Below are 55676 nucleotides of genomic sequence, written 5' to 3'. Positions count from 1 at the left end.
AGCGGGGCTATGCGCCCGAGGTGCGGCAGGCCCTGGCGGACATGGGGCACCGGGTCACCGTACCGGACGAGGCGATCGGCGGGGCGCAGGCCATCCGGATCCACGACAACGGGTTCCTCGAGGCCGGTTCGGACCCGAGGAAGGACGGCTGCGCGATCGGGTACTAGGTCAGTTCAGCTGGAAATGCAGCGGATAGGAGCCATCCTGGAACGGCCCGAAGAGGTCGGGAATGTCCGGATGGTCCACCGGCTCGCCGGAATAATCCGCGACGAGGTTCTGCTCCGAGACGTAGGCGACGTAATAGCTCTGATCGTTCTCGGCCAGAAGGTGATAGAACGGCTGTTCGCGTTCGGGACGGCTGTCCTCGGGAATCGCGTCGTACCATTCCTCGGTGTTGCTGAACTCGGGGTCGACGTCGAACACCACCCCGCGAAAGGGGTGTTTCTTGTGACGGACCACCTGGCCCAAATGATATTTTGCGCGTGTCTTCAACATTGGCTTGCGGCCCCCTTGCGCCACACCTACCCCCAACTTCTGCCAAATGTCCAATAATGTAACCAGAAATCAGGGAAACACTCTGTGAACCTCGCCTCTACAGTGCTCGAAATCGTCGCTCCGGTCTTCCTGCTGGCCGCCATCGGCTTTGCCTGGGTCAAGGCGGGGTTCGAGTACCGGGTGGAGTTCGTCACCCGCCTCGCCATGACGCTCTCGGTGCCCTGCCTGATCTTCGTGGCGCTGATGCGCGCGGATATCGAGCCCGCGGCCCTGACCGCCCTCTCGATTGCGTCGGTCGTGGCCTACGGTGCGCTGACCCTCGTCGTGGCGGGGGTGCTGGCGGTGACGGGTCTCAGCCAGCGGACCTACCAGGCGCCGCTGATCTTCGGGAACACCGGGAACCTCGGGCTGCCGCTGGCGCTCTTCGCCTTCGGGAACGAGGGGCTTTCCCTTGCCGTCGTGGTCTTCGCGATCATGGCGGTCTGGTCCTTCACCTACGGGATATGGATCGTCTCGGGCGGTGGATCGGTCACAAAGGCCCTGAAGGAGCCGCTGGTCTGGGGGACCGTGCTGGGCGGGATCTTCCTGTGGCAGGACTGGCAGACGCCGGTATTCCTGACCAACACGCTCGAGCTGATCGGGCAGATGGCGATTCCGCTCATGCTGATCACGCTGGGGGTGGCCGTGGCGCGCCTGTCGCCCGGCAACCTTGCCATGGCGGTGGTGATGTCGGTGGCGAAACTGGCGCTCTGCGTGGCGATTGCCTGGGGCGTTGGGCGGCTGTTTTCGCTGGGGGACACGGCCTTCGCCGTGCTCGTGCTTCAGGTGGCCACGCCCGTGGCGGTGACCTCCTACCTCCTTGCCGAAAAATATGGCGCGGACTCGCAGGCGGTCGCGGGGCTCGTCGTCGTCTCGACCCTTCTGTCGGTGGCCGCGATCCCGTTGCTTCTGGCGCTTCTCATCTAGCCCCCGCCAAAATGTGAGTTCACCCCCGGGGCCGGATTTGCTAAGTTGGCGCCAAAGTGCGTGAGACACAAATCGAGGCTAGTGGCAGATGAAACGAGCGCTGAGCGCCGTCTTGATCCTTTTGATCGTGGCATCCTGCGGAGGATATCGGGACTCTCCGCGAAACCTGGACAATGCGTGTCTCCTGTTGCAGGAGCGCAAGCCCTATGCCCGCGCCTTCCGGCGGGTCGAGCGCAGGTGGGGCGTGCCGACACACGTGATGATGGCGATGATCCATCAGGAGAGCAAATTCGACAGCAACGCCCGCACGCCGCACCGCTTCGCGCTGGGGATCATCCCCATGGGGCGTCAAAGCTCGGCCTACGGCTACAGTCAGGCTCTGGACGGGACCTGGGGCGACTACAAGCGCGAGACCGGCAACCGCCGCGCGCGTCGCAACGACTTCAACGACGCGACCGATTTCATGGGCTGGTACATGACCAAGACCCGCGACAAGCTGGGCATTCCGCTGTCCGACACCTACAACCAGTACCTCGCCTATCACGACGGGCACACCGGCTATCGCCGCGGAACCTGGAAGAGCAAGGCCTGGCTCGTCGATGTGGCGCAGCGCGTCGCGGCGCGGGCGCAGGTCTACCGGGTGCAGCTCTCGAACTGCCGCCACCGCTAGATCAGCGGTTGGGTCGGAACCCGTCCTGGAAGTTGAACAGAGACTGGCTGAGCTGGATGCCGGTCTTCATCTCGCCGAGGATGACGGTCGTCGCGCTGCCGGAATCGTCGTGGACGACCCACTGGCGCAGTTCCACGGGGTCCCCGGTGAAGACGAGTTCGATGAACCCGTATTCGGGGTTCTTCGGGTCCTGGGCCCGCACGATGGTCGAGGGGCCGTCCTCGCGGTGACCGGTCACCATGTTGGCACGGCCCAGATCGACGTGGCGGTCCAGGATGATGCTCAGCGGCGTGCGCCGCAGGGGATACTGCTCGACCGTCTCGTCGCCCTTCTCGTCGAAGATGCCGACCGCGCCGTGATCGGCGATGACATATGACTTGTTGGGCGGATCGTATTCGAACCGCATCTTGCCCGGCCGCTTGAGATACAGCGTGCCGGTCGAGACCGTTCCGTCGCCGGCGATCTGGGTGAACTTGGCCTGCGCCGTGGTGATACCGTTGAGATAGGCCGAGAGGGTGCTCAGCGGCAGTTTTTCGGCCCATGCGGCGGGGGCGGCAAGGGCCAGGGTCAGGGCGGCGGTGGCCAGGATGCGATGCGCTTTCATGTGAGAATATCTATGCCGTTCGGGTCACGCGTTCCAGTGACGAACTCTCACAAAGCCTCCATCGTTCCGGGACGGGCTGAAACAAACCCCTGCGGGCAGGGGGCGGTCATCGGGCGCTTGCCGGGGTGAAGCGGTCAAAGCCTTCGGACCCCCAAATCGGACAAAGGCACGGGTGCCACCCCGTGCCCTGCATGATCATCCGGTCGTTTTTCGACCCTGAACCGGCCGATTCAGCCCTGTTCCGGCACCAGGATCTCGCGTTTGCCGACGTGGTTCGCCGGGGTCACCAGCCCGTTGTCCTCCATCTGCTCGACCAGCCGCGCGGCCTTGTTGTAGCCGATGCCCAGCTTGCGCTGGATGTAGGAGGTCGAGCATTTGCGGTCCTTGGCCACGATGGCGACGGCCTGGTCATAGAGCGCGTCCTCGCCATCCGTGTTGCCGCCGGTGTTGAGACCCAGCACCGCGTCGATGTCGTCGGCCTTGCCTTCGTCGGGCCCCTCGACGACGCCGCCGACATAGGAGGGCGGGCCGAAGGCCTTGAGGTGGTTGACGACCTCCTCGACCTCTTCGTCGCTGACGAAGGGGCCGTGGCAGCGGGTGATCCTGGCACCGCCGGCCATGTAGAGCATGTCGCCCATGCCCAGAAGCTGTTCGGCCCCCATCTCGCCCAGGATGGTGCGGCTGTCGATCTTCGACGTGACCTGAAAGGAGATGCGGGTCGGGAAGTTCGCCTTGATCGTGCCGGTGATCACGTCGACCGAGGGGCGCTGCGTGGCCATGATCAGGTGAATGCCGGACGCCCGCGCCATCTGCGCCAGGCGCTGGATGCAGGCCTCGATCTCCTTGCCGGCGACCATCATCAGATCGGCCATCTCGTCGACGATGACGACGATATAGGGCATGCGTTCGGGGTTGAATTCCTCGGTCTCGAACACCGGCTCGCCGGTGTCGTCGTCGAACCCGGTCTGGACGGTGCGCGAGAACATCTCGTTCCGGCTCTGCGCATCGGCGACGCGGCTGTTGTAGCCGTCGATGTTGCGGACGCCCATCTTGGACATCTTGCGATAGCGCTCCTCCATCTCGCCGACGACCCATTTCAGGGCCACAACCGCCTTTTTAGGGTCTGTCACGACCGGAGAAAGCAGATGTGGAATGCCGTCGTAGACCGAGAGTTCCAGCATCTTGGGGTCGATCATCACCAGCCGCAGATCCTCGGGCGTCAGCTTGTAGAGCAGCGACAGGATCATCGTGTTGATCGCCACCGACTTGCCCGAGCCGGTGGTGCCGGCGATCAGCAGGTGGGGCATCTTGGCGAGGTTGGCGACCATCGGGTCGCCCCCGATGTCCTTGCCGAGCGCGAGCGGCAGCTTCTGGTTGCCGTCGCCGTATTCACGGGCCGACAGGATTTCGCGGAAGCTGACCATCTCGCGCTTTTCGTTCGGCAGTTCGATCCCGATGACCGACCGGCCCGGCACGGTCGAGACCCGCGCCGAGAGGGCGGACATCGAGCGGGCGATGTCGTCGGCCAGACCGATCACGCGCGATGCCTTGAGGCCCGGCGCCGGTTCCAGTTCGTACATGGTGACGACGGGACCGGGCCGGACGCTCACGATTTCACCCTTCACGCCGTAGTCGTCCAGCACGTTCTCCAGCATACGCGCGTTTTCCTCGAGCGCCTCGTCGCTCAGGTGGTGGCGTTCGACATGCCTGGGGTCGGACAGCAGGCTGAGCGGCGGAAGCTCGTAGTCCACCGCGTTCTCCTCGAACTGGAGAGAGGGCTGCTGTTCGAGCTGGGCGCGCGTGGAGGGCACGATGGATTTGCGCGCTGCGTGCTGCACGACGCTCTGGCGGGGCTGTGCGGCCGGAATCGGCTGCGCGGGGCGCGGCTGTGGTTCGGGCGCCATGGCGCCGTCCTCGACATGGTCGTCTCCGAAATCGTCTTCGAACCGTCCGTCCTCGAACATCGCCGCCTCGTCCTGGGGATACGCGCTTTCGACGGGCGGCTGTGGCTCGTCCGCAGGCTGCCGCGCGGTCAGTGGCGGCTCTTCGGCGCGGCGCGGTGCGGGCGCGGTCAGCGGCGGTTCGGCACGGGCGGGCGTGGCGGGCGTGTCGAAGACCAGCGGACGGGGGCCGTGACCCCGGCCGCGTGTCAGCGGCTTGTCGGCGGGGGCGGGCGGCGCGCCCTCTTCGGCGGTGCCGGTGCGGGACCGGACGATCTCGGCGATGCGCGCCTTGATGCGGTCGTTGCCGGGGGCCGCGGGTTCCGGCCGGACGGGCTGCGGCTCGACCAGTTCCGGCTGGGGGAGGGGTTCGGCCTCGGCCCGGCGCATCAGCGACGGCAGGCGGCCGATGAAGCCGCCCCGCTCCGGCGCTCTCGGGGTCGGTTCCGGCGCGGCCCAATGTTCTTCCTCGCTGTCCGACCATTGGTAGGCCGAGGCATCGTGGCCCGCGTTCATCCGCATCTCGGCGGCCTCGGCCCGGCGGCGGTCGCGCCGGTCGCGGTGACGGGCCTGAAGCTGCGCCGCCGTCTGCAGCGCGCCGACCGCGCCGCGCCCCAGAAGCCGGCTGACGAAGGCATAGATCATGATGATGCCGACCAGGAGGTACTGGCCGATCCGCTTGAGTTCGAGCGCCGAAAAGCCGGTGACGAACAGTCCCAGCGCGATCACCGGCGGGCCGAGCACCAGAGCGACCATCTTGAGCGCAAAGCTCGGTCCGACCGGCGCGATGCCGAGCGTCGTGCCCAGAACGGTATCGCCGAACAGCCCGCCCATTCCGAAGCGGTGCGACCAGTCCTGATCGGGGACCATGGTCGAGGCATAGACCGACAGGAGCGCGATCCAGATCGGGGCGAAGATCAGCCGGCCGATGGCACGCTCCGTCCCGGTGTGCAGGGTCAGACGAAGGCCCCAGGCCAGGATGACGATGGCGACACCCCAGCTTCCGGCGCCGATGACCATGTAGAGCGGCGCGGCGATGGCGGCCCCGAACCGGCCCAGCCAGTTCTGCACCGGCGCGTCATGGGCGGACATCCACGACGGATCGTCGGGGGTGTACGAGCCGATCAGCATCACGGCCATGAGTCCGGCGACGATCAGGACCAGCCCGGCCAGCTCTTTGCCGCGTCGTTCGATGGTCGCCTGCATCTCGCTGTCGAACAGGGGGTCTCCGCCACGTGTCTGAAATGCCATCTCGCCTCGTCCTTATGCGTAAAGATGGTTTCGCAGGGTGATCAGCGCCTGCGCCATCTCTTCTTTTGGGGTCACCATTGCGACCCTGATATAGGGTTTTCCCGGGATTTCGCCCTCGACCTCCCGGCTGAGATAGGCTCCGGGCAGGACCCGGATGCCGGTTGCGGTCCAGAGGTCCAGCGCAGCCTGTTCGCCGTCCTCGACCGGGAGCCAGAGGAAAAATCCGCCCTCGGGTCCCTCGTAGCCGGGCACGCCGTCGAAGATGCGGTCGGCCTCGGCGAATTTCTCCTGATAGAGCCTGCGGTTCTCGACCACGTGCTCTTCGTCCGACCAGACCCGTTCCGCCACCTTCTGGAGGGGCAGCGGCAGGGGCGCGCCGGAATAGGCCCGGAGCTGGCGCAGCCTTGCAGCGCCTTGCGGTCCGGCTGCCACGAAGCCCGAGCGCAGGCCGGGCAGGTTCGAGCGTTTCGAAAGCGACTGGAAGATCACGACCCGCTCGGGATCCGCGCCCTCTTCCTCCGCCACCTCCAGGATCCCGACCGGCGGGTCCGCGCGGTAGATCTCGGAGTAGCATTCGTCACTGAATATGGTGAAGTCGTGCTTTTCCGCGAGGTTCAGCAGATCCTTCCAATAGCCGCGCGTGGCCACCGCACCCTGCGGATTGGCCGGCGAGCAGATATAGGCGGCGGTCGCCCGGTCGAGCGTTTCGGCCGGCAGAGACCGATAGTCGGGAAGGAAGCCGTTCTGGCGGGTGGCGGGGACGAAAACAGGCTCTGAACCGACGGAAATCGCTCCGATCATGTAGACCTGATAGAAGGGGTTCGGGATCAGGATGGTCGGTTTCCTTCCCGCCTTGGTCTCGGGCAGAAGCGCCATCGCGGCGTTGTAGAGACCCTCGCGCGATCCGTTCAGGGCCATGATCCGCTCGGGTCCGACGCTTGCGCGGTAGCGGCGTCCGATCCAATCCGAGATGGCCTGAAGCAGTTCGGGCGTGCCGTCGTTCGCAGGATAGCTGGAAAAGCCGTCGACGGCGCCGGCGAGCACCTGCGGCACCCAGTCCGGAAAGGGGTGTTTCGGCTCTCCGATCGTCATGTTCACGACCGGTCCGCCCGGCGCATGCGTCTCCAACAGCGCACGAAGGCGCGGGAACGCGTAAGCCGGAAGGTTCGAAAACCGCTCGGGGAACATCGGTACTGCCTCTAGGTCGGGATCGTTTTCGCCCCGTTTGCCAGGAGACTATCCAAATGTAGTGGCCCCGTCCAGTGGACCGGCCACCGCAAGCGGTGCATGTGGCATTTACGACAAAGCCTTTTCCGCCGCCGCGCCGATCCGCAAAAGCGCCTCTTCGCCCATGGGTCTGCCCAGGAACATGATCCCGCAGGCGGGCGCTCCGGTCGGAAGGGTGAGGGACGACAGGCCCAGCACATTGCCGACCCGGGTATTGCGCAGGGTCAGCAGGTTCTCGGTCACGTAATAGTCGTGATCCGAAAGCATCCGGGCGGCGTCTGGCGGCAGGTTGGGGGCTGTCGGCGCGATCACGGCGTCGAAGCCGGCGACCCGTTCCGCCCACGACCGCCGCGCCCGGTGCAGGATCTCCCACGAGGCGACGAAATCGGGGGCCGTCATCTGGGCGCCGGAGCGGAAGCGGCCGAGGATCTCGGCGAACATCTTCTGCGGCGTGACCTCGATCGTGTCCTTCCAGATGCCATAGGCCTCGGCGGCGTAGACCCCGGACTGGGCCAGCGCCTCGGCGGCTTCGGGCGCTTCCAAAGGCTCGACCGTGGCGCCGGCGTCGCGGAGACGGCCGATGGCGGCTTCGTAGGCCTCGCGCGGTTCGTCGCGGATGCCCTCGAGCACGGCGGTCTGCAGGGCGCCGAAGCGCAGCCCTACGACCGATGCGTTGCGCAGGTCCGGCGGTGTTCCCCTTTCCATGATCGCCAGCAACAGGGACGCATCCTCGACCGTGCGGCACAGCGGGCCGACCGTGTCGAAGCTGGGACAGAGGGGCACCACCCCGTCGAGCGGCAGGCGGCCCGAGGTGGTCTTGAGCCCCACGAGATCGTTCCATGCCGCGGGGATGCGGACCGACCCGCCGGTGTCGCTGCCGATCCCGGCGGCCGCCAGCCCGTAGGCGACCGAGGCCGCCGCGCCGGACGAAGATCCCCCCGGCACCCACGCCGGGTTGTGCCGGTTGGGCGGGGTGGCCGTCTTGGGATTGATGCCGATCCCCGAGAAGGCGAACTCCGACAGGTGGGTCTTGCCCAGGCAGACCAGCCCGAAGGCCGAGGCCCTGGCGAGGACCCGGGCATCGCGGTCCGGGATCCTCCCCTCCAGCAGGGCCGATCCCGCCTCGGTCGCCGTTCCGGCGGTGTCGAAGAGATCCTTCCACGACACGGGCACGCCGTCGAGCGGGCTCTTGCGCGTTCCGGTCCGGGCGCGCTGCGCGGCCGCCCCGGCTTCGGCCCGGGCGCGGTCCGGGGTCAGGCGGGCAAAGATGCGGTCGCGGTGTTCATGGGTGTCGATGGCGTCGAGGAAGACCTCGGTCAGCTCGACGGGGTCGATCCCGCCCGCACCGATCCCGCGACCCAGTTCCGCCGCGCTCATCCACCGCCATTCGTCCATCGTGTGCCCCCCTGTTGGTGGCGCGACGGTAGCGGCAGCGGGGCGCATGGACAATCCCGCCGCGCGCGCCATAGTTCGCTCCATGACACATGACAGCGATATCCTGATCGTCGGCGGCGGGCTCAACGGCCCGGCGACGGCGCTTGCGCTGGCCCGCGCGGGGCTGAGCGTCACCGTGATCGACGCGCTGCCTGCGGATGTCCGGTCCGATGCCGGGTTCGACGGGCGCGGCTATGCGCTGGCGCTGGCCTCGGTCCGGCTGCTGCGGCGGATCGGCGTCTGGGACCGCGTGGCCGAGAACAGCCAGCCGATGCTGGAGATCAAGGTGACAGACGGCCGGGCCGGCGAGACGCCCTCGCCCTTCCTGATGCATTTCGACCATGCCGAGATCGAGGAAGGCCCGATGGGCCAGATGATCGAGGATCGCTACCTGCGCCGGGCGCTGGCCGAGGCCATGGCCGCGGAGGCGCGGATCACGGTGCTGAACGGCGACACGGTGGTCGCGCAGTCCGTCGCCGCCGACGGGGTCCGCATCGACCTTTCGTCGGGCCGGTCGCTGAGCGGCAGGCTGCTGATCGGCTGCGACGGGCGGCGCAGCGGGACCGCGGAACGGGCCGGGATCAGGCGGACGGGCTGGGACTACGGCCAGACCGCGCTGGTCTGTGCCATCGCGCATGAGCGGCCGCATGACGGCGTGGCCCACCAGTTCTTCCTGCCGCCGGGCCCGCTGGCGATCCTGCCGCTGCCCGGCAACAGAAGCTCGATCGTGTGGAGCGAGGCGACGGACCGCGCGGCGGCCTTCCAGGCGCTGCCGGACGAGGATTACCTGACCGTCCTGCGGCCCCGGTTCGGCGATTTCCTGGGCGACATCCGGCTCGAGGGGGGGCGGTTCACCTATCCGCTGAACCTGACCGTCGCGAACAGTTTCGTGGGCGAGCGGCTCGCACTGGTGGGCGATGCCGCGCACGGGATGCACCCGATCGCCGGACAGGGGCTGAATGCCGGGCTGCGCGATATCGGCGCGCTGGCCCAGGTTCTGAAAGAGGCCCGCACCCGGGGCGAGGACATCGGCGCGTTGCCCGTCCTGCGCCGCTATCAGGAGTGGCGCCGGTTCGACACCGCCGCTCTTGCCATGGCGACGGACTTTTCCAACCGGCTGTTTTCGAACGACAGCTCAGCGATCCGCCTGGTCCGGGATCTCGGCATGGGCGCGATCAACGCGCTGCCCCGGCTGCGGCGCGGGTTCATGCGCGAAGCGGCGGGGCTGACGGGCGACCTGCCGGAGCTGATGCGTTGAAGCGCCTCTCCGCCCCCGGCGCGGGGCGAGGGGAGATCCTCGGGTCGAGCCCGAGGATGGCGGTTGGCCCTACGCGGCGGGCGGAAAGGCGCGGGGCCGCGAGGGATGCCCCAGGTGCTCAGGTGTCCAGGCTGCGCGCCTCGTCCTCGAGCATGATGGGAATCCCGTTGCGGATCGGAAAGGCGAGGTTGGCGCGCTTGCTGATCAGTTCTTGTCTCTCCGCATCGTAGGCGAGCGTGGTCTGGGTCAGCGGACAGATCAGCGCCTCGAGCATGCGTCGGTCGAAGAGCGTGTCTGCGGCGGTGTCGTCTTCCGTCATTGCATCATCCCGTGGTCTTCCCCGCCGCGCATCGCGTATTCGATCAGCGTGACCAGCGTCTCGCGCCGTGTGGTGAGCGAGGGCGCCTCGAGCAGCGCCTGCTTTTCCTCGGGCTCGAACGAGAGCAGCATGGACAGGGAATTGATCAGCATCTCGTCATCGGCCTTCTGCAGTGCGTCCCAGTCCGTGTCCAGCGACTTGGCGCGGAAATAGCTGCCGAGGAGGTTCAGAAAGGGCTCGCGCTGGAACCCGGGATCCGTTTCGGACTGCCCCAGGTCGCGGTCGAAACCGGCCCATGACATGGCGGCGCGCCTGTACGGGGTGAAGCCGTCGACCTCTTCGCGGATCCGGAACCGGGACATGCCGGCCAGGGTGATCATGTAGCGGCCGTCCTCGGTCTCGGAGAACTGGGTGACGCGACCCGCGCAGCCGATGGAATGCAGCGGCGGCCCCTCCCTGCCCGAGGCGGCCTTGGGATTGGGGTCCGGCTGGACCATCCCGATCAGCCGGTCCGACGTCTTCAGTATGTCATCCAGCATCACCAGGTAACGCGGTTCAAACAGATGCAGCGGCAACCGCGCGCGGGGCAGCAGCAGGGCGCCGCTGAGGGGAAAAACCGGAATGACGTCGGGAAGATCTACGGTCTTCATCATGCGCCTCAGCTAGCGCGCGGACCGGGTCAGGCAAATATCATCGAGCTGAGTTTTCGCCGCCCCCGGAGCGCGATCGGATCCTTCGCGTCGAGCGCCTCGAAAATGGTGAGAAGCTGCGCCTTGGCTGCACCCTCGTTCCACTCCCTGTCGCGGCGGAACAGGTCCAGAAGCTGGTCGATCGCGCCCTCGACGTCCCCCTTGGCGTGCAGCGCCCGGGCGAGGTCGAAACGGGCCTCGTGGTCGTCGGGATCGGCCTCGACCCTGGCCTCGAGTTCGGCCACCGGACCGGCGTCGGCCGCCTGCCGGGCAAGCTCGATCTGGGCATGCGCGGCCTCGAGTTCGGGCGCGGTGCTGATCTCGGCCGGGGCACCGTTCAGGATGGCCTCGGCCTGGTCGATCTGACCCAGGGCGAGGTTGCTGCGCACGAGGCCCGCATAGGCGGCGGCGTGGGCGGGGTCCTCCTGCAGGATGGCGGCGTAGGTCTCGGCCGCGTCGGCGGCGGCGCCCTGCTCCAGCATCTCTTCGGCCGCGGCCACGGCATCGTCCAGACCGTTCGAGGTGTCGCCACCCCCGGCCTCGATCGCCTTCCTGATGAAGGCGTCGAGTTCCGAGGCGGGCACCGCGCCCTGGAACATGTCGATGGGGCGGCCCTGGACAAAGGCGACGACGGTGGGAATCGACTGGAGGGGCAGGCCCTGCTGGGCCAGCGCCTGCGCCAGCCGCTGGTTCTGGTCCACGTCGATCTTGGCGAGCTTCACCGCCCCCCGGGCCTCGGTCACGGCCTTTTCCAGCATCGGCCCGAGCGTCTTGCACGGTCCGCACCAGGTGGCCCAGAAATCGACGATCACCGGCACCTCCTGCGAGGCGTCGATGACGTCCTGCATGAAGTTCTCTTCGGTGACGTCCTTGATCAGGTCGCCCGCGGGGGCCTGACTCTGCGTTCCGCCCAGTTCGATCATTCCGTGTCTCCCGGTGACTGTGGTCCGACAGACCCCTATATGACGCTTGTGTCTATGGTTTCCAAGGGTGTGCGGGCCATGAAAGTCACGGCTGCGATGGTCCGCTGCGCGGGGCTGGATGCGGCGCCGCGGGAGAGGCGCGCGCATGCGAGGAGCGTCTGTCCCCGCTCCACCATCGTGCCGCTCTTCATGCGCGCGGTCCGGTCACGGGTGTGGCCGGGGTGGTGGGCGCTGGTGCCGGTCGTGCTGGTGGTGGTCCGGACCCGCATGAACCGGCATCTTTTTCCGCCGCCCGCCACGACACGCAGCTGGGTGGCACGGGGGGCATGCGCAGGCGTGTCCGGCTGAACCGGGCCGCGGTTCCGATCGCCGCGGCCTGGGCGAGGGGTCTCGCCGCAGTGACCGCCATCGGAGTGCTGCCGCTCGCCCGGCGACTGTGGGTGCTGGATCCCGGCTGGTCCGTTGCCGGCGCGGTGCGGATCATTCTTGTGGACCCGCTGGCCCTGCTGTTCGACCGAATGGCCGGCCCCCCGATCTGTCGCGGCTGGCTGCGTCAGAGATCGAACGTGGCCAGGACCGGCGCGTGGTCCGACGGTTGCTCATAGCCACGGATATGGCGCAGGATCCGGCTGGAGTGACCGGCGTTGGCGATATCCGGCGTCGCCCAGACGTGATCCAGCCGCCGGCCCTTGTCGGCGGCGTCCCAGTCGGGGGACCGGTAGGACCACCAGGAGTAGAGATTGCCCTGGGGAATGTCCTTGCGGGTGATGTCCACCCATTTCCCCGCGTCCTGCGTCTGGCCCAGGTGCTCCACTTCGATGGGCGTGTGCGAGACGATCCTGAGCAGCTGCTTGTGGTTCCAGACGTCATCCTCGCGGGGGGCGATGTTCAGGTCGCCCACCAGGACCGCCTTTTCCGGCCGTTCGGCGTGGAACCAGTCGCGCATCCCGGTGAGATAGTCGAGCTTCTGACCGAACTTGACGTTGACCTCGCGATCGGGCTTGTCGCCGCCGGCGGGCACATAGAAGTTGTGGATCGTGACGCCGTTCTCCAGCCGCCCCGCAATGTGCCGGGCATGGCCGAGCGCGGCGAAATCCCTGTCGCCCACATCCTCGATCGGCATCTTCGACAGGATCGCCACCCCGTTATAGCCCTTCTGGCCCCGGGCGATCATGTGGGTGTAGCCGAGATCGGAAAATGCCTCGCGCGGGATCTTGTCGACGGGGGACTTGCATTCCTGAAGGCAGAGGACGTCCGGCGCCTCTTCCTGAAGGAACCTCAGGACCAGCGGCTCCCGCAGGCGGACGGAGTTGATGTTCCACGTGGCGAGGGTGAATGGCATGGCGGGCTCCGGTCTGTTGGGCCTCCCGGGTAGCATGGCGGGCGGAGAGGGCAAACGCCAATTCCGGGCCCGGGGCGGATTAACCGTTCGGCTGGCGGGGCGGGGTATCGGGGGATATGGCGGGCTGCACCTCGCCTTCGTCCGGGTGTCCGCGCTCGGCACTGCCGGGCCGCTGCCGCTGCTGACCACGACGCCGCCGGAGCCGGGCGGCGTGGTTCCGGTGGCGGTGCCGCCCCGGCGCGGGCCAGGGAGGTTGTTGAGGCGGGTGGCCGACCGGTGGAGCCGCGCCCCCCTCGGCTTGCCCAGACGCGGCAGGCCGCGGCCAGGGTTCGTGGCCGAAGCGGCGAATCTTGCGACGATCTGCGGCCCGGACGGTCGAGGGTGATCGCCCGGGCCGCGGCGCCCTACTCGGCGGCGCGTTTCGGCAGGACCCAGTCGGGACGCGGAAAGTGGCAGGTATAGCCGTTGGGAATGCGTTCGAGATAGTCCTGGTGCTCGGGCTCGGCTTCCCAGAAATCCCCGACCGGCTCCACCTCGGTCACGACACGGCCGGGCCAGATGCCCGAGGCGTTGACATCGGCGATTGTGTCTTCGGCCACCGCCTTCTGCTGATCGTCCACGTAATAGATTGCCGAGCGGTACGACAGGCCGATGTCGTTGCCCTGCCGGTTCAATGTCGTCGGGTCGTGGATCTGGAAGAAGAACTCAAGGAGCTGGCGATAGGTGATGCGGTCGGGATCGAAGATGATCTCGATCCCCTCGGCATGGGTGCCATGGTTGCGGTAGGTCGCCTTCGGCACGTCGCCGCCGGTATATCCGACACGCGTGCGCAGGACTCCGGGCAGCTTGCGGATCAGGTCCTGCATGCCCCAGAAGCAGCCTCCGGCCAGGACGGCGCGTTGTTCGGTCATCAGATATCCTCCACTTGGTCCAGGTAGTCGCCATAGCCCTCGGCTTCCATCTCGTCCTTCGGGACGAAACGCAGCGAGGCCGAATTGATGCAGTAGCGCAGCCCGCCCCTGTCAACGGGACCGTCCGGAAAGACATGGCCCAGGTGGCTGTCGCCATGGGTCGAGCGCACCTCGGTCCGGATCATGCCGAGCGAGGTGTCGCGCAACTCGCGGACGTGGGCCGGCTCGATCGGCTTGGTAAAGCTCGGCCAGCCGCAGCCGCTTTCGTACTTGTCGGACGAGGCGAAGAGCGGCTCTCCCGACACGATGTCGACGAAGATGCCGGCGCGCTTCTCGTTCAGCAGTTCACCGGTACCCGGGCGCTCGGTGCCGTTTTCCTGCGTGACGCGGAACTGCTCGGGCGTCAGGCGGGACAGGGCGTCGGGGTCACGTGTGTATTCGGACATGAAATACTCCTTCGAAAGGTCTGAGACAGAATATGTGCACGCGCGCCGAACGTTCAATCGACCGGGCGGACCGCCGACCACCCAGAAGCCGGATCCCGGGGGACCTCGGAGGGGCGATGCGGGTCGTCCGGCGCCTGCCGCAAAGCCCGCCGCCATGGCCTTGGGCGGCATGTCGCGCGGGTTCGGCGGCGTCTGCGGAAACGGGCAAGTACATGTTTGGTATGCGCAATATCGCCGGCGCGGCCCTACGTCCAACGCCTCTCTCCGGATCAGGGAATGACGTTTTTTTGACGGCGCGGAACATTCTCAACCAACGGTGTGTTGTCCTGCCAGATCACCGGGGCGCGGTGAACGCGCTTGCCCGGAACAGAGAAAAGGAGAGTACATTATGCGCTTCACTAGCAAGATTATCGGTTATGCAGCCCTTCTGACCACCGTTTCCGCCGGTGCCGCGATGGCACAGTCCTCGGTCACGGAAGACGTGCCGGAATCGATGGAAGATTCCCGCGGTGTGGAAAGCGGCGCGATCAACAGCGTCGAAACCTTCACCGACGAAGAGCAGGCCACCAGCTCGGTCGACGAAACGCTGGAAGAGCGTGCCGACTCGCAGACCGTGACCGAGGTCGACTCCTCGACGTCCGTCCCGGCTTCGCTGGAAACCTCGCGCCTTGCCGAGGCGACCGACATCGAAGGGATGGATTCCTCCCGCGAGATGTACATCTGGACCATGAACGACGTTGACGGTGTCGAGCCGTGGAGCGACGAAGACGCCACCGAGATGCGCTCGGCCATCGTCGCCAACTCGATGGTTCAGCAGAAACTCGAAGCAGGTGGCTACACCGAAGACGACGTCGTCGCGGCCTACACCCGCGCGGACGGTGGTCTGACGGTCATCGTCGACGACGAGTAATCCGGCCCTCTCGTCCATTTCAGCCCCGGATCGCAGCCGCGATCCGGGGCTTTTTCATGTCTTGTGTCCGCCCAGCCGCCGAAGGGCCCATTCCGCCGCCTCCGCGACCGTGGGATCGGGGTCGGTCCGCAGCCGGCCGGCGATGTCGGCGAACATCGGGTCGGCGCTGTTCCCGATCGCGTAAAGCACGTTGCGGACGAACCGGTTGCGTCCGATGCGCTTGATCGGCGAGCCGCTGAACTTCCGCCGGAACGCGGCGTCGTCCAGGGCGGCAAGTTCGGCAAGGTGCGGCGCGGCAAGGTCTTCGCGGGCGTGATACCTGGCCTCCTGCGCGGTCTGCGCGAACTTGTTCCAGGGGCAGACCGCCAGGCAGTCGTCGCAGCCGTAGATCCGGTTGCCGAGCGCGGGGCGCAGGTCGGGGTCGACGGGGCCGTCATGTTCGATGGTCAGATAAGAGATGCACCGCCGCGCATCCAGCTGATACGGGGCGGGGAAGGCGTCGGTCGGGCAGATGTCCAGGCACCGGCGGCAGGATCCGCAATGATCGGTCTCGGCCTCGTCGGGGGGGAGGTCCAGCGTGGTGAAGACCGAACCGATGAAGAACCAGCTTCCCAGGTCGCGGCTGACGAGGTTGGTATGCTTGCCCTGCCAGCCCAGACCCGCGGCATGGCCGAGTGGCTTCTCGGCCACCGGGGCCGTATCGACGAAGACCTTGACCTCGGGCTCGGTGCCGGCCTCGGCGATCAGCCAGCGGGCGAGCCGCTTGAGCCGTTTCTTGACCACGTCGTGATAATCGCGGTTCCGGGCATAGACCGACACCGCCCCGCGATCCGGCCGGTCGAGGATGTCGAGGGGGTCGTGGTCGGGGCCGTAGTTCTCGGCCAGCATGATGACCGACCGGGCCTCGGGCCAGAGCGTTTCCGGATCGGCGCGCCAGTGCGACCGCTCGGCCAGCCATGACATCTGGCCGTGAAACCCCGCGCCGAGAAAGGCGGCGAGCCGCTCGGGCACCTCCGGGATATCGCCCGGCCGGCAGATGCGGCAGGCGTCGAAGCCCAGCTCTGCCGCCTGCGCGATCAGGCGGTTCTTGAGATCGTGTCCCATCTGCCCCTCTGAATGCTCCGAAGGCCCGGTCCCGGCCCCGCCCCGAACCCGGCGGTGTCAGAAATCCAGGTCGGCGTAATGTGCGGGCGGCGGAAAGCCCGGCACGACATCGGCCAGGATCGACCGGAAGGCCGGCCGCGACTTGATCTTGGCATACCAGTCGCGGACGTTCTCGGACCGGTTCCAGTCCACGTCCGAGATGTAGTCGAGCGCCGAAAGATGCGCGGCGGCGGCAAAATCGGCAAGCGTCATCGTGTTGCCGGCCAGCCAGCGGCGGTGATCCAGCAGCCACGACATGTAGTCGAGGTGGAACTTGATCTTCTGCGCGCCGGCCTTGATGTTCCTGCTTTCCGGATAGCCCGACTTCATCAGCTTCTTGTTGACGCGCTCGTAGAGCAGGTTCGACGTGACCTCGCTGTGGAACTTGTCGTCGAACCACTGGACCAGCCGGCGAACCTCGACACGGGCGTCGGGCGTGGCGGGCATCAGCGCGGGTTCGGGGCAGGTCTCTTCGATCCATTCGCAGATGGCGCTGCTTTCGGCCATCAGCTTGCCGTCCATCTTGAGGACCGGGACCTTGCCCGCCGGGTTGCGGCGGAGGAAATCGGGGTCACGCTCCCAGTATCTCACTTCGACCAGCTCGCATTCGATGCGCTTTTCGGCCAGCGACAGGCGGACCTTTCGGCAGAAGGGAGACAATGGAACGTGAAATAGGGTGGGCATGATCAACGAACTTAGGAGAGTTCCGCTGTCATGCATCGTCACCGGTCAAATTTCAATCCTCGAAGCAGGCCGCGCGCCCGTCGCGACGGATCGTTGCCGCCCCGTCCATGACGGATGCGGCCCGTTTGCGGACGAAGTCCGTGGGCTTGCTGGCCGAACGCTGCTTGGGCGAGGGCAGGACCGCCGCCAGACGCGCGGCCTGTGTGGCGTTCAGTTCGCCCGGGCCGATGCCGAAATAGTGATGAGCGGCGGCATCCACGCCGAACACGCCTTCGTCGAATTCCGCCATGTTCAGGTAGACCTCGAGGATTCGGCGCTTGGACCAAACGAGTTCGACCACAGGGGTCATCGCCGCCTCGAGCGCCTTTCGCAGCCAGCTCCGGCCGTGCCAGAGAAACACGTTCTTGATCACCTGCTGGGTGATGGTCGAGGCGCCCCGGTTGCCGCCCGCGTCGATGGCGTTGCGGATGGCAGCCATGTCGAATCCCCAGTGCGTGCAGAAATTCGCATCCTCCGCCGCCACGGCCGAGCGGGCCATCACCGGCGCGATCTCGTCGAAGCCGACCCACTGGTGGTCGATCGACCCGAGGCGCATCTCCTCGGTCTTCATGTAGATGCCCGTGACCGGATTCACCACGGCATAGAGGGCCACCACCGCCAGCACCGCGACGGCGACGAAGGTGAGGGCGCGCAGGGTCCAGCGCCTCAGCCAGCGAAGGGGGCGGAACCTGCGGTCCTTTCTCGATGTCCTGCTCCGGCCGGCGGTCTTCGACCGCTTGCCTGCCTGTCTTGCCATGGGACGATCCTACCTCACCACGGGGCCGAAAGGAATCCGTGACGAACGTCCGGTCACGCGGGGACACGCGCCCTTAGGGTGGGTCCTCGACCCACCCTACTTTCGTTCACTCCGCGGGCATCGCCTGTTCTTCCACCGTCAGCGGATATGGAATGTGCGGCAGCATCTCCTTGGGGCAGACCTGAACGAAGTTGTCCTTCTCCAGGTCCCAGTTCTGGATCAGATCCGCCGCCTTGCGGCTGCCCGTTTCCGCGGCGTGCCGTTCGATCAGGCCGCGCAGCTGGTCCTGCCAGTGATCGACGGTGACCGGGCAGGTGACCAGCGTTTCCTTGTTCATCAAGGTCTCTGCAAGGTTCTCGGGGTCATGAAGATAGGCCATGCCGCCGGTCATGCCCGCGCCGAAGTTCGGCCCCACGCTGCCCAGGATCACGGCGACGCCGCCGGTCATGTATTCGCAGCCGTTCGACCCGCAGCCCTCTATGACCACCGTGGCGCCCGAGTTCCGGACGGCAAAACGTTCGCCCGCGCGACCGGCCGCGAAGAGGAAGCCGTCGGTCGCGCCGTAGAGCACGGTGTTGCCGATGATCGTGTTCTCGGAGGCGGTCAGCGGGCTTTCCATCGGCGGACGCACCACGACGATGCCGCCCGACAGGCCCTTGCCGACATAGTCGTTGGCCTCGCCCATTACCTCGATCTTGAGCCCCGGCGCCGCGAAGGCACCGAGCGACTGGCCGGCCGAGCCGGACAGCTTGACCGTCAGGTGATCGGGCTGGAGCGCATTGCGCATGCCGAAGTTCCGCACGATGTGCGACGAGGTCCGCGTGCCGACCGACCGATGCGTGTTCTGCACCGCGTAGCTCAGCTGCATCTTCTCGCCGTCGCGCAGGAACCGGGCAGCATCGCGCACGATTTCCACGTCCAGCGTGTCGTCCACTTCGTTCCTGTCCTTCTCGCGGTCGTAGACGATGTTCTTCGAGCCATCGACCGTGATCAGCAGCGGGTTGAGGTCGAGATCGTCGAGGTGATCTGCGCCGCGCGACACCTGGCTGAGCAGGTCGGCCCGGCCGATGACCTCATCCAGCGACCGGGCCCCGATCGAGGCGAGGATCTCGCGGACCTCCTGGGCGTAGAAGGTGATGAGATTGACCACCTTGTCCGCGTTGCCGGTGAACTTGGCGCGCAAGGAATCGTCCTGCGTGCAGACTCCGACCGGGCAGGTGTTGGACTGGCACTGGCGCACCATGATGCAACCCATGGCGATCAGGGCGGCGGTGCCGATGCCGTATTCCTCGGCCCCCATCATCGCGGCCATGACGATGTCGCGACCGGTGCGCAGCCCGCCGTCGGTCCGCAGGGTGACGCGGGAGCGGAGGTTGTTCATCGCGAGCACCTGGTGCGCTTCGGTCAGGCCCATTTCCCACGGCAGGCCCGCGAACTTGATCGAGGTGCCCGGAGAGGCACCGGTGCCGCCGTTGTGACCCGAGATCAGGATGATGTCGGCCTTGGCCTTGGCCACGCCCGCCGCGATCGTGCCGACGCCCGAGGAGGCCACCAGTTTCACGGTTACCTTCACGGTCGGGTTGATCTGCTTGAGGTCGTAGATCAGCTGCGCCAGGTCTTCGATAGAATAAATGTCATGGTGCGGCGGCGGAGAGATCAGGGTGACGCCCTTGGTCGAATGCCGCAGCCGCGCGATCAGGTCGGTGACCTTCATGCCGGGCAGTTGCCCGCCCTCGCCGGGCTTGGCGCCCTGGGCCACCTTGATCTCCAGTTCTTCGCACTGGTTGAGATATTCCGCCGTCACGCCGAAGCGGCCTGAGGCCACCTGCTTGATCTTGGCCGAAGGATTGTCGCCGTTGGGTTCGGGCACGAAATGCGCCGGATCCTCGCCGCCCTCGCCGCTGTCGGACTTGGCGCCGATACGGTTCATCGCGACGTTCAGCGTCTTGTGCGCCTCCGGGCTCAGCGCGCCGAGCGACATGCCGGGGGTCACGAAACGCTTGCGGATCGAGGTGATGCTTTCCACCTCTTCCAGCGGGACGGCCTGGCCCAGCGGCTTGATGGCCAGCAGGTCGCGCAGGTGGATCGGCGGATTCGCCTGCATCCGGGCGCTGTACTGCTTCCAGATCTCATAGGAGGCGCGGTTGCAGGCGGTCTGCATCATATGCATCGTCTGCGCTTCCCAAGCGTGGGTTTCGCCGGATTTGCGCGCCTTGTAGAAGCCGCCGATGGGCAGCACGTCGAGACCCGAGAGCCAGCCCTTCTGGTGGATCCCCTCGACCTTCTTCTGGATGCCGCTGACGCCGATCCCCGAAATGCGCGAGGTCATGCCGGGGAAGAATTCGGCGCACATGGCGCGGCTCAGGCCGACGGCCTCGAAGTTCAGCCCGCCCCGGTAGGAGGACACGACCGAGATGCCCATCTTGGACATGATCTTGAGCAGGCCCTGATCAATGGCCTCGCGGTAGCGGGCCATCGCCTCGTTCAGCGACATGTCGAGCAGGCCGCGCTTGACCCGGTCGGCCAGCGTGTCCTCGGCCAGATAGGCGTTCACGATGGTCGCGCCGCAGGCGATGAGCACGGCGAAGTAGTGCGGATCGAGGCATTCCGCCGACCGGACGCCGAGCGAGCAGAAGGTGCGCAGGCCCTTCTGTGTCAGCCAGGAGTGCACGGCGGACGTGGCGAGGATCATCGGCATCGGAACCTTGTCGGGCCCCTGAAGATGATCGGTCAGGATGATGTGACCGCCCCCGGACCTGACCGCCTCTTCGGCCTCGGCGCGGATGCGGTTCAGGGCGTGGCGCAGGGCATCGGGCCCGCCGTCCACCGGGAAGGTGCAGTCGATCTCGCTCAGGCCGGGGTCGAAGTGCGTCTTGAGCTCCTCGAACTGCGCATTGGCGACGAAGGGGCTTTCCAGCACGAAGATCTCGGTCTGGGACGAGCTTTCGTCGAGCACGTTCTTGAGATTGCCGAACCGCGTCTTCAGCGACATCACCCGGAATTCGCGCAGACTGTCGATCGGCGGATTCGTCACCTGCGAAAAGTTCTGCCGGAAGTAGTGCGACAGGTTGCGGTACTTGTTCGACAGCACGGCCGAGGGCGTATCGTCACCCATCGAGGCCAGCGCCTCCTTGGCATCCTCGGCCATGGGGACGAGAACCTGTTCGATGTCCTCGATGGACATGCCGGAAGCGATCTGGCGCTTGCGCAGCTCGGCGCCTTCGAAAAGCGGCTTTTCCTCGAGACGGGACAGCTCTTCCTCGAGATCGGTGATCTTGCCGACCCATTCGCCGAAGGGCTGCGAGGCGGCGAGTTTGTCCTTGATCTCGACGTCGTGGTAGAGCTTGCCCTCCTTCATGTCGACGGCGATCATCTGGCCGGGGCCGAGCGCGCCCTTTTCGCGCACCGTGCCTTCGTTGGCGGGGACCATGCCCGCCTCGGAACCTGCAATCAGGAGGCCGTCGCCGGTCACGACATAGCGCATCGGGCGCAACCCGTTGCGGTCGAGCCCGCCGCAGACCCAGCGGCCATCGGTCATGGCCAGGGCGGCGGGGCCGTCCCAGGGCTCCATCACGCCGTTGCAATAGGAATACATGTCGCGCCAGGCCTGCGGCAGTTCCAGCGCCTGCTTGGACCAGCTTTCGGGCACCAGCATCGTCTTGGCCATCGGCGCGGTGCGGCCGGCGCGGACCAGCACCTCGAACACCGCGTCCAGCGCGGCGCTGTCGGACGACCCCGACGGGATGATCGGCTTGATGTCTTCCGCCAGGTCCCCGAACGTGCCCGAGGCCATGCGGATCTCGTGCGATTTCATCCAGTTGATGTTGCCCTTGATGGTGTTGATTTCGCCGTTGTGGGCGAGCATCCGGAAGGGCTGGGCCAGCCACCATTGCGGGAAGGTGTTGGTGGAATAGCGCTGGTGATAGACGGCGAAGGCGCTCTCAAACCTTTCGTCCTGGAGGTCGGGGTAGAAGACGGCGACCTGCTCGGCCAGCATCATGCCCTTGTAGATGATCGACCGGCACGACAGCGACGCGATGTAGAGCCCGTCGACATGGGCGGCGGCGGCGGCCTTCTCGATCCGACGGCGGATGACGTAGAGTTCCCGCTCGAACGTTTCCTCGTCCACGCCCTTGGCGTTGGAAATGAGGATCTGTTCGATCTCGGGGCGGGTGGCGTTTGCCTTTTCGCCCAGGCACCCGACCTCGACCGGGACGTGGCGCCAGCCGTAGATGTAGTAGCCCATGCGCAGGACCTCGGTCTCGACGATGGTCCGGCAGACCTCCTGCGCGCCGAAATCGGTGCGGGGGAGAAAGACCTGGCCGACGGCCATCAGCTCGTTCTCGCGCGGTTCGTGGCCGGTGCGCTTGATCTGGTCGTAGAAGAAGGGGACGGGGATCTGGACGTGGATGCCCGCGCCGTCGCCCGTCTTGCCGTCGGCATCGACCGCGCCGCGATGCCAGATCGCCTTGAGCGCCTTGATCCCGGCCTCAACCACCTGGCGGCTTTTCTTGCCGTCGATGGACACGACGAGGCCGACCCCGCAGGAGGAATGCTCCTCGGTTTCGGAATACAGGCCGTTCTCGGCCATCCACTTGCGCTTCGCCTCTTCGGCCCGTGCCCAGTCTGCGTCATACTTGGTCATGGCGTGGTCTCCTGTGAGAGATGCGGGTTGTCCGCCTCGTAGCTTTTCCGGCCGATACGGGCGACGTCCTCGCCCTCGAGCCAGTATCCGTGGGGGCGGCGGTCGGCATAGACCACACGGGTCAGCCGCGCGCCGCCGGCATTGTCGAAAAGGCCCGGCGACAGTTCGAGATAGCCGGTGTCGCGGTCTTCCACATAACGGAAGAACACGGCCGAGCCGCAGGTGTCGCACCAGCCGCGTTCGGCCAGGCGGGACGAGCGGTGGACCTTGACCGGGCCGTCGATGGAGAGGCCGTCGGCCGGGGCCTCGATGCCCATCTGGACGCCGCCGCCCCACCTGGTGCAGAGGTCGCAATGGCAGGCGCTGATCTCGTCGTCGAGACGCGCGGCGGTGACGCGGACCGCACCGCAGAGGCACCGCCCATGGAACGGACCGTCGCGCATCATGAGTCGAGCGCCGGGAACCTGGCGACGCAATCGGCGCGGGTCATGAGCCTGCGATGCCCGGCCCCTTCGAAAGCGAAGCTGTCGGGTTTTTCGTCGACGTAGATTTCGCTGTCGATCTCGAATCCGTCCGGTTCATCGAAGAGCCCGAGCGGTATCTCGGTCGTGGCTGCCTTTTCTTCGTTCAGCGTGAAATGGAAATAGAGGTTCGACCCGCAGCGGCGGCACCAGGCCCGTTCCGCCCAGTCGCTGGTCTGAAGCGTCGCGATCTGCGCCTCGCCGTGCCAGACGAGGTCGCTGGTGGGCACATCGACCCCGACGAGGGCCGAGCCGGTCCAGCGGCGGCACATCCGGCAATGGCAGATGCTGGCGCGGGCCGGCACGTTGCGCGCGGTGAAGCGCACCGCGCCGCACAGGCATTGTCCTGTCTTTTCGTCATGTGCCATGCGACTCGGGCCTTTCGATTGATCCGAGAGGGTTTATCACAGGTTTGCGGGTGTTGCGGCCCGCGGGGTCGTGCGTGCGGTCGAAATAATTGCCTTGCGCCTGAAAACGCTCGGTTATTCGGCCGCAACGGCCTTTGCTGTCGTCAGGTCGTCCAGCAACGCCGCGGCACAGTCGCGGCCGTCGCGGATGGCCCAGACCACGAGAGAGGCACCGCGCACGATGTCGCCGATGGCGTAGACGCCGTCGAGGCTGGTCTTGCCGGTGCCGAATTCGGCCCGGATGGTGCCCCAGCGTGTCACGGCCAGTTCCGGCTGATCCCAGAGCGCGGGCAGGTCCTCGGCCTCGAAACCGAGCGCCTTGATGACGAGATCCGCATCCTCGGCGTAATCGCTGCCCTCGATCAGTTCGGGGGACTGGCGGCCGGTGGCATCAGGCGCGCCGAGGCGCATCTTCTGGATGGTCAGACCGGTGACGGTGTCGCCGGTGAAGCTCAGCGGATTGGAGAGCCAGACGAATTCGACGCCCTCCTCCTCGGCGTTCGCCACCTCGCGCTGGCTCCCGGGCATGTTGGCGCGGTCGCGGCGGTAGAGGCATTTGACGCTGGTCGCGCCCTGGCGGATCGCGGTGCGGACGCAGTCCATGGCAGTGTCGCCGCCGCCGACCACGACCACCTTCTTGCCGCGCGCGTTCAGTTCACCGCTTTCGAACTCCGGCACCTTATCGCCGAAGTTCGACGCCTTGTTCGAGGCGGTGAGATAGTCGATGGCGCGCACGATGCCGCCGGCCTCCGCGCCGGGCTGGTTCAGCTCACGGGTCTTGTAGACGCCGGTGGCGATGATGACCTTGTCATGTTTCGCCCGCAGGTCGGCAAAGGTGATATCCTCGCCCACGGTGCAGTTCATGACGAAATGCACGCCCGACTGTTCGAGCTGGTCGATGCGGCGCATCACGACGTCCTTTTCCAGCTTGAAGCCGGGGATGCCGTAAGTCATCAGCCCGCCGCCACGGTCGTAGCGGTCGTAGACGGTCACCTGAACGCCGGCGCGGCGCAGCATGTCGGCGGCGGCAAGGCCGCCGGGACCGGCACCGATGATGCCGACGGACTCCTCGCGCTCCATCGCCGGGGTGACAGGCTTGACCCAACCCTTTTCCCAGGCGGTGTCGGTGATGTATTTCTCGACCGCCCCGATGGTGACGGTGCCATGGCCTGATTTCTCGATCACGCAGTTACCTTCGCACAGCCGGTCCTGCGGGCAGATGCGGCCGCAGATCTCGGGGAAGGTGTTGGTGGCCTGGCTGATCTCGTAGGCCTCTTCCAGCCGGTTGGTCGCGGTCAGGCGCAGCCAGTCGGGGATGTTGTTGTGCAGGGGGCAGTGGCTCTGGCAATAGGGCACGCCGCATTGCGAACAGCGGCCGGACTGCTCTTCGGCCTTGGCCGCCGCGTATTCGGCATAGATTTCGTCGAAATCCTTGTTCCGCTCCGCGGCCTCGCGCTTTTCGGGCATGTCGCGGGGGACGGTCACGAACTTCAGCATCGGTTGCTTGGCCAACGCGGGATCCTCTTCGTCAGTCTGGCTTGAGCGTCCTCATAAGCTAAAGCGCCGGGGATTAAAAGTCACTAGTGCTGACCTAATATGGGCGCTATTCGGGCGTGACGGCGCTGCAACGGCAAATCCTGCGCGAAATTAGGTCCGCATCGCAACCTATCATACCCCTTCCCTTTGCGGAGCAGAGGCTTAAACCAAGGGGCAAAGGCGAAAGGACACTCATGCCGCTGTTCCAACTGATCTTGCTGGCCGTCATCCAGGGGATCACGGAGTTTCTTCCGATCTCGTCGTCCGGGCACCTGATTCTTCTGCCCCAGCTCACTTCGCTGGCGGATCAGGGGCAGACGATCGACGTGGCCGTGCATGTCGGAACGCTGGGGGCGGTGATTCTCTATTTCCGGCGCGATGTGGCCGGGGCGGCCGCGGGACTGCCGCGCCTGGTCGTCGGACGGATGGACACGGCGGGCGCGCGTCTGGCGTTTCTGCTGATCGTTGCGACCGTGCCCGCCATCCTGGCCGGACTGGCGATCAAGGTGACGGGGCTGGACGATCTGATGCGCTCGGCGCTCGTGATCGGGGTGACGATGCTGGTGTTCGGGATCGTGCTGTGGCGGGCAGATCAGCGCGGGGCAGAAATCAAGGTGGACCGGGACTGGACCCTGCGCGAAGCCTGGGTGCTCGGGTTGTGGCAGGCGGTGGCGCTGATCCCCGGGACCTCGCGCTCGGGCATCGTGATCACCGGGGCCCGGTTCATGGGCTACGCGCGCCATGACGCGGCGAAACTGTCGATGCTCATGTCGATCCCGGTGATCGTCGCCAGCGGCGTGCTGCTGGGGGCCGATGTGCTGTTGTCCGACGATACGGTGGTGGCGCGGGACGCGATGATCGCGGCCGGCTTTGCCTTCATGTCGGCGCTGCTGGCGCTGGCGCTGATGATGCGGCTGCTGCGGACGGTCAGCTTCACGCCCTACGTGGTGTACCGCGTGGTGCTGGGCCTCGGGCTGATCTGGTGGTCGCTGGCGTAGGGCCGGAGGGGCGGCGCCGGCCCTCAGGCCTTGAGGTTGCGCGCCGAGTCCTTGATCGCGTCGTACTGGCCCGAGGGACGGAAGCGCCAGAGATAGTCGGGCAGGACCACCTCGGTCGCGGTCGGGGTGATGCCGAGATCGTCGAACCCCTTGTGATCGCCCGAAACCACGTTGTCCCTTTGCAGGTTCACGATCTGGTCGGCCGTCAGAGTGTCATTGTGGATCAGCCCGATCGAGAGGACCTGCACGGCGGTCAGCCCGAAGGCCATCAGTTTGGCCATCCAGATGGGGAGGTCCATCAGGGCGCGGCGGCGATGGATGACGGCCAGCATCTCGCGCATGAACTCGCGGAAGGTGCGGGTGTCGGGCCCGCCGAGTTCGTAGATGCCGCCCGGTGCGGTGCCCAGCGCGCCCATCTCGGCGGCGGCGGCCACGTCATCGACATAGACCGGCTGGAACCGGGTGCGCCCGCCCACCATGGGCAGGATGGGGGAGAAGCGTGTCATGCCGGCGAAGCGGTTGAAGAATTCATCCTCGGCGCCGAACATGATCGAGGGGCGCAGGATCATCGCCCCCGGCATGTGTTCCAGCACCTTCGCCTCGCCCATGGCCTTGGTGCGGGCATAGTCGCTGTCCGAGGTCTCGTCGGCGCCGATGGCCGAAATGTGTACCATGCGGTCGACGCCTTCCTCGGCGGCGATGCGGGCGACGCGGCCGGCGCCCTCGGCCTGGACGGCATCGAAGCCGTTCCGGCCTTTCTCGGAGAGGATGCCGACGCAGTTCACCACGGCATCGCTGTGGCCAAGCGCCTGGCGGACCGAATCGTCGTCGCGGATATTGCAGAAGATCGGTTCGACCTGGCCCACGACGCCATAGGTCCGGACGAACATCGCGTCGTTGGGGTGGCGCGTGGCCACCCGGACCCGCCAGCCCTGCCTGGCCATGCGCCGTGCGATATAGCGCCCCAGAAAGCCAGATCCGCCAAAGATGGTCACCAGTCCGGACATGCGCAAACCCCTGCAATCTTGCCGATATGCCCCTTTTCCTAGACTCCGGCGGGGTTCCGGGCAAGGCGATATGCCGCGATGGGGGAAATTGCCGCAAATGGCCGTTGACACCGACCGCCGTGGGGTCTAAATCGCGGCCTCACGCAGTTTCGTGCCCAGATGGCGGAATTGGTAGACGCGCCAGCTTCAGGTGCTGGTGTCCGTATGGACGTGGAGGTTCGAGTCCTCTTCTGGGCACCAATTGCTTTCCGGCGGGAAGGCGAACAACTTCCGAACAGTCGTGTAGCCGCAGCCGTTTCAGGGAAGCTGCGTGTTGAACCATGTGCGGATCGGCCCGGGTGCGGGTGGCTTCCACCCTACGTCGGGAGGCGCGGGCCGGGCCCCCGGCACTCACACGTCGAGCGCGTTCGCCTTTTCCCAGCTTGTGAAATGCGCCGTGTAGCTGTCCCATTCGCGTGATTTCAACTTGACGTAGGCGGCGGAGAAGCCGGTGCCCATCATCGCTTTCAGCGCCTTGTCCCTGTCGAAGGCACGTACGGCGTCCAGCAGGTTCAGGGGGAGCTTTCCGGCCCCGCGCGCCTTGTGGCCTTCGGCGTACATGTCGATGTCGAGACGCTTGCCGGGATCGGCCTTGTCCTCGAGCCCCGAGAGCCCCGCGGCGATGATCGCGGCCTGCAGCAGATAGGGATTCGCCGCACCGTCCGGCAGGCGGAGCTCGAACCGGCCGGGGCCCGGCACGCGGACCATGTGGGTTCGGTTGTTGCCGGACCAGGTGACGGTGTTCGGCGCCCAGGTGGCGCCCGAGGCCGTGGCCGGGGCGTTGATGCGCTTGTAGCTGTTGACTGTCGGATTGGTGAGCGCCGTCATGCCTTGTGCATGCTTCATGATGCCGCCGAGGAAATGCAGGCCGCTTTCGGACAGGCCGAGGTCGTGGGAGTCATCGGCAAAGACGTTCTTCCGGCCCTCCGCGTCCCAGACCGAGACATGGCAGTGGCAGCCGTTGCCGGTCAGGTTTGGCAGGGGTTTGGGCATGAAGGTGGCACGGAAGCCGTGCGCCTCGGCCACTGATTTCACCATGAACTTGAAGAAGGAATGGCGGTCGGCCGTGACGAGCGCGTCGGCGAAGTCCCAATTCATCTCGAACTGGCCGTTCGCGTCCTCGTGGTCGTTCTGATAGGGGCCCCAGCCGAGCGCCAGCATATGGTCGCATATCTCGGCGATGACGTCGTAGCGGCGCATGACCGCCTGCTGGTCGTAGCAAGGCTTTTCCGCGGTGTCGAAAGGATCCGAGATCGCCTCGCCCTCGGGGGTGAGCAGGAAGAACTCGGCCTCGACCCCGGTCTTCACGCGAAGGCCCCTGTCGGCGGCTTTCGCGACGAGGGCCCGGAGCACGTTCCGGGGGGCCTGGGCGACCTCCTCGCCTTCCATCGCGCAATCGGCGGCGACCCAGGCGACCTCGGGCTTCCAGGGCAGCTGGATGACGCTGTCGGGGTCGGGCAGGGCCAGCATGTCCGCGTGAGCCGGAGTCATGTCGAGCCATGTCGCGAACCCCGCGAAGCCGGCGCCGTCCCTTGCCATGTCCGCGATCGCCTGCGCCGGGACGAGCTTGGCCCGTTGCCCGCCGAAGAGATCGGTGAAGGAGATCATGAAATACTTGACGCCGTTCTGTTCGGCGAAGGTGGCGAGGTCGGTCATCTGTCTGTCCCTTTTCGTCTGTTCCGGACCGCCGGGCGGTCCGTCCGGCCGAGGGGCTTTGACCCGTCTCCTTCAAGGACAGGGGCCGGGTGGGGTATCTGCGTCAGAAGCCCGGCTTGCCGGGGTACCAGTCGGTTCCGGCGAGCGGGACCTGCGCCATCGCGGCGGCCTCCAGCGTGAGGGCGCAGAGATCTTCGGGTTCGAGGTTGTGGACGTGGCTCTTGCCGCAGGCGCGGGCCAGTGTCTGGCATTCGAGCGTCAGCACGGCGAGGTAGTTGCGCAGCCGGCGGCCGGCGGCGACGGGGTCGAGCCGGGCCGCGAGCGTCGGATCCTGAGTGGTGATGCCGGCGGGGTCGCGGCCCTCGTGCCAGTCGTCATAGGCGCCGTGCGTGGTGCCGAGTGCGCGGTACTCTTCCTCGTATTTCGGGTCGTTGTCGCCGAGCGCGATCAGCGCGGCCGTGCCGATCGAGACCGCGTCCGCACCGAGAGCGAGAGCCTTGGCCACATCGGCGCCGGAGCGGATGCCACCGGAGACGATGAGCTGGACCTCGCGGTGCATCCCGAGGTCCTGGAGCGCGGCCACGGCGGGTCGGATGCAGGCGAGCGTGGGCTGGCCGACATGTTCGATGAAGACGTCCTGGGTGGCCGCGGTGCCGCCCTGCATCCCGTCGAGGACCACCACGTCGGCCCCGGCCTTCACGGCGAGGGCGGTGTCGTAGTAGGGACGGGCGCCGCCGATCTTGACGTAGATCGGTTTCTCCCAGCCGGTGATCTCGCGCAGTTCGAGGATCTTGATCTCGAGATCGTCCGGCCCGGTGCAGTCGGGGTGGCGGCAGGCCGAGCGCTGGTCGATGCCCTGCGGCAGGTCGCGCATCCCCGCGACACGTTCGGTGATCTTCTGGCCCAGCAGCATGCCGCCGCCGCCGGGCTTGGCCCCCTGGCCCACGACGATCTCGATCGCGTCGGCGCGGCGCAGGTCGTCTGGGTTCATGCCGTAGCGCGAGGGGAGGTACTGGTAGACGAGCTTTTCGGAATGGCCGCGTTCTTCCTCGGTCATGCCGCCGTCGCCGGTGGTGGTCGAGGTGCCGGCGAGGGTCGCGCCCCGGCCGAGTGCCTCCTTGGCCTGGGCGGAGAGAGAGCCGAAGGACATGCCCGCTATGGTGACCGGAATCTTCAGTTCGATCGGTTTCTTGGCGAAGCGGGTGCCGAGGGTCACATCGGTCGCGCATTTCTCGCGGTAACCCTCGAGCGGGTAACGCGAGACCGAGGCACCGAGAAACAGCAGGTCGTCGAAATGCGGCACGCGACGTTTCGCGCCGCCGCCGCGGATGTCGTAGATTCCGGTGGCCGCGGCGCGGCGGATCTCGGAATTCACCTCACGCGAGAAGGTCCGGGACTGGCGCGGTTCCGTTCGTGTCGTCATCAGTATTCATCCGCATGGTCGATGTTGAAATTGTAGAGCCTGCGGGCCGAGCCGTAGCGCCGGAACTCATCGGGCTTTGCATTCGCCCCCGTACGGGCGAGGATTTCGGACAGAAAGCCCAGATGTTCGGCACGCATCTCCTTTTCCACGCAGTCGGCGCCGAGGGATTTCACCGATCCGCGGACGAAGAGACGGGCCTCGTAGAGCGAATCGCCCAGGGCGTCGCCCGCGTCGCCGAGCACGACGAGGTTGCCCTTCTGCGCCATGAAGGCGGACATGTGGCCGATATTGCCGTGCACGACGATGTCGATGCCCTTCATCGAGATGCCGCAGCGCGAAGAGGCATTGCCGCGGATATTGAGCAGCCCGCCGCGCCCCGTGGCCCCGGCGTACTGGCTGGCGTCGCCGTCGATCGTCACTTCGCCGGACATCATGTTCTCGGCCACGCCGGGGCCGGCGGAGCCCTCGACGTGGATGCGGGCCTCCTTGTTCATGCCGGCGCAGTAGTAGCCGGTGGAGCCTTTGACCGTGACCTCGAGCGGGCCGTCGAGGCCGACGGCGACGGCGTGCGACCCGCGCGGGTTCTCGATCACGTAGCTGTCGTTGGCGCGGGACTGCGCGGCGGTCTGGAGGGACCGGTTGACCTCGCGCAGGTCGGTCTGCGACATGTCGAGGATCGGCATGATCAGCGCTCCCAGAAATAGACGGTGGCGGGTTCGGGTTCCCAGACCTTCGCGCCGCCGATTCCGGGCAGGTCGGCGAAGGCCCGGTATTCGCTTCCGAAGGCGACGTAGTCGCGGGTTTCGGCCATCACTGCGGGCTTGCAGGCGATCGGGTCGCGCACGACGCCGAACCCGGTGCGGGTGCCGGTGACGAAGGTGAAGAACCCGTCGAGATCCTTCAGCGTCCCTTCGAGAGCGTCGCCCAGGCTGGCGCCCTCGGCGATGCGGGAGGAAATGTAGGCGGCGCCGACCTCGGTATCGTTCTCGGTCTTGGTGAGAACGCCCTTGCGTGCCAGCCGGCGGCGCATCCGGTTGTGGTTCGAGAGCGATCCGTTGTGCACGAGGCACTGGTCGTCGGCGGTGGAGAAGGGATGCGCGCCCAAGGTCGTCACGGCACTTTCGGTGGCCATGCGGGTATGACCGATCCCGTGGGTGCCGGCCATGTCGCGCAGGTGGAATCGGGCGGCCACGTCGCGGGGCAGGCCGGTCTCCTTGTAGATCTCCATCGCCTCGCCCACGCCCATGATGCGCAGCCCGCGCGCCTCGAGCGCGGCGAGGGCGGCGGCGCGATCACCGGGGTCCACGGTGATCACGGCGTGCGTATCGGCGAGGCGCATGTCGATGTCGCGGACGGTGGTCTTTTCAAGCGCTCCTTCAAGCCCGTCAAAGTCGTCTTCGGGCCTTTCCGACTGCACCGTGATCTTCACGCCCCCTCGGGGGCGGTCGTAGATCGCGATGCCCGCGCTGTCGGGGCCGCGGTCGGTCATGGTGATCAGCATGCCCGTCAACATCGCGCCGAGTTGCGGCTGAAGATCATCGTTCTTCAGGAAGAGGCCGACGATTCCGCACATGGGGTTCTCCGAAACCGGTTTGAGGTGCGGACTGATTAACAGGAAGAATTATTTCTTTACAGGAAATCCGCCGCCGTTTGCCGCGGCCCTCTGCCCTTGCCCAATTTTTGGGCAGCTCGTCGTCGCTCAGCCCGCTTGCGGATAGGTGATGATCGAGAGGTAGCGGATCGGAAAACCGTGCATCTCCTCCGGCCCGTGGGGCGCGTCGGCATCGAACAGGAGCGAGTCGCCCGGTTCCAGCAGATAGGTCTTGTCGCCATGGCGGTAGAGCATGGCGCCGTCGAGGATGTAGAGCATTTCGATCCCTTCATGCTGGAAGGTGGGGAAGCGGTCGCTCTCGTCGTCCAGGGTGATCAGGTAGGGCTCGACCACGACGCCGGAGCTGTTGGACCCGATATGACCGAGCAGGTTGTACTGGTGGCCGGCGCGGGTCCCGGCGCGGTCGATCTCGACCCCCTGGCCGGCCTTCACGTGCATGCATCCGCGCGGTTCCTCGTAACCCGAGAACAACTGGACCAGCGGTACCTTGAGGGCATGGGCAAGCGCCGAGATCGTGGTGAGAGACGGAGAGATCACGCCGTTTTCGATCTTGGAGAGCATGCCGACGGACAGGCCCGTCTGCGCCGCCAGTTCCGCCCCGGTCATGCGCTGGCGGTGGCGCAGGCTGCGGACCTCGCGGCCGATGGCGACCTCGAGGTTCTTTTCCCGTGCGTCGCGCAGGGCGTGAGGGTCTTGCTTGAGCGGCAGGGTGCCGCCTTTGCGGTCTGACATCTGTGCTATGTCCCGGCGGCGGATCGGTCGGGTCTTTGTCCGTGGCAGGAGGCGCGGCGTCAATGCCTAGCCGTGGGGGGCGGCCGGCGCTATCTGCTGCGGGGCGGACAGAACCCGCTGTCGGGGCGTTATTCCCGCGCGTGCGGTCCTGCCAATATCACGCGAGGCGGAGGGCCGGGTCCGGCGAGCCTTGCACGGGGCGCAGATGGTGCCGAACGAAAAATGGCGCCGCGGGGTGCGGCGCCATTCAATCACCTGTGGTCCGAACCGATCAGACGACGTCGAACCGGTCGGCGTTCATCACCTTGGCCCAGGCCGCCACGAAATCCTTGACGAATTTCCCGGCGTTGTCGTCTTGGGCGTAGACCTCGGAATAGGCCCGCAGGATCGAGTTGGACCCGAAGACGAGGTCGACGCGGCTTGCCGTCCACTTGACGTCGCCCGACTTGCGGTCGCGGATCTGGTAGGTCTTCTCGTCTTCCACCGGCTCCCACTTGTAGGCCATGTCGGTCAGGTTGACGAAGAAGTCCGGCGCCAGCGTGCCCTCGCGGTCGGTGAAGACGCCGTGTTTCGTTCCGCCGTGGTTGGTTCCCATCATGCGCATGCCGCCGACCAGGACCGTCAGTTCCCGTGCGGTCAGCGTCATCAGCTGCGCCCGGTCGAGCATCAGTTCCTCGGGGCTGACGGCATAGTCGTCCTTGAGCCAGTTGCGCATCGCGTCGGCGATCGGCTCCAGCGGTTCGAAGGACTCGGCATCCGTCATCTCGTCGGTCGCGTCGCCACGGCCCGGCGTGAAGGGTACGGCGATGTCGTAGCCCGCGGCCTTCGCCGCCTTCTCGACCCCGACGTTACCGGCCAGAACGATGGTGTCGGCGAGCGAGGCACCGGCTTCGGCCGCCAGCGGCTCGAGTACCGAGAGGACCTTCTGCAGGCGTTCGGGTTCGTTGCCTTCCCAGTCCTTCTGGGGCGCCAGACGGATGCGCGCGCCATTCGCCCCGCCGCGCATGTCCGACCCGCGATAGGTGCGGGCGCTGTCCCAGGCGGTGCTGACCATCTCGGAGAGAGAGAGACCGGAGGCGGCAATCTTCGCCTTCAGGTTGCCGATGTCGTAGTGGACCGGACCGGCGGGCACCGGATCCTGCCAGATCAGGTCTTCCTGCGGGACGTCCGGGCCGATGTAGCGGGCCCTGGGGCCCATGTCGCGGTGCGTCAGCTTGAACCACGCCCGGGCGAAGGTTTCCGAGAAATACTCGGGATCCGCGATGAATTTCTGACAGATCTCGTTGTAGATCGGGTCGACCTTCATGGCCATGTCGGCGTCGGTCATGATCGGCTTGCGACGGATCGAGGGGTCCTCGACGTCGACCGGCATGTCCTCTTCCTTGATGTCCACCGGCTCCCACTGGTTGGCGCCGGCAGGGGATTTCTTCAGTTCCCACTCGTAGCCGAACAGCATGTCGAACCAGCCCATGTCCCACTTGGTGGGGTTGGCGGTCCAGGCGCCTTCGATGCCCGAGACGACGGTGTCGCGTCCGATGCCGCGGTTCACCTTGCCCATCCAGCCGAGGCCCTGATACTCCACGTCGGCCGCTTCCGGGTCGGGCGAGAGATTGTCGGCGGTACCGTTGCCGTGACACTTGCCGATGGTGTGGCCGCCGGCGGTCAGCGCGGCGGTTTCCTCGTCGTTCATGGCCATCCGGGCGAAGGTTTCACGCACCTGGTGGGCCGTCCGCTGCGGGTCCGGCTGGCCGTTGACGCCCTCGGGGTTCACGTAGATCAGGCCCATCTGGACGGCGGCCAATGGGTTGTCCATCGTCGAGGGGTCGTTGACGTCGCCATAGCGGCTGTCGGACGGGGCGAGCCATTCCTTCTCGTTGCCCCAGTAGGTGTCTTTTTCAGGGTGCCAGATGTCCTCGCGCCCGAAGGCGAAGCCGAAGGTCTTCAGGCCGGCATGTTCGTAGGCGATGTTGCCGGCGAGGATCATCAGGTCGGCCCAGGAGACCTTGTTGCCGTACTTCTTCTTGATCGGCCACAGCAGGCGCCGGCCCTTGTCGGTGTTCACGTTGTCGGGCCAGGAATTCAGCGGCGCGAAACGCTGATTGCCGGTGCCCGCGCCGCCGCGGCCATCGGCCAGGCGGTAGGAGCCCGCGGCGTGCCACGCCACGCGGGCGAACATGCCGACATAGCTGCCCCAGTCGGCGGGCCACCATTCCTGGGTCTCTTCCATGAGCGCGTGCAGATCGGCCTTGAGCGCGGCGACGTCGAGCTTTTTCAGCTCTTCCCGATAGTCGTAGTCGACATCCATCGGGTTGGTCATCACGTCGTGCTGGTGCAGGATGTCGAAGTTGAGCGCGTTGGGCCACCAGTCGGTGACCGTGCTGCTGAGATTGGTGAGACCACCATGCATGACGGGGCACTTGCCCGCCGGGGTATCGTTTCCGTCCATATCTTGCCTCCCGAAGCAGTGGAACCCGGCCGGGGGAACCGACCTTTAGAATCAATCTAACACCGGGCGACGATCAGTATAACCCGCAGAATGCTGATCGATTTAATAAGACGATCTGATTGCGGCTGGCGCGGTTGCCGTGCGAACCGACCCTCGCCGGGACGGGATTTGCACTTGCCCGCGACTGGCGCTAGACCCGCCGGAGACCGCGAGGGAGTGCCGCGTGACCAATCATCTCTACAAGCAAGATCTGCCCGACGGGCTCGACCTGGGTCCGGTGGTGGCCATCGACTGCGAGACGATGGGGCTGAACCCGCATCGCGATCGGTTGTGCGTGGTGCAGATGTCGGGCGGCGACGGCGACGCGCATATCGTGCAGGTCGCGATCGGGCAGGACAGCGCGCCGAACCTCTGCGCAATGCTCACCGATCCGAAGGTGCTCAAGCTGTTCCATTTCGGCCGGTTCGACATCGCGGCGATGTACAATGCCTTCGGCGCGCTCGCCGCGCCGGTCTACTGCACCAAGATCGCCAGCCGGCTGGTGCGGACCTACACGGACCGCCACGGGCTGAAGAACCTGACGCAGGAATTGCTGGGCATCGACCTGTCGAAACAGCAGCAGTCCAGCGACTGGGGCGCCGAGGAACTGAGCGCGGCGCAGCTCGAGTACGCGGCGTCGGATGTCCTCTATCTCCACCGGCTGCGCGAAGAACTCGACGCGCGGCTGGCGCGCGAGGGGCGGACCGAGATCGCGCAGGCCTGTTTCGACTTCCTGCCGGTGCGGGCGCGGCTGGACCTGATGGGCTGGCCCGAGACCGACATCTTCGCCCACTCATGACGATGCGCCGGGCATACCTCCGGGCCGGTGCGGCCTGAGATGGCCTGGGCCGAGGACGGCTATTCCCGGCTGGTCAACTGGCTGAAGATCCTGCTGCCGCTGGCCGCGCTGGCGCTCTTGTCCACCGTCTTCCTTCTCTCCGAGACGCAGGAGGCGCAGATGGAGCTGCCCTATGCCGACGTGGAGGCCGGCGGCGACGGGCTGGCCGAGCGGGTCCTGAAGCCCAGCTTTTCCGGTGCCACCGAACGCGGCGACCTGATCGCCTTCGTCGCGGAATCCGCAAGGCCGGTCGGCACGGGGCTGGGGGCGCTTTCGGCCGAGAACTTCCAGGGCCGGATCGACCTGGTCTCGGGGGGCGACATCACCTTTCGTTCGGACGAGGCGCTGCTCGACCAGCCCGAGGGCACGGCGGAACTGGCCGGTTCGGTCGTGGTTGTCTCGTCGACAGGCTACACGGTCGAAACCGCCGGGCTGACGGCCTGGCTGAACGACGTTCGTGCCGAAAGCAGCGGCGAGATCCGGGGCGAAGGCCCGCCGGGCCGCTTTGTCGCCGGCAGGATGGTGGTGACGGGCGATGCGGATCTGTCCGATGTGCAGATGGTTTTCACAGACGGCGTAAAACTGGTATACGAGCCGGAATCCGATTGAGGTTTTGATCATGAATGCATTTCGTCTGCTTGCGATCCTGTGCATCGCGTTGCTGCCGGTCGCGGGCATGGCCCAGCAGACGGCCTTCGGATCCGCCCAGCTCGATCCCGACACGCCGGTCGAGGTGGAAAGCGACGAGCTGCGGGTGAATCAGTCCGACGGAACAGCCGAGTTCCTGGGCAATGTCGTCATCGTGCAGGCCGAGATGCGGCTTGCGGCGCCCCGCGTCCTGGTCACCTACGACGAAGAGGGTGAACGTATCCGCCTGCTGGAGGCCACCGGCGGCGTGACCCTCGTCAGTGGCGAGGACGCGGCCGAGGCGCAGCGTGCGGATTACGACATCGACGCCGGCACGATCGTCATGGAGGGCGATGTGCTGCTCGTTCAGGGCGAGTCGACGCTGGCATCGCAGGCCATGACCGTCGATCTGGAAAGCGGCACGGCGCAGATGTCCGGGCGGGTACGGACCCTGCTGAACCCGGGCGGGGACTGACGCGTGACGAAACCCGATCTCCAGCTGCATACGGGCGGCAAGGGGCTGCGCATCGAACAGCTGCGCAAGTCCTACAAGAAGCGCATTGTCATCCGCGACGTGACCATGAAGGTGGACCAGGGCGAAGTGGCCGCGCTTCTGGGGCCGAACGGCTCGGGCAAGACCACGACCTTCTACGCCGTGGCCGGACTGATCGTCCCCGAAGGCGGGACGGTCGTGGTGGACGGGCGCGACGTGACCGGCCTTCCCATGTACCGGCGCGCGCGGCTCGGCATCGGGTACCTGCCGCAGGAGATGTCGATCTTTCGCGGGCTATCCGTCGAGGACAACATCTCGGCCATTCTCGACATCACCCATTCCGACCGGCACAAGCGCCGCGAGCGGCTGGAAGAGCTTCTGTCCGAGTTCTCGATCGAGCATCTGCGCCGGGCTCCGGCGCTGGCCCTTTCGGGGGGCGAGCGGCGCCGGGTCGAGATCGCGCGCTGTCTGGCCGCCGATCCGAAATACCTGTTGCTGGACGAACCCTTCGCCGGGGTGGATCCGATCTCGGTCTCCGATATCCGGCATCTGGTCGCCGATCTGAAAAAGCGCGGAATCGGGGTGCTGATCACCGACCACAACGTGCGCGAGACGCTCGAGATCGTGGACCGCGCCTATATCCTGCACGACGGCAAGGTGCTGATGTCCGGCACGCCCGAGGAAGTGGTGCAGAATGAAAATGTGCGTCGGGTCTACCTGGGCGACACGTTCCGCATTTCCTGAGCCGGGAGATGCCGGTCCCGCGCGGCCGGCAACCAATCGGACTGCTTTCCATTGACAGGCGGGTGCGGCGCGCTTTCATATATAACTATGACAGTTCTGCGACGGCTCTCGATCCGCCCTGCATCGCACTTGCGAAACCCGCGCGCGATCAAGGACCTTGGACTGTCTTTCCACAGCATTCGAATTTGACGCCGCCCTTGGCATCGGTGCCCGGGGCGACCGTTCGAAGTGTCAAGAAAGGAGACGGAATGCGTTACGAAGTCAGCGGCAAGCATATCGATGTCGGCGAGGCTCTCCAGACCCACGTGAAGACCGAGTTGGGCAGCATGATGGAGAAGTACGGACAGCGCCCGACCGACGCGACCGTGATCTTTTCCAAGTCGGGGAATGAATTCGTCTGCGAAACCACCGTCCACCTGTCCTCGGGGCTGAATGCCGCCGCCAAGGGCCATGCCCATGAAATCTATGCAGCTTTCGACGCGGCATGCGAGAAGATGGACAAGCAGCTGCGCCGCTACAAGCGCCGTCTCAAAGATCATCACAAAGCGCGTCCGGAGCCGGTTGAACTTTTGGGAGCGTCCTCCTATATCCTCGCCGCTGAGCAGGAAGACGAGGAATCGGAAGCCGAAACGCTCCAACCCATCATCGTTGCCGAGATGGAGACGCATATCCCGTCTCTGTCCGTCGGAGAGGCGGTGATGCAGATGGAGCTGGCAGGTGCGCCGGTCCTTGTATTCCGGAACGAGGGCAAAGAGGGTTTGAACGTCGTGTACCGTCGGGAAGACGGGAACATCGGGTGGATCGATCCCAGAAACTGAGGCAACTGCATAGCCGTTGCGAGTATTGGTACTTCATGACCCTATCGGAGATCCTCAAGCCCGAGGCAATCAAGGTGGTTGCCTCGGCGTCGTCGAAGAAACGGCTGCTGCACGATGTGGGCGACCTTGCCAACAGCGTGTACGGGTACGAGACGGCCGGGCTCGTCACTGCACTGATGGAGCGGGAATCCCTCGGGCCGACGGGCGTCGGCAACGGTGTCGCGCTGCCTCATGCGCGGCTCGATGAGGTCAAGGACATGTCGGCGGTCTTCCTGCTGCTGGAAAAGCCTGTCGACTTCGATGCAGTGGACCGGCAGCCCGTCGATATCGTCATGGCCCTGTTCGCGCCGGAAGCGGCCGGTGTCGAGCATCTGAAGGCGCTTGCGCTGGTGTCGCGCACGCTGCGCAACGGCGACCTGTGCAAGAAGCTGCGGGCCAATCACGACGCCTCGACACTCTATGCGCTTCTGACGTCGGATCAGAACATCCAGGCCGCCTGAGCGCTACCGCCAGCTGCGAAAGCCGAACATCACGTAGTCGCGCTGGTAGACATCCTGCGCCTTCGCTTCCACTTCGTCATCGTAGATCTCGGCGAGAGGGTACGGCTGATCAGCCGCGACCCCGGGCAGGTCGGGCGGCGAGGGGTGGCCGACCTGTCGGGCCAGAGCCGGCAGAGCGGCGGGCATCTCGTCTTCGCGGATGATCGCATCGGGCAGGGCGAAGTTCGCCATGCCTTCGATCACCGCGCTCTGCGTGGCCCAAGTCTGGTCGATCCGGACCGACGTCTGGCCCGAGAGGTTGGCCTTGAGAAAGTCGAGGAACAGCAGGAACGCCTCGCGATGCTGCTCCTGCGGATAGGGAGCGTCCTCGTTCCGGCCTGGGATCGGCAGTTTGTGACGCTGGCGCAGGATGCGCCTGATCTCGCCGAAGCTGCCCTTGCCGGTCCGCAGGATCCGATTGCAGAACACGGAATGGGCCCGGGCGAGTGGATGCCGGATCACCGTGAAGCTGCGGTGGCCGGGATTCCGGCGTTTCCACTTGCGCAGGCTCTTCTGGGTGAATTTCCCCGGCAGGTCGGCCGGGTCGCCCCCGTCCAGCGCGGCCAGCCAGGCCGAGATCGGCGCGTCGATTTCGCCCCGCACGGGCATGTAGAGCAGCGGCGTACCGGCGGCGGCCTGGAAGGCGGGGACATTCGGGCCCCGGCGCGGTTCGAAATTCGGCGTCCGCGACAGGTTGAAGCGGTCGAGCCGCGCGAGCGACTGTTCCATCACATCGAAGTTCGCCACCTTCTCGGAAACGGGCGCGGGGTTCTGGACCTTGAGCTTGTCGTCCAGACGCTCCAGCTGCGCGCTCTCGCCCAGCCACCGGGCGAGGCCGTTCATCACCGCGACGTCCTGCAGGTCTTCGTAGGCGACGTAGAAGGGCGTTTGCCCGGAGGTCTGCAGCGCATTCAACAGGAAAATCTGAAATTTCTGTAGTTCGTGCAGGTGGTTCGCGAATTCCTCGGCGTCGAACTCGGCCCGGGCGTCCTTGCGACGGCGCACGTCGGTCAGTTTCCACTGACCCGTGGCTTGCGCGATCTTCCAGCTCACGTAGCTGTCGACGGGGTTGCGCGTCAGGATGATCTTGGCGCAGCGCGGGTCCTTCAGCGCCGTATCCAGGATGCGGCTGTCATGATCGTGGAAGAAGCGGAACCCGGCGAGGCCCTCGGCCTGCCTGACCGCGTCGAGCAGCAGCATCGGCTCTGCTTCGCGCCGTGCGAGCGTGATCCCCAGACAGTCGTCCTTGTTCGGATAGCCGATGAAATGCGGGTTGAAAGCCTCGCCCAGACAGGAAAGCCCCGGGTATCGGTTCAGGTTCGCCTCGAGAAAGTTCGAACCCGTCCGCATCTCGGCGAAGACGATGAAGTAGTCGAAAGGGGACATCTATTTCTTCACCAGATAGGGCTTGCGATGGTGGCCCGGCCGTGGTCTCGCGGCGGTCGGACCGGTGGGGAAATCGCCCATGAGATAGGGGTGCATTCCCTGGTTCTTGAGGTTCTGAAGAAACTGACCGAAGCCGGCGAGGTTCACCATCTTCGGGGCCTCGGACAGTCGCTGCGCGCTCTTGGCGCCCAGGTCGTCGATCACCTCCTGCAGCGGCTCCATCGGGGAATCGACGAATTCCGCCATGGTCCAGATGCGGATGCGGGCCTTGGCGTGCGGTCCGCGGAGCAGGTCGAGAAAATCGCTTTCGATCTTCTGCAGGCGGGCGGCCTCGGCCCTCAGGTCGCCGAAATTCCGGTTCGAGGTAAAGAGCGGCACGGCCCAGGCACCGGAGATCACCGAGATCCGCGCGTTGGGATCCCGGCTCATCGCCCCGGCGGCGCCCTGGTTGTCGTTGGGGCCGAACTGGAAACACTGGTGTTCCCCGCGCGAGGCCCAGATCAGGTTCGTCAGGAAGGCCGCGGGGCGGTAGTCGCGGATGGCGGCGCTGTCCGGAATGGCGCCGGCGATGACCGGCTGCCCGCCGGAAAAGGCCGCGCGCCCGGAGGCGTAGATATGGCCATGTACCTTGCACCCGGTCTTGCGGGCGAGCCAGGGTTCGAAATCCTCGAAGAGATCGGCGAAGCCCTGGAAGACGGCATATTGCGCCCCGGTCGGGCCGTGGTCCCAGCTCGGGTTCGGGAACCGGCTCTGCATGTGAAGGCCGGGGCGACCCCGGGTCCGGCGTTCGACGGCACGCGCAAAGATGCGGTCGATCTTCCCGGGGTTGGGTTCGGTCCGCTTCATCGCGTGATCTGCATCCGTCAGAAAGGCCTCGTACAGGCGGTCCGCGCGGGGCCAGATCTTGCGCGCGACGAAGCAGTCCGAGCGGCGGAGGAGCTGGAGGTGGTCGTCGTAGAATATGTGCGGTTTGCCCTGGAAATCGAACTTGGACAGCGTCAGCGACCGGCTTTCGATATGGCCGGAGTAGAGCCGGGCGAGGGTCTGGAAATAGCTTTCGTCAGGGATCCAGACGCGTTTGAAGAACCGGTCGTAATCGGCGCGTTCCGGGTCCTGCAGAATGGCCGAGAGCGTCTGCCGGGTCAGGCACCACCATTGCGACCCCATGTGAGGGGTGATTCCGTTCGGCATCCTGCGCTTGAGCCCGAGACGGCGTTGCAGGCGAACGTAGGCGTCGAACAGACGGCGGTTCCGTTTCCAGGCGAAGGGGAATCGCATGGTAAAGCGTTCGCTGTCGAGGCCGCCGACCGTCCAGGGCACGTCCGAGGTGGTCGCGCTCTCGATGAAGTCGGTGCGGGGCCGGGCGTCAAGATAGTCGATCAGCTCCTGCACCGGGCGCAGCGGCAGGCAGGATCCGGAGGCGAGGTAGACATGACGCACTTCGGGAAAATCGCGCAGCATCTGCGCGCTTGCCGCCTGGGTCGCGGCCACGATGCCCCAGGTGCCCCATTCGCAGCGGTGTCGGGACGAGAAGCGTATCGTTCCGACGTCCGAGAGTGACCTGACGAAGGCGCGGAACCGTGCGGCAGGGACGCTCCGGTCGGCATGGATCACCACCGGGCATCCCGACGCCGCCCAGTGCCGCGCCACCTGTTCGGCGCGGTCGAGCGCGGTGTGAACCAGCATGACGATGCCGACGGCGCTCATGCCCAGTTACCCTTGGACATGAGGCCCAGGATCTCGAGCTGGCGCCAGTTGATGTATTTCTCGGACCACTTGCACCAGAGTTCGGGATCGTCGCGCATCAGGCCGGCATAGGCCCTGTATTCGACCGAGGCGTTGTAATGCTGCTTGCGGTCCAGTTCCTCGGTCGCCTTCGCGGTGAAGGTGTCGAGGAACTTGGTGTGCAGCAGCAGGCCGCTGGCCTTCTCGCCGCCCCATTCATCGTAGACGAGGTTCAGCCCGCGCGGCAGGAGCATGTGCGTCGACGAGACATAGGCGTATTTCCGATCCCACTTCACCAGTGGGATCTTGTTCAGGGCCGGCGCAAGTTCCGGCTGGTCGGCAAAGAAGACCCGCTGGCGGGGACCGCCCTGGATCCAGAGGTTTCCATAGCGCCTGTTCTTCTCGATCAGATAGTTGCCGCTGTCGAACCATGTGGCGATTTCCAGCGGGTCCTGCCCTTCGCGATAAGGTTCGGCATCGATGCGGCCCTTGGGGTACATATCCAGCAGCATGGCCGAGAAGGACTTGATCGACGAGGCGTCCAGCCAGTCGGTCAGCGCCTGGATCGGCCGCGTGTCGCAGAAGGGATAGACAAAGAATTCGTCCGGATCGACGGTCAGGCACCAGTGGCCATGGCCGTGACGCAGCAGCAGCCAGTTGATCCAGTCCATTCCGAACCGCGCTCGTTTATAACCGTGCGGCGTGTGCCAGACGGAACAGTCCGGCTGCGCTGCGAGATAGTCGGCGCTGCCGTCGCTGCTGTCATTGTCGACGAAGAGGAAGTGGTCGACGCCGAGTTGCCGGTAATATTCGAGGAAATAGGGCAGCCGGATCCGTTCGTTGCGGGCCGTGCAGAACAGTAGCACGTCCTCGCGCCGGATGCGACGGGTCCGGTTTGCGACCGCCTTCAACTCGCGCCGTTTGCGCACGGCACGGATCAGCCAGCGGCGACGCTGGAGCCTGAGGCGATATGACGAAACAAAGCTCAACGCCCGCCCTCTTGACCATGGCACCGGGTCGGGCCGCCGCTATCAGGCCATCTTCAAGACGACCTTGAAATGCTCATCCCATGTCGGGGGCATGAACCCCGCGATACCCTCGGTCCCGGACCGTCCGACCTCGATACGGCTCTTGATGGCCTTTTTCCAAGAATAGCTATCCGCCGAGTCAAGGTAAACTGGCAAATCGCCCAGGGTTTCGCGGATAGATGCCAGGTCGGCGCTGATCACCGGCGTCCGCAGGGCCGCGGCCTCGATCGGGGGCAGGCCGTATCCTTCGGCGAGACTCGGGAACAGCAAGGCATGGGCATGTTGCAGAAGGGCCGAGATCGCCCGGTCCGGCAGATTTGGCCATTCGAATATGTCGCTGCCGCGCAGGGGCGATCGGTCGAGCCGGCGAAAGACCTCTTCGTTCAGCCAGCCGCGGGCGCCGCAGATGCCCAGGACCGGGCGGGGGCCGTCCTCGTCCTGCTTCCAGTTCTCCCAGATGTCGAGCAGCAGAAGGTGATTCTTGCGCGGTTCGATGGTGCCGACGGTCAGGAACAGGGGGCGCTCGCGTGGCAGTTCGGGCGGTATCGCCGCTGCGTCCGGGCGCGGCGGGTCGATCCCGAGACGGGCAACCAGGCAGTTGGGGGGGGCGGTCCGCTCTTCGGGATCGGCATCCTCGTTCAGGGCGGCCATGTGGCGGATGACGTCCCCGCGGGTCTTTTCGCTGTTGCACAGGACCAGATCGGCGTGATGCATGACGCGGCGGATCATGCCGCGCGCGCGGTCGGTGCTTTCGTCACGGCAGAACTCGGGGTGATCCAGCGGTATGGTGTCATGCACCATTACCGTGATCTTCGCGCCGGGATGCGCCGAAATCGCCGTCAACGTGTTCCCGGTCAGATTGGAATGGCCGACGTTGAGGTAGGTCAGATTGTTCGGGAGTGCGGCGAGCGCCGGAGCCAGTCTCTTGCCCCATGCCCGCGTGTGCGCCAGTCGCCACAGATCGCTTTGCACGCGTTTCTGCAACGGAGACAGGCGGCCCGCGAAGTGGAAGATGAACCGCGTCTTGCCCCAGGGGGTCCGGCCCTGCAGCCGGTGCATGAACGAGGTCAGGCCGCTGCGGCCGAGGATCACATAGCCGGTGGCCACCCGGGCCAGTCCCCAGACCTCGCCTTCGCGGTCGAGAAGTTCGCGCAGATAGGCCAGCTCGACCCGGTCGATACCGGTCGGCTGGCGGCCTGGTCGGCTTGCCAGGCGCGTCAGGTCCAGAAGGCGGACCCTGTCTTCGGGATTATTTGTCGTAGTGGCCAGTCTGATGCCACCGCCAGGCATCGGCAATCATCCGATCAAGCGTCGAGCGCTGCGGATTCCAGCCCAGTTCGGAGACCGCGCGGGTCGAGCCCGAGACGAGCTTTGTACAATCGCCGGGTCTGCGCGGTCCCTCCTTGTAAGGCACGGCCCTGTTGGTGACCGCGCGCGAGTGATCGATGACTTCCCGGACGGAAAAGCCCGACCCGGTGCCCAAGTTAAACACGCGGCTCTGCTTGCCGTCCATCAGCCACGTCAATCCAAGGATGTGTGCGTCTACCAGATCACACACGTGTACGTAGTCCCGTATACAGGTCCCGTCGGGCGTCTCATAGTCGGTGCCGAAGATCGTCAAAGCTTCGCGTTTGCCTTCGATCGCGTCGAGCATGAGCGGGATGAGGTGGGTTTCGGGCTGGTGGAACTCGCCCACCTCGGCCTCGGGATCGGCACCCGCCACGTTGAAGTAGCGAAAGATCACGTGGCGCAGGCCGAAGGCGGCGCCATAGTCGCGCAGCATGTCCTCGATCGCACGTTTCGACGCGCCATAGGCGTTGATCGGCAGTTGGACCGAGTTCTCGTCCAGCACGACGTTGTCCTGATCGCCGTATGTGGCACAGGTCGAGGAGAAGACGAAATTCATGCAGCCGGCGTCGCAGGCGGCCTCGATCAGGTTGCGCGACCCTTCGACGTTGTTCTGCCAATAGAGACCAGGCTTCTTCATGCTTTCGCCGACCTGGCTGAGGGCGGCGAAATGCATCACGGCAACGGGCGCATGGCTGGCAAAGACCTCGTCCAGGCGCTTGCGGTCCAGCAGATCGCCCTTTTCGAAGGGGCCGAACTTGACCGCCTCCTCCCAGCCGGTGCTGAGGTTGTCGTAGGTGACCGGTTCGAAGCCCGCGGCGCGAACAGTCTTGCAGGCATGCGAGCCGATGTAGCCGGCTCCGCCGGTGACGAGGACCTTGTCCATGGTCTGTCCGATTTACTGTGCCGCCTGTTCGACGTTCACGACCTCGCGCAGGAAGCCGAGGAGATCGTCCCGAAGCTCCGGCCGCGACAGCGCGAAGGAGACCGTCGCCTGAAGATAGCCCGACTTGGACCCGCAGTCATACCGCTGCCCGCGGAACCGGTAGCCGTAGACGGGCCGGTTCTCGGTAATCTCGTGGGCGATGGCGTCGGTCAGCTGGATTTCTCCGCCGGCGCCGGTCTGTTTCAGGTTCAGGTTCTTCAGGATCTGCGGGGTGAGCAGATAGCGCCCGATCACGGCGAGGTTCGAGGGCTCTTCGCCGGTCTTCGGTTTTTCCACCATGCCCTTGATGGATACCAGCGATCCGTGGTCCTCCTTCACGTCGAGGATCCCGTAGGCCGAGGCCCGTTCCGGCGGAACCTCCATCGCGGCGACCATGTTCCCGGGGTTCTCGGCGAAGGCTTCGACCATCTGCTGGAGACAGGGTTTCTCGGCAGCGATGATGTCGTCGGGTAGGATGACCGCGAAGGGTTCGTTGCCGATCAGGCGGCGGGCGCACCAGACCGCATGACCCAGACCCAGCGGCTTGTGCTGCCGGATATAGGCGATGGCGCCGCTGTCCATGTTGGTGTTCTTGATTTCTTCGAGCAGATCGTCCTTGCCCTTCTTCTTCAGCTCGGCCTCGAGCTGCGGGGCATGGTCGAAATAGTCTTCGAGGGCGGCCTTGCCGCGCGAGGTGACGAAGATGAATTCCTTGATACCGGCGGCGCGGGCCTCGTCGATCGCGTACTGGATCAGGGGCCGGTCGACCAGCGACATGATTTCCTTGGGGATCGACTTGGTGGCCGGCAGGAACCGGGTCCCCAGACCAGCCACGGGAAAAATCGCTTTGGTGATCTTGTTCTTCATGCCTATCTCTCAACCTCTGTGACGCAGTTGCGGACCTGATCGGATCCTAGCGCTCCGCGCGCAATATGGCAGACATAGGCCAGTGAATCACCCCGCACAGTCGGAAAACATCGTTTCCGTTCGGTTAATTTTAACGCATCGTTAATTCGATGGAGTTTTGTGCTGCCGCAGTGCGGCAATCCGGGCGATTTCCTGCGCGAGCCTCCGGCGGAACGAGGTGGCCCGCACCAGCGGTTCATCGCGCCGTGCCCTGCCCCAGATCCCGCCGGTCTGTTCCCAGACGCCGTCGCGCGTCATGCGCACCCGGTGAAAGAGCGCCGTCGGCGACAGGATGAAGAGCGATACGGTCGCGCCCCCGGCGGCGCGTGCGGCAGCCTGTGCCCGCAGTCGCCGGCGCGACAGGGGGCGCCCGGCCAGCGTGATGCTCTGGCCGGTGGCGCGGGTGCGAAACGGCAGGAAGGGTTCGCTCGAATGCGGCAGCCCCGGCAGCGGGTACAGGGTGCGGGACCGGCCGGCCTCGATCCCCGCGGCGAGGCGGGCGCGCAGGCGGCGCAGGTCGCGCGGCTCCAGCCGGCCCGCCACCATGTGCGAGATCAGCGCCCTGTCGCGCCCCGCCACGAAATCGGTAACCGCCTTCTCGCGCGCGTCCTCGGGGCAGTGGCGCCGCAGAAAGACCGACAGGCTCGCCCCGATCTCGAACAGGTCGCGGGGGGCGCGGGAGGCATGGCGCCGGGACGAGGGGGCAAAGCTGTGATGCACCTGCGCCATGGGAACAACGGCGGTCACATGGCGCGCCCGGGCGAGGCGCATGTTCAGGTCGGTGTCGTCCAGGTAAAAGCGGTAGGCCGGGTCGAAACCGCCAAGCTGCGCCAGGACAGAGCGGCGGAAGGCCATGTTGGTGCCTTCCGTCTTGACCGCCCGTCCCGGAGGCGGGGTGAGGGCGGTGGCCCGCGCCGGGTCGACATCCAGTGGTCGAGCCTGGCCCGTATGATCGACGCTGTGCGCCTTCCACTGAAACGAGATCCCGTTGCGCCCGATGACGAAGCCGCCCGCCGCGGCGACATCGGGTTCCGAGAAGGGCGCGGTCAGGTGGCGCAGCCAGGTCGGCTCGGGTACGGCGTCATCGTCGATGAAGGCGACCACCTCGCCGGCGGCGACCGCGGTGCCGAGGTTGCGGGCGAGCGAGATATTGGGATCGGCGAAGGGCACGGTCTTGATCTCGCGCCCGAGCTTTTGCCGCCGCACCGCATCGAGGCCCGCCGCATCGGCGACGACCACGATCTCGTAATTGTCGTGCAACTGCCGGGCCAGTCCGACCAGCGTCAGTTCCAGGCTGGGGCCGCGATCCCGGCTGACAACCACGACGCTGACGGTGGGGTCGTCCATGGCCGGTCCGCCCCCCGCGGTCAGGCCGGCTTGAGCGTGACCGAAGGCGAGGCGGCGATGAAGAAGGGGTTGGCGAACCCTTCCTTGCCGTAGGTCAGGGGCTCGAGCGTCTCGAAATGCAGAACCCGGCCGCCGGCGCCGGCGACGACGGCGTGGCCGGCGGCGGTATCCCACTCCATCGTGCGGCCCAGGCGGGGATAGAGGTCGGCCTCGCCGCTGGCGATCAGACAGAACTTGAGCGAAGATCCCGCGCTGGTCATGTCCTTCGCCGCATATTTCGCGATGTAGTCGTCGGTCGCCTGGTCGCGGTGCGACTTGGAGGCGACGATCATCAGCGCGTCGTTGTCGGCCGCGGAGACCCGCAGTTCGGTCTGCGCCCCGGGCGCGTCCCTGTCGAAGGGGGCGGCCTCTTCGACCGCGGTGCCGTCGGTCCGGGTATAGAACATGCGGTCCCGCGCCGGGGCGTAGACGACGCCTCGCGTGGGAATGCCGTCCTCGACCAGCGCGATGTTGACGGTGAAATCGCCGCGGCGGTTGACGAACTCCTTGGTGCCGTCCAGCGGATCGACGATGAGGAAGGTGCTGGCGCTTTCGGAATGCGTGGCGGCCTGTTCCTCGGTGATCAGCGGCAGGTCGGGAAAGGCTTCGCGCAGGCCGGCCGAGATCAGCGCATCGGCGGCCTCGTCCGCTTCGGTGACCGGGCTGGCATCGGACTTGGTCTTCACCCCGAAATCGTCGGAATTGTAGATCTCCATGATCCGGTCGCCGGCTTCGAGTGCGAGGCGCCGCATGACGGTTTCGAGCTTTGCGTAGTCCATTTCGATGCGTCTCCGATCAGTGCGCGCGGGGGGCCGAGAATTGCCTCGGGAGGCGCGGTTCGTTATGGTGAAGCCGCAAGGGATCGGCAAGACTTCCCTGCGTGTCCCGGGCAATCTCCTTCGGAGCGACGGAATGTTTGAGCAGAGGGTGCACCGTTCGAAGGTGGGATCCGCCATCGGGATCGCCGAGCTGATCTATCACACGGCGGTCCACTCGATCCGGAAGACGCATCGCCATGCCCTGTGGTCGATCGCGCTGAACATGCTGCAGGCGGTGATCTTCGTCCTGTCGTTCTACGCCATGTTCGAACTGCTGGGCCTGCGGCGGAACGCGATCCGGGGCGATTTCCTGCTCTACCTGATGTCCGGCATCTTCCTCTACATGACGCATGTGAAGACGCTCGGCGCGATCACCGGCTCCGAGGGCGCGACCTCGGCGATGATGAAGCACGCGCCGATGAACACGGCCGTGACGATCGGCGCGGCGGCTCTCTCGACACTATATATACAGGTGCTGTCGCTCGTCCTGATCCTCTTCGTCTATCATGTCGTCTTCACGCCGATCACCATCGACCAGCCGGTCTATGCCTTCGGGATGCTTCTGCTGGCCTGGTTCACCGGGATCGGCGTCGGGCTGGTGCTGCTGGCGATCAAGCCCTGGGCGCCACAGTTCGTCTCGGTCTTTTCGCAGATCTATCAGCGGGCCAACATGATCGCCTCGGGCAAGATGTTCGTGGCGAATTCCCTGCCCGCCTACATGGTGGCCATGTTCGACTGGAACCCGCTGTTCCATGCCATCGACCAGTGCCGGGGCTATGTGTTCCTCAACTACACGCCGCACAATTCCTCGCTGGCCTATCCGTTCCTTGTGGGGGTGGGGCTGTGCATGCTCGGACTGATGGGCGAATTCTACACCCGTCGCCACGCCTCGCTCAGCTGGGATGCAAAGCGATGATCCTGCGCGCTCTCGTCGTGCTCCTCTTCCTGTCCGGCGGTCCGGTGGCGGTGGCCGAGCCTTTTCCGGCGCTTTACGACGTGGTCGGTGTCGCCCGGGACGATGTGCTGAACATCCGGGCCGAGCCCGACGCCCGGGCCGAGATCCTGGGCACCTTCGCGCCCGACCGGCGCGGGGTAGAGGTAGGCGCCGTCAGCGACGACGGCGGATGGGGCCAGGTCAATGCGGGCGGCCGATCCGGCTGGGCCTCGCTGACCTATCTGGAGCGCCGGGACGGTCAGGAGGACGGCGATTTCCCGCCCGTGCGCCGCTGCCTGGGGACCGAGCCGTTCTGGTCGCTCGGCCAGGGCGCGGGGCGCTGGCGCTACGAGACACCCGGCGGCATCGACGTGACGATGGACGAGACATGGCGCGGCCGGTCCTCCGGTCGGCTGGACCGGTTCGGGGTCGTCATGGGCCGGGCCGGGATGCGGGCGCGGATGGTCGTCGCCCGGCAGTCATGCAGCGACGGCATGTCCGACAAGGCCTTCTGGCTGACCGCGGATATCCTCATCGAGCGGAGCGACGGCGAAAGAGAGATGATCTCGGGCTGCTGCACGATCTCGTCCCGCTGAGCCACTTCAGTCCACCACCCGGCACGTGAGGTTGATCCGGCCGCCCTTCGGCAGCAGGCGCGAGGAATTGAACCGTATCCGGTCCACCCCGTGATGGGTCAGCCGAGCCGCGCCCCCCATGATCACCGCATCGCCGGATTCCAGCCAGAACGACTCGGTCCTTCCGCCGCGTTCTTCGTTGCCGATGCGGAATAATCCATCGTCGCCCAGCGACAGCGACAGCACGGGGAAGGTGAAATCCGCCTCGTCCCGGTCCTGATGCATCCCCATGCGCGCGCCCTCGCCATAGTAGTTGATCAGGCAGCAGTCCGGCGCCCGCTCCAGTCCCGTCAGTTCGTGCCAGACCGACAGGACCTGTGGCGGAATCGGCGGCCACGACTGGCCGTCGGGATGACGGGGTTCGTACCGATAGCCACGCGCATCCGAATACCAGCCGTATTTTCCGGCGCTCGTCATGCGCACCGACATCTTCTTTCCGAACCGCGTCGTCGGGGAAAAGAGCGGCGCCTGCCTGAGCACGGGTCGCAGCGCCTCGACCAGATCGGCCTGGGCCGCCTCGTCGAGGTAGGTCTTGTGGATGTCGAAGCCGCGCAGGCGGAAGGTGGGTCCTGGCATGTGGAAAACCGGGTCTGGTGGGGTCTTTCCCAACCGATATGGGGCGAGGGGCCGCTTGGAAAGAGCCTGCGGACCGGCCGTTGTGATCGGTTTGCAAAAACGGTGGAAATTTGCGGAACTCGCGGTGCAAGGCCGCTTGCAGCCCCGGGGACCCCTTCCTATATACGCTCAGAAGCGCGGCGGACAGGCTCCTGACCGCCGCCTGTCAGGCGGTGGCGGATGCCGTACCGGGTCCGTCTCCGGAACTATCGCCTTAAGTGAAAGGGATTGAAATCATGTCCAAAGTGATCGGTATCGACCTTGGCACCACCAACTCCTGCGTTGCCATCATGGATGGGTCGCAGCCCAAGGTCATCGAAAACTCCGAAGGTGCGCGCACGACCCCGTCGATCGTCGCCTTCACCGACGAAGAGCGGCTCGTCGGTCAGTCTGCCAAGCGGCAGGCCGTCACGAACTCCACCAACACGATCTTCGGCGTCAAGCGCCTGATCGGCCGTCGGTTCGACGACAGCGACCTGGCGAAGGACAAGAAGAACCTGCCGTTCGCCGTGGTCGATGGCGGCAATGGCGACGCGTGGGTGGAAGCCAAGGGCGAGAAATACTCCCCCTCGCAGATTTCCGCCTTCATCCTCGGCAAGATGAAGGAAACCGCCGAGTCCTACCTGGGCGAAGAGGTCAGCCAGGCCGTGATCACGGTTCCGGCCTACTTCAACGACGCCCAGCGTCAGGCCACCAAGGACGCCGGCAAGATCGCCGGGCTCGAGGTGCTGCGGATCATCAACGAACCGACGGCCGCCGCGCTGGCCTATGGCCTGGACAAGGACAACAGCCACACGATCGCGGTCTACGACCTCGGCGGCGGCACCTTCGACGTCACCATCCTCGAGATCGACGACGGCCTGTTCGAAGTGAAATCCACCAACGGCGACACGTTCCTCGGCGGTGAAGACTTCGACATGCGCATCGTCAACTACCTGGCCGACGAGTTCAAAAAGGAACACAACGTCGACCTGACCCAGGACAAGATGGCGCTGCAGCGTCTCAAGGAAGCGGCCGAGAAGGCGAAGATCGAACTGTCCTCCTCGCAGACGACCGAGATCAACCAGCCGTTCATCTCGATGGGGTCGAACGGTCAGCCGCTGCACATGGTCATGAAGCTGACCCGTGCCAAGCTGGAAACCCTTGTGGGCGACCTGATCAAGTCCTCGCTCAAACCGTGCCAGGCCGCGCTCAAGGATGCCGGTCTGACGACGGGTGACGTGGACGAGGTCGTTCTGGTGGGCGGCATGACCCGCATGCCCAAGGTCGTCGAAGAGGTGACGAAGTTCTTCGGGAAAGAGCCGCACAAGGGCGTGAACCCGGACGAGGTCGTCGCGCTCGGCGCCGCGATCCAGGCCGGTGTCCTTCAGGGCGACGTGAAGGACGTGGTGCTGCTGGACGTGACCCCGCTGTCGCTGGGGATCGAGACGCTGGGTGGCGTGTTCACCCGCCTGATCGACCGCAACACGACGATCCCGACCAAGAAGAGCCAGGTCTTCTCGACCGCCGAGGACAACCAGAATGCCGTGACCATCCGGGTCTTCCAGGGTGAACGCGAGATGGCGACCGACAACAAGATGCTCGGTCAGTTCAATCTCGAAGACATCCCCCCGGCGCCGCGCGGGATGCCGCAGATCGAGGTGACCTTCGACATCGACGCCAACGGCATCGTCTCGGTCGGTGCCAAGGACAAGGGCACCAACAAGGAACAGAAGATCACGATCCAGGCCTCGGGCGGTCTCTCCGACGAGGACATCGACAAGATGGTCAAGGACGCCGAGGAGAACGCCGAGGCGGACAAGTCCCGCCGCGAGCTGGTCGAAGCCAAGAACCAGGCCGAAAGCCTCGTCCACTCGACCGAGAAGTCGCTGGAAGAACATGGCGACAAGGTCGATCCCTCGACCGTCGAGGCGATCGAGCTGGCCGTGGCCGCGCTCAAGGACGAGCTGGAGAACGACAATGCCGACAAGATCAAGGCCGGCATTCAGAACGTGACCGAAGCGGCCATGAAGCTGGGCGAGGCGATCTACAAGGCGCAGCAGGACGAGGGCGAAGACGCGCCTTCGGCGGCTGATGCCGGTCCGGCGGATGACGATGACATCGTCGATGCGGACTTCGAGGATCTGGATGACAACAAGCGTGCGTGATCCCGCGCGCTGGAACCTCTGGGGCCGGTCCACCTTCGGGCGGGCCGGCCCGCATCGTTCCTGAGGGGAGACCACCCGAATGGCAAAACGCGACTATTACGACGTTCTCGGGCTGTCCAAGGGGGCCGGCGAGGACGAGATCAAGAAGGCCTATCGCAAGAAGGCCAAGGAACTTCACCCCGACCGCAACGCCGACAACCCCAAGGCGGAAGAGCAGTTCAAGGAAGTCAACGAAGCCTACGACTGCCTGAAGGATGCCGACCGCAAGGCGGCCTATGACCGGTTCGGCCATGCGGCGTTCGAAGGCGGCATGGGCGGCGGGGCGCGGCGCGGCGGGCCGAACCAGGGCGACTTCGCCTCGGCCTTCTCCGACGTGTTCGACGACCTCTTCGGCGATTTCATGGGTCAGCGCGGCCCCGGCGGGGCACGGCAGCGCGCCACCCGCGGGTCGGACCTGCGTTACAACATGCGCGTCTCGCTCGAGGATGCCTACGAGGGCCTGCAGAAGACCATCCAGGTGCCGACCTCGGTGCAGTGCACGCAATGCGACGGCTCGGGGGCCGAGGGCGGGTCCGAACCTGCCACCTGTCCGACCTGTTCGGGCATGGGCAAGGTGCGGGCGCAGCAGGGATTCTTTACCGTCGAACGGACATGCCCGACCTGTTCCGGCGCCGGGCAGATCATCAAGAACCCCTGCAAGGCCTGTGGCGGCATGGGCCGTGTCGAACGCGACCGGTCGCTGTCGGTGAACATCCCCGCGGGGGTCGAGACCGGCACCCGAATCCGCCTGGGCGGCGAGGGCGAGGCCGGGATGCGCGGCGGTCCGGCGGGCGATCTCTACATCTTCATCGAGGTCGAGCCGCACAAGATCTTCGAACGCGACGGGCCGAACCTCTTCTGCCGTGTCCCGGTATCGATGACCACGGCGGCGCTCGGCGGGGATATCGAGGTGCCGACGATCGACGGCGGCCGCTCCCGGGTCAAGATCCCCGAAGGGTCGCAATCGGGACGGCAGATGCGGCTGCGAAGCAAGGGCATGCCGGCGCTGCGCGGTGGCGGCACGGGCGACATGATGATCGAACTGGCGGTTGAAACGCCGGTGAACCTGACCGCCCGGCAAAAGGAGCTTCTGCGGGAGTTCAACGACCTGTCCGAGGAAAACAGCCCCGAAAACAAGGATTTCCTCAAGTCGGTGCGCGGGTTCTGGGATTCGATGAAGGGCTGATCGGCGTCAGTGCCATCCGCCCTTCGTCCGCGTCACCCTGTCGTCCTCGGCCCGACCCGAGGATCTCCTGCCACATCGGACCACGCCATACCGCGACGGCGACAGACCGGAGAGCCTCGGATCAAGCCCGAGGATGAGGTGGTGCGCGGCGACAGGCGCCCCGCCAGCCTCTCCGCGGGTTTAACCCGTTCTTAACCGCCGGTCCGCAAAGTGGCCCTCATGCCACGCCCGTCGCATCTTCAGGAGCCCGCTCTTCCGCTGTTCCAGGCCGGGGCTCCGGTCTCCGGCAAGCCGGCGAAACGGCCCTCCTACATCGCCGATCACCGCGCGCGGCTGCGCGACCGGTTCCTCGACGGGGGGGCGGATGCCATGCCGGACTACGAACTGCTGGAAATGGTGCTCTTCCGGGCCAATGCCCGACGCGACATGAAGCCCGTGGGCCGCGCGCTGCTCGACCGGTTCGGGTCGTTCAACAGGGTGATCAGCGCGCCTCCGGCCGATCTCATGCGGATTGACGGTGTCGGCCGGTCCCTCGTGGCGGAACTCAAGCTGATCGAGGCCGCGGCGCAGCGCCTGATGCGCGACCGGGTGATCAACCGGCCTGTCCTCAGCTCATGGCAGGCGCTGCTGGACTATTGCCAGACCGCGATGGCGCATCGCGACACCGAACAGTTCCGCATCCTGTTCCTCGACCGCAAGAACGTGCTTGTCGCCGATGAGCCGCAGGCCAGGGGCACGGTCGATCATGTGCCGGTCTACCCGCGCGAGGTCGTCAAACGCGCGCTGGAGCTGAACGCCTCGGCTTTGATCCTCGTGCATAATCATCCCTCGGGCGACCCCACGCCCAGCCCGGCCGATATCGACATGACCGCACAGGTCGCCGCGGCCGCCGACGCGCTCGGCATCACCGTCCACGACCACCTCGTCATCGGGCGCGCCACGGAGTTCAGCTTCCGCGCGCAGGGCTACCTTTGATCTTCATCTTGCCGAAAATACTCCGGGGTGAATTGCGCCGCAGGAGCAAGAGGGGCAGCGCCCCTCCGCCCGGTCAGGCAAACAACCCGGCATATTCGTCCCGCAGTGCCTTCTTCTGGACCTTCCCCATGGTGTTGCGCGGCAGTTCCGGCACCACGAAGACCCGCTTCGGCTGCTTGAACTTCGCCAAGCGGCCCGAGAGGGCCTCGCCGATCTCCTCTGCCGTCACGTCGCCGACGACCACGGCCACGACCGCCTCTCCGAAGTCCGGGTGGGGCAGGCCGATCACGGCGCTTTCGACCACGCCAGGCAGGTCGTCGACGATCTCTTCGATCTCCTTGGGATAGACGTTGAACCCGCCCGAGATGATCAGGTCCTTGGCGCGGCCGACGATCGTCACGTAGCCCTCGGCGTCGCGGGTGGCGAGGTCGCCGGTGATGAACCAGCCGTCCGCTTTCAGTTCCTCGGCGGTTTTCTCGGGCATCTGCCAATAGCC

53 protein-coding genes and 1 tRNA gene (2 of these 54 only partly in view) are annotated in these 55676 nt (G+C 65.9%); 19 read left to right on the top strand and 35 right to left on the bottom strand.

The genetic code is table 11. The features are described 5' to 3' along the window. Window positions 1-167, top strand: partial view of a gamma-glutamyltransferase gene (ggt, locus tag OB2597_RS15915; RefSeq protein WP_009806629.1) — the 3' end only. It extends 1414 nt beyond the left edge of the window; 167 of the gene's 1581 nt are visible here — the last part of the coding sequence; its start codon lies beyond the left edge, outside the window; the stop codon is at window positions 165-167. Between the two features lies 1 nt (window position 168). Here the strand turns inward: ggt and hspQ are convergent, their stop codons facing one another. Next, window positions 169-495, bottom strand: coding sequence for a heat shock protein HspQ (gene hspQ, locus OB2597_RS15910; RefSeq protein WP_009806628.1), 327 nt, complete (start codon window positions 493-495; stop codon window positions 169-171). A gap of 84 nt (window positions 496-579) precedes the next feature. Between hspQ and OB2597_RS15905 the strand changes: the two genes are divergently transcribed. After that, window positions 580-1461 (top strand): AEC family transporter, encoded by an 882-nt coding sequence (locus OB2597_RS15905; protein WP_040609402.1) that lies wholly within the window; start codon window positions 580-582, stop codon window positions 1459-1461. 88 nt (window positions 1462-1549) lie between these two features. Further along, a complete protein-coding gene (locus tag OB2597_RS15900) occupies window positions 1550-2131 on the top strand; it encodes a transglycosylase SLT domain-containing protein (RefSeq protein ID WP_040609401.1) in 582 nt (193 codons plus the stop codon). A gap of 1 nt (window position 2132) precedes the next feature. On the opposite strand, the gene OB2597_RS15895 is transcribed toward OB2597_RS15900, so the two are convergent. The 4 genes from OB2597_RS15895 to OB2597_RS15880 all read right to left on the bottom strand — a co-directional run bounded on the left by OB2597_RS15895 (window position 2133) and on the right by OB2597_RS15880 (window position 8548). Then, window positions 2133-2735 (bottom strand): LolA family protein, encoded by a 603-nt coding sequence (locus tag OB2597_RS15895; protein WP_009806625.1) that lies wholly within the window; start codon window positions 2733-2735, stop codon window positions 2133-2135. A 230-nt stretch (window positions 2736-2965) separates the two neighbouring features. Then, window positions 2966-5926, bottom strand: coding sequence for a DNA translocase FtsK (locus OB2597_RS15890; RefSeq protein WP_009806624.1), 2961 nt, complete (start codon window positions 5924-5926; stop codon window positions 2966-2968). 12 nt (window positions 5927-5938) lie between these two features. After that, window positions 5939-7114 carry an aminotransferase class I/II-fold pyridoxal phosphate-dependent enzyme gene (locus OB2597_RS15885; RefSeq protein ID WP_009806623.1) on the bottom strand — a complete coding sequence of 392 codons (1176 nt, stop codon included), beginning with the start codon at window positions 7112-7114 and terminating at the stop codon, window positions 5939-5941. 108 nt (window positions 7115-7222) lie between these two features. Beyond that, on the bottom strand, window positions 7223-8548 hold the full coding sequence (locus OB2597_RS15880; RefSeq protein WP_009806622.1) for an amidase: 1326 nt from the start codon (window positions 8546-8548) through the stop codon (window positions 7223-7225). An 82-nt stretch (window positions 8549-8630) separates the two neighbouring features. On the opposite strand from OB2597_RS15880, the gene OB2597_RS15875 reads away from it, so the two are divergent. Next, window positions 8631-9845, top strand: a complete 1215-nt coding sequence (locus tag OB2597_RS15875) for a UbiH/UbiF/VisC/COQ6 family ubiquinone biosynthesis hydroxylase (RefSeq protein ID WP_009806621.1) — start codon at window positions 8631-8633, stop codon at window positions 9843-9845. 118 nt (window positions 9846-9963) lie between these two features. On the opposite strand, the gene OB2597_RS15870 is transcribed toward OB2597_RS15875, so the two are convergent. The 3 genes from OB2597_RS15870 to OB2597_RS15860 are packed head-to-tail and all read right to left on the bottom strand — an operon-like array spanning window position 9964 to window position 11776. Then, window positions 9964-10164 (bottom strand): Trm112 family protein, encoded by a 201-nt coding sequence (locus tag OB2597_RS15870; RefSeq protein WP_009806620.1) that lies wholly within the window; start codon window positions 10162-10164, stop codon window positions 9964-9966. Beyond that, complete coding sequence (locus OB2597_RS15865) at window positions 10161-10817, bottom strand: LON peptidase substrate-binding domain-containing protein (RefSeq protein ID WP_009806619.1); 657 nt, start codon at window positions 10815-10817, stop codon at window positions 10161-10163. The genes OB2597_RS15870 and OB2597_RS15865 overlap by 4 nt, the downstream gene beginning before the upstream one ends. A gap of 26 nt (window positions 10818-10843) precedes the next feature. Continuing rightward, window positions 10844-11776, bottom strand: coding sequence for a thioredoxin family protein (locus tag OB2597_RS15860; protein WP_009806618.1), 933 nt, complete (start codon window positions 11774-11776; stop codon window positions 10844-10846). Window positions 11777-11854: 78 nt separating this feature from the next. Here OB2597_RS15860 and OB2597_RS21945 point away from each other — a divergent pair, with 78 nt between their 5' ends. Then, entirely contained in the window at window positions 11855-12124 is a 270-nt protein-coding gene (locus tag OB2597_RS21945) for a DUF6653 family protein (RefSeq protein ID WP_148234747.1), read from the top strand. A 205-nt stretch (window positions 12125-12329) separates the two neighbouring features. Here OB2597_RS21945 and OB2597_RS15850 read toward each other — a convergent pair whose 3' ends face one another. From OB2597_RS15850 to msrB, 3 genes are all read right to left on the bottom strand, one after another. Then, entirely contained in the window at window positions 12330-13118 is a 789-nt protein-coding gene (locus tag OB2597_RS15850) for an exodeoxyribonuclease III (RefSeq protein WP_009806614.1), read from the bottom strand. Window positions 13119-13522: 404 nt separating this feature from the next. Beyond that, on the bottom strand, window positions 13523-14029 hold the full coding sequence (gene msrA / locus OB2597_RS15840; protein ID WP_009806613.1) for a peptide-methionine (S)-S-oxide reductase MsrA: 507 nt from the start codon (window positions 14027-14029) through the stop codon (window positions 13523-13525). Beyond that, window positions 14029-14475 (bottom strand): peptide-methionine (R)-S-oxide reductase MsrB, encoded by a 447-nt coding sequence (msrB, locus tag OB2597_RS15835; protein ID WP_009806612.1) that lies wholly within the window; start codon window positions 14473-14475, stop codon window positions 14029-14031. The genes msrA and msrB overlap by 1 nt, the downstream gene beginning before the upstream one ends. A 388-nt stretch (window positions 14476-14863) precedes the next feature. Here msrB and OB2597_RS15830 point away from each other — a divergent pair, with 388 nt between their 5' ends. Then, window positions 14864-15385: a hypothetical protein gene (locus OB2597_RS15830; protein ID WP_009806611.1), complete on the top strand. Its 522-nt coding sequence runs from the start codon at window positions 14864-14866 to the stop codon at window positions 15383-15385. A 54-nt stretch (window positions 15386-15439) separates the two neighbouring features. Here the strand turns inward: OB2597_RS15830 and queG are convergent, their stop codons facing one another. From queG to OB2597_RS15795, 7 genes are all read right to left on the bottom strand, one after another. Then, on the bottom strand, window positions 15440-16489 hold the full coding sequence (queG, locus tag OB2597_RS15825; protein ID WP_009806610.1) for a tRNA epoxyqueuosine(34) reductase QueG: 1050 nt from the start codon (window positions 16487-16489) through the stop codon (window positions 15440-15442). Window positions 16490-16546: 57 nt separating this feature from the next. Next, window positions 16547-17212, bottom strand: coding sequence for an FtsZ-binding protein FzlA (gene fzlA / locus OB2597_RS15820; protein ID WP_040609859.1), 666 nt, complete (start codon window positions 17210-17212; stop codon window positions 16547-16549). Window positions 17213-17264: 52 nt separating this feature from the next. Next, complete coding sequence (mtgA, locus tag OB2597_RS15815) at window positions 17265-18008, bottom strand: monofunctional biosynthetic peptidoglycan transglycosylase (RefSeq protein ID WP_009806608.1); 744 nt, start codon at window positions 18006-18008, stop codon at window positions 17265-17267. 106 nt (window positions 18009-18114) lie between these two features. After that, a complete protein-coding gene (gltB, locus tag OB2597_RS15810; RefSeq protein WP_009806607.1) occupies window positions 18115-22653 on the bottom strand; it encodes a glutamate synthase large subunit in 4539 nt (1512 codons plus the stop codon). Further along, complete coding sequence (locus OB2597_RS15805; RefSeq protein WP_009806606.1) at window positions 22650-23099, bottom strand: GFA family protein; 450 nt, start codon at window positions 23097-23099, stop codon at window positions 22650-22652. Before OB2597_RS15805 ends, gltB begins: the two co-directional genes overlap by 4 nt. Then, window positions 23096-23542, bottom strand: coding sequence for a GFA family protein (locus tag OB2597_RS15800; RefSeq protein ID WP_009806605.1), 447 nt, complete (start codon window positions 23540-23542; stop codon window positions 23096-23098). Before OB2597_RS15800 ends, OB2597_RS15805 begins: the two co-directional genes overlap by 4 nt. 114 nt (window positions 23543-23656) lie before the next feature. Continuing rightward, window positions 23657-25093: an NAD(P)-dependent oxidoreductase gene (locus OB2597_RS15795; RefSeq protein ID WP_009806604.1), complete on the bottom strand. Its 1437-nt coding sequence runs from the start codon at window positions 25091-25093 to the stop codon at window positions 23657-23659. Window positions 25094-25311: 218 nt separating this feature from the next. Here OB2597_RS15795 and OB2597_RS15790 point away from each other — a divergent pair, with 218 nt between their 5' ends. Next, on the top strand, window positions 25312-26115 hold the full coding sequence (locus tag OB2597_RS15790) for an undecaprenyl-diphosphate phosphatase (protein WP_009806603.1): 804 nt from the start codon (window positions 25312-25314) through the stop codon (window positions 26113-26115). A gap of 23 nt (window positions 26116-26138) precedes the next feature. Here the strand turns inward: OB2597_RS15790 and OB2597_RS15785 are convergent, their stop codons facing one another. Then, window positions 26139-27122: a complex I NDUFA9 subunit family protein gene (locus OB2597_RS15785; protein WP_009806602.1), complete on the bottom strand. Its 984-nt coding sequence runs from the start codon at window positions 27120-27122 to the stop codon at window positions 26139-26141. A 153-nt stretch (window positions 27123-27275) separates the two neighbouring features. Between OB2597_RS15785 and OB2597_RS15780 the strand changes: the two genes are divergently transcribed. Beyond that, window positions 27276-27362 (top strand) — tRNA-Leu (locus OB2597_RS15780). 150 nt (window positions 27363-27512) lie between these two features. Here OB2597_RS15780 and glnT read toward each other — a convergent pair. The 6 genes from glnT to katG all read right to left on the bottom strand — a co-directional run bounded on the left by glnT (window position 27513) and on the right by katG (window position 35030). Then, a complete protein-coding gene (gene glnT / locus OB2597_RS15775) occupies window positions 27513-28817 on the bottom strand; it encodes a type III glutamate--ammonia ligase (protein WP_009806601.1) in 1305 nt (434 codons plus the stop codon). 103 nt (window positions 28818-28920) lie between these two features. Next, complete coding sequence (locus OB2597_RS15770) at window positions 28921-30240, bottom strand: FMN-binding glutamate synthase family protein (RefSeq protein WP_009806600.1); 1320 nt, start codon at window positions 30238-30240, stop codon at window positions 28921-28923. Next, window positions 30240-30923: a GltB/FmdC/FwdC-like GXGXG domain-containing protein gene (locus OB2597_RS15765; protein ID WP_009806599.1), complete on the bottom strand. Its 684-nt coding sequence runs from the start codon at window positions 30921-30923 to the stop codon at window positions 30240-30242. Before OB2597_RS15765 ends, OB2597_RS15770 begins: the two co-directional genes overlap by 1 nt. Window positions 30924-30925: 2 nt before the next feature. Beyond that, complete coding sequence (locus tag OB2597_RS15760) at window positions 30926-31813, bottom strand: class II glutamine amidotransferase (RefSeq protein WP_009806598.1); 888 nt, start codon at window positions 31811-31813, stop codon at window positions 30926-30928. A 126-nt stretch (window positions 31814-31939) separates the two neighbouring features. After that, the gene (locus OB2597_RS15755) at window positions 31940-32584 is read right to left on the bottom strand and encodes a helix-turn-helix domain-containing protein (protein WP_009806597.1); all 645 of its coding nucleotides are present in this window, start codon (window positions 32582-32584) and stop codon (window positions 31940-31942) included. Window positions 32585-32855: 271 nt separating this feature from the next. Continuing rightward, window positions 32856-35030 carry a catalase/peroxidase HPI gene (gene katG, locus OB2597_RS15750; protein ID WP_009806596.1) on the bottom strand — a complete coding sequence of 725 codons (2175 nt, stop codon included), beginning with the start codon at window positions 35028-35030 and terminating at the stop codon, window positions 32856-32858. A 223-nt stretch (window positions 35031-35253) separates the two neighbouring features. On the opposite strand from katG, the gene OB2597_RS15745 reads away from it, so the two are divergent. From OB2597_RS15745 to OB2597_RS15720, 6 genes are all read left to right on the top strand, one after another. Continuing rightward, window positions 35254-35868: a ribonuclease D gene (locus OB2597_RS15745; RefSeq protein ID WP_009806595.1), complete on the top strand. Its 615-nt coding sequence runs from the start codon at window positions 35254-35256 to the stop codon at window positions 35866-35868. 39 nt (window positions 35869-35907) lie between these two features. Continuing rightward, on the top strand, window positions 35908-36516 hold the full coding sequence (locus tag OB2597_RS15740) for an LptA/OstA family protein (protein ID WP_009806594.1): 609 nt from the start codon (window positions 35908-35910) through the stop codon (window positions 36514-36516). A gap of 10 nt (window positions 36517-36526) precedes the next feature. Next, window positions 36527-37009, top strand: a complete 483-nt coding sequence (locus OB2597_RS15735; RefSeq protein ID WP_040609856.1) for an LptA/OstA family protein — start codon at window positions 36527-36529, stop codon at window positions 37007-37009. A 3-nt stretch (window positions 37010-37012) separates the two neighbouring features. Further along, on the top strand, window positions 37013-37771 hold the full coding sequence (lptB, locus tag OB2597_RS15730; protein WP_009806592.1) for an LPS export ABC transporter ATP-binding protein: 759 nt from the start codon (window positions 37013-37015) through the stop codon (window positions 37769-37771). Between the two features lie 248 nt (window positions 37772-38019). Further along, window positions 38020-38589 (top strand): ribosome hibernation-promoting factor, HPF/YfiA family, encoded by a 570-nt coding sequence (gene hpf, locus OB2597_RS15725; RefSeq protein WP_009806591.1) that lies wholly within the window; start codon window positions 38020-38022, stop codon window positions 38587-38589. Window positions 38590-38624: 35 nt separating this feature from the next. Next, window positions 38625-39089, top strand: coding sequence for a PTS sugar transporter subunit IIA (locus OB2597_RS15720; protein ID WP_009806590.1), 465 nt, complete (start codon window positions 38625-38627; stop codon window positions 39087-39089). 3 nt (window positions 39090-39092) lie between these two features. On the opposite strand, the gene OB2597_RS15715 is transcribed toward OB2597_RS15720, so the two are convergent. The 8 genes from OB2597_RS15715 to cysQ all read right to left on the bottom strand — a co-directional run bounded on the left by OB2597_RS15715 (window position 39093) and on the right by cysQ (window position 48610). Beyond that, window positions 39093-40514, bottom strand: a complete 1422-nt coding sequence (locus OB2597_RS15715; protein WP_009806589.1) for a sulfotransferase family 2 domain-containing protein — start codon at window positions 40512-40514, stop codon at window positions 39093-39095. Further along, window positions 40515-42221 carry a DUF5927 domain-containing protein gene (locus OB2597_RS15710; protein WP_009806588.1) on the bottom strand — a complete coding sequence of 569 codons (1707 nt, stop codon included), beginning with the start codon at window positions 42219-42221 and terminating at the stop codon, window positions 40515-40517. Next, on the bottom strand, window positions 42218-43228 hold the full coding sequence (locus OB2597_RS15705) for a glycosyltransferase family 2 protein (protein ID WP_040609397.1): 1011 nt from the start codon (window positions 43226-43228) through the stop codon (window positions 42218-42220). Before OB2597_RS15705 ends, OB2597_RS15710 begins: the two co-directional genes overlap by 4 nt. A gap of 42 nt (window positions 43229-43270) precedes the next feature. Beyond that, window positions 43271-44557, bottom strand: coding sequence for a glycosyltransferase family 4 protein (locus OB2597_RS15700; RefSeq protein ID WP_009806586.1), 1287 nt, complete (start codon window positions 44555-44557; stop codon window positions 43271-43273). Next, on the bottom strand, window positions 44517-45500 hold the full coding sequence (gene galE / locus OB2597_RS15695; protein WP_009806585.1) for a UDP-glucose 4-epimerase GalE: 984 nt from the start codon (window positions 45498-45500) through the stop codon (window positions 44517-44519). Before galE ends, OB2597_RS15700 begins: the two co-directional genes overlap by 41 nt. A 12-nt stretch (window positions 45501-45512) precedes the next feature. After that, complete coding sequence (gene galU / locus OB2597_RS15690; protein ID WP_009806584.1) at window positions 45513-46406, bottom strand: UTP--glucose-1-phosphate uridylyltransferase GalU; 894 nt, start codon at window positions 46404-46406, stop codon at window positions 45513-45515. Between the two features lie 141 nt (window positions 46407-46547). Further along, window positions 46548-47792 carry a glycosyltransferase family 2 protein gene (locus OB2597_RS15685; protein WP_009806583.1) on the bottom strand — a complete coding sequence of 415 codons (1245 nt, stop codon included), beginning with the start codon at window positions 47790-47792 and terminating at the stop codon, window positions 46548-46550. A gap of 20 nt (window positions 47793-47812) precedes the next feature. Beyond that, window positions 47813-48610, bottom strand: coding sequence for a 3'(2'),5'-bisphosphate nucleotidase CysQ (cysQ, locus tag OB2597_RS15680; RefSeq protein ID WP_009806582.1), 798 nt, complete (start codon window positions 48608-48610; stop codon window positions 47813-47815). A 133-nt stretch (window positions 48611-48743) separates the two neighbouring features. Here cysQ and OB2597_RS15675 point away from each other — a divergent pair, with 133 nt between their 5' ends. Then, window positions 48744-49565 (top strand): ABC transporter permease, encoded by an 822-nt coding sequence (locus OB2597_RS15675; protein WP_009806581.1) that lies wholly within the window; start codon window positions 48744-48746, stop codon window positions 49563-49565. Continuing rightward, window positions 49562-50179, top strand: coding sequence for an SH3 domain-containing protein (locus OB2597_RS15670; protein WP_009806580.1), 618 nt, complete (start codon window positions 49562-49564; stop codon window positions 50177-50179). The genes OB2597_RS15675 and OB2597_RS15670 overlap by 4 nt, the downstream gene beginning before the upstream one ends. 6 nt (window positions 50180-50185) lie before the next feature. Here the strand turns inward: OB2597_RS15670 and OB2597_RS15665 are convergent, their stop codons facing one another. Beyond that, window positions 50186-50794, bottom strand: a complete 609-nt coding sequence (locus OB2597_RS15665; RefSeq protein ID WP_009806579.1) for an alpha-ketoglutarate-dependent dioxygenase AlkB family protein — start codon at window positions 50792-50794, stop codon at window positions 50186-50188. Window positions 50795-51069: 275 nt separating this feature from the next. Between OB2597_RS15665 and dnaK the strand changes: the two genes are divergently transcribed. The 3 genes from dnaK (at window position 51070) to radC (ending at window position 55180) form a co-directional block, all read left to right on the top strand. Then, window positions 51070-52980, top strand: coding sequence for a molecular chaperone DnaK (gene dnaK, locus OB2597_RS15660; protein ID WP_009806577.1), 1911 nt, complete (start codon window positions 51070-51072; stop codon window positions 52978-52980). Window positions 52981-53059: 79 nt separating this feature from the next. Next, window positions 53060-54205: a molecular chaperone DnaJ gene (dnaJ, locus tag OB2597_RS15655; protein WP_009806576.1), complete on the top strand. Its 1146-nt coding sequence runs from the start codon at window positions 53060-53062 to the stop codon at window positions 54203-54205. 219 nt (window positions 54206-54424) lie between these two features. Then, window positions 54425-55180: a RadC family protein gene (radC, locus tag OB2597_RS15650; RefSeq protein ID WP_009806575.1), complete on the top strand. Its 756-nt coding sequence runs from the start codon at window positions 54425-54427 to the stop codon at window positions 55178-55180. Window positions 55181-55253: 73 nt separating this feature from the next. Here the strand turns inward: radC and OB2597_RS15645 are convergent, their stop codons facing one another. After that, window positions 55254-55676, bottom strand: partial view of a malonate--CoA ligase gene (locus OB2597_RS15645; protein ID WP_009806574.1) — the 3' end only. The gene runs 1068 nt beyond the window's last position; only the last 423 of its 1491 coding nucleotides appear in the window; its start codon lies beyond the right edge, outside the window; the stop codon is at window positions 55254-55256.

The organism is Pseudooceanicola batsensis HTCC2597 (genome assembly GCF_000152725.1).
In the GTDB taxonomy this organism is placed as follows: domain Bacteria; phylum Pseudomonadota; class Alphaproteobacteria; order Rhodobacterales; family Rhodobacteraceae; genus Pseudooceanicola; species Pseudooceanicola batsensis.
Note: the sequence above shows the minus strand (reverse complement) of the source record. Positions and strands in the feature narration are given on the sequence as shown.

What these genes read in the sequence shown, in the direction of transcription:
- OB2597_RS15715 (WP_009806589.1), bottom strand. Translation starts at nt 40,514, where the DNA reads ATGTCCCCTTTCGACTACTTCATCGTCTTCGCCGAGATGCGGACGGGT.
- hpf (WP_009806591.1), top strand. Translation starts at nt 38,020, where the DNA reads ATGCGTTACGAAGTCAGCGGCAAGCATATCGATGTCGGCGAGGCTCTC.
- hspQ (WP_009806628.1), bottom strand. Translation starts at nt 495, where the DNA reads ATGTTGAAGACACGCGCAAAATATCATTTGGGCCAGGTGGTCCGTCAC.
- dnaK (WP_009806577.1), top strand. Translation starts at nt 51,070, where the DNA reads ATGTCCAAAGTGATCGGTATCGACCTTGGCACCACCAACTCCTGCGTT.
- OB2597_RS15850 (WP_009806614.1), bottom strand. Translation starts at nt 13,118, where the DNA reads ATGCCATTCACCCTCGCCACGTGGAACATCAACTCCGTCCGCCTGCGG.
- glnT (WP_009806601.1), bottom strand. Translation starts at nt 28,817, where the DNA reads ATGACCGACCTCGCCACCTTCGCCGAACAGAACGGCGTCAAGTATTTC.
- OB2597_RS15830 (WP_009806611.1), top strand. Translation starts at nt 14,864, where the DNA reads ATGCGCTTCACTAGCAAGATTATCGGTTATGCAGCCCTTCTGACCACC.
- OB2597_RS15870 (WP_009806620.1), bottom strand. Translation starts at nt 10,164, where the DNA reads ATGACGGAAGACGACACCGCCGCAGACACGCTCTTCGACCGACGCATG.
- OB2597_RS15670 (WP_009806580.1), top strand. Translation starts at nt 49,562, where the DNA reads ATGATCCTGCGCGCTCTCGTCGTGCTCCTCTTCCTGTCCGGCGGTCCG.
- OB2597_RS15760 (WP_009806598.1), bottom strand. Translation starts at nt 31,813, where the DNA reads ATGTGCGGAATCGTCGGCCTCTTCCTGAAGAACGATGATCTTCAGCCG.
- katG (WP_009806596.1), bottom strand. Translation starts at nt 35,030, where the DNA reads ATGGACGGAAACGATACCCCGGCGGGCAAGTGCCCCGTCATGCATGGT.
- OB2597_RS15900 (WP_040609401.1), top strand. Translation starts at nt 1,550, where the DNA reads ATGAAACGAGCGCTGAGCGCCGTCTTGATCCTTTTGATCGTGGCATCC.
- OB2597_RS15805 (WP_009806606.1), bottom strand. Translation starts at nt 23,099, where the DNA reads ATGATGCGCGACGGTCCGTTCCATGGGCGGTGCCTCTGCGGTGCGGTC.
- mtgA (WP_009806608.1), bottom strand. Translation starts at nt 18,008, where the DNA reads ATGGCAAGACAGGCAGGCAAGCGGTCGAAGACCGCCGGCCGGAGCAGG.
- OB2597_RS15685 (WP_009806583.1), bottom strand. Translation starts at nt 47,792, where the DNA reads ATGGACGACCCCACCGTCAGCGTCGTGGTTGTCAGCCGGGATCGCGGC.
- msrA (WP_009806613.1), bottom strand. Translation starts at nt 14,029, where the DNA reads ATGACCGAACAACGCGCCGTCCTGGCCGGAGGCTGCTTCTGGGGCATG.
- radC (WP_009806575.1), top strand. Translation starts at nt 54,425, where the DNA reads ATGCCACGCCCGTCGCATCTTCAGGAGCCCGCTCTTCCGCTGTTCCAG.
- gltB (WP_009806607.1), bottom strand. Translation starts at nt 22,653, where the DNA reads ATGACCAAGTATGACGCAGACTGGGCACGGGCCGAAGAGGCGAAGCGC.
- OB2597_RS15765 (WP_009806599.1), bottom strand. Translation starts at nt 30,923, where the DNA reads ATGCCGATCCTCGACATGTCGCAGACCGACCTGCGCGAGGTCAACCGG.
- OB2597_RS15885 (WP_009806623.1), bottom strand. Translation starts at nt 7,114, where the DNA reads ATGTTCCCCGAGCGGTTTTCGAACCTTCCGGCTTACGCGTTCCCGCGC.
- OB2597_RS15785 (WP_009806602.1), bottom strand. Translation starts at nt 27,122, where the DNA reads ATGTCCGGACTGGTGACCATCTTTGGCGGATCTGGCTTTCTGGGGCGC.
- OB2597_RS15735 (WP_040609856.1), top strand. Translation starts at nt 36,527, where the DNA reads ATGAATGCATTTCGTCTGCTTGCGATCCTGTGCATCGCGTTGCTGCCG.
- OB2597_RS15740 (WP_009806594.1), top strand. Translation starts at nt 35,908, where the DNA reads ATGGCCTGGGCCGAGGACGGCTATTCCCGGCTGGTCAACTGGCTGAAG.
- cysQ (WP_009806582.1), bottom strand. Translation starts at nt 48,610, where the DNA reads ATGGACTACGCAAAGCTCGAAACCGTCATGCGGCGCCTCGCACTCGAA.
- OB2597_RS15800 (WP_009806605.1), bottom strand. Translation starts at nt 23,542, where the DNA reads ATGGCACATGACGAAAAGACAGGACAATGCCTGTGCGGCGCGGTGCGC.
- OB2597_RS15890 (WP_009806624.1), bottom strand. Translation starts at nt 5,926, where the DNA reads ATGGCATTTCAGACACGTGGCGGAGACCCCCTGTTCGACAGCGAGATG.
- queG (WP_009806610.1), bottom strand. Translation starts at nt 16,489, where the DNA reads ATGGGACACGATCTCAAGAACCGCCTGATCGCGCAGGCGGCAGAGCTG.
- fzlA (WP_040609859.1), bottom strand. Translation starts at nt 17,212, where the DNA reads ATGCCCACCCTATTTCACGTTCCATTGTCTCCCTTCTGCCGAAAGGTC.
- galE (WP_009806585.1), bottom strand. Translation starts at nt 45,500, where the DNA reads ATGGACAAGGTCCTCGTCACCGGCGGAGCCGGCTACATCGGCTCGCAT.
- OB2597_RS15790 (WP_009806603.1), top strand. Translation starts at nt 25,312, where the DNA reads ATGCCGCTGTTCCAACTGATCTTGCTGGCCGTCATCCAGGGGATCACG.
- msrB (WP_009806612.1), bottom strand. Translation starts at nt 14,475, where the DNA reads ATGTCCGAATACACACGTGACCCCGACGCCCTGTCCCGCCTGACGCCC.
- OB2597_RS15770 (WP_009806600.1), bottom strand. Translation starts at nt 30,240, where the DNA reads ATGACGACACGAACGGAACCGCGCCAGTCCCGGACCTTCTCGCGTGAG.
- OB2597_RS15875 (WP_009806621.1), top strand. Translation starts at nt 8,631, where the DNA reads ATGACACATGACAGCGATATCCTGATCGTCGGCGGCGGGCTCAACGGC.
- OB2597_RS15755 (WP_009806597.1), bottom strand. Translation starts at nt 32,584, where the DNA reads ATGTCAGACCGCAAAGGCGGCACCCTGCCGCTCAAGCAAGACCCTCAC.
- dnaJ (WP_009806576.1), top strand. Translation starts at nt 53,060, where the DNA reads ATGGCAAAACGCGACTATTACGACGTTCTCGGGCTGTCCAAGGGGGCC.
- OB2597_RS15865 (WP_009806619.1), bottom strand. Translation starts at nt 10,817, where the DNA reads ATGATGAAGACCGTAGATCTTCCCGACGTCATTCCGGTTTTTCCCCTC.
- OB2597_RS15895 (WP_009806625.1), bottom strand. Translation starts at nt 2,735, where the DNA reads ATGAAAGCGCATCGCATCCTGGCCACCGCCGCCCTGACCCTGGCCCTT.
- OB2597_RS15880 (WP_009806622.1), bottom strand. Translation starts at nt 8,548, where the DNA reads ATGGACGAATGGCGGTGGATGAGCGCGGCGGAACTGGGTCGCGGGATC.
- OB2597_RS21945 (WP_148234747.1), top strand. Translation starts at nt 11,855, where the DNA reads ATGAAAGTCACGGCTGCGATGGTCCGCTGCGCGGGGCTGGATGCGGCG.
- OB2597_RS15675 (WP_009806581.1), top strand. Translation starts at nt 48,744, where the DNA reads ATGTTTGAGCAGAGGGTGCACCGTTCGAAGGTGGGATCCGCCATCGGG.
- OB2597_RS15720 (WP_009806590.1), top strand. Translation starts at nt 38,625, where the DNA reads ATGACCCTATCGGAGATCCTCAAGCCCGAGGCAATCAAGGTGGTTGCC.
- OB2597_RS15665 (WP_009806579.1), bottom strand. Translation starts at nt 50,794, where the DNA reads ATGCCAGGACCCACCTTCCGCCTGCGCGGCTTCGACATCCACAAGACC.
- OB2597_RS15700 (WP_009806586.1), bottom strand. Translation starts at nt 44,557, where the DNA reads ATGCCTGGCGGTGGCATCAGACTGGCCACTACGACAAATAATCCCGAA.
- OB2597_RS15860 (WP_009806618.1), bottom strand. Translation starts at nt 11,776, where the DNA reads ATGATCGAACTGGGCGGAACGCAGAGTCAGGCCCCCGCGGGCGACCTG.
- galU (WP_009806584.1), bottom strand. Translation starts at nt 46,406, where the DNA reads ATGAAGAACAAGATCACCAAAGCGATTTTTCCCGTGGCTGGTCTGGGG.
- OB2597_RS15710 (WP_009806588.1), bottom strand. Translation starts at nt 42,221, where the DNA reads ATGAGCGCCGTCGGCATCGTCATGCTGGTTCACACCGCGCTCGACCGC.